Source organism: Nocardia sp. NPDC002869 (assembly GCF_046764065.1).
GTDB classification, from domain to species: domain Bacteria; phylum Actinomycetota; class Actinomycetes; order Mycobacteriales; family Mycobacteriaceae; genus Nocardia; species Nocardia rhamnosiphila.
In genome coordinates, this window is record NZ_JBKOOL010000016.1 from 1 (window position 1) to 55,563 (window position 55,563).

Here is a 55,563-nt window from a genome sequence, read left to right on the forward strand (position 1 = left end):
CGAGTCTCGAGGCCTGAACGGCGGGGCCAAGGGGGGGGCCTCGACCCCGCGCGCCGGAGGCGCGCCGATAAACACTGCCCTAGGCTCGAACAATGGATACCGAGCTGAATCAGGACGCGGTCACCACGGTCCGCGAGTTCTTCACCGCGATGGAGATCGGCGCGCTCGACGAGGCGCTGGAACTGGTGCATCCCGATATCGTCTGGAAGAACACCTCGCTGCCGGATGTGCGCGGAGCACGGCGGGTCGGGAAGTTGCTACGGGGGCTGGACCGGGAGCAGTTCGGGTTCTCGGCGCAGATGCACCATATCGCCGCGGACGGATCGGTGGTGCTCACCGATCGCACCGATGTGCTGCGGTTCGGTCCGGTGCGCATCTCGTTCTGGGTGATGGGGACCTTCGAACTGCGCGACGGCCGGATCGTGCTGTGGCACGACCATTTCAGCTGGGAGAATTTCCTGCGCGGCACCGCGATTGGGGTCGTGAAGGCGCTTTTCGGCCGCTGACCTGCCGGGTCGCGATGGCGCGGAGGCCGTTCGAGAGCGCCGTGGCGCGCTCTCGAACGGCTGCGTCGTGCGCCGGCCCTACGCGTTGGGCCCGTATTCCTCCAGCATCTCGGTGACCAGTGCGGCGATCGGCGACCGCTCACTGCGGGTGAGGGTGATATGCGCGAACAAGGGGTGACCCTTGAGCTTTTCGACCACCGCGGCGACACCGTCGTGCCGGCCGACCCGCAGGTTGTCGCGCTGCGCCACATCATGGGTCAGGACCACCCGGGAACCGCTGCCGAGCCGGCTCAGCACCGTCAGCAGGACATTGCGTTCCAACGACTGGGCTTCGTCCACGATCACGAACGAATCGTGCAGCGACCGGCCTCGAATATGGGTCAGCGGGAGAACTTCCAGCATATCCCGGCCGAGTACCTCCTCCATGACCTCGCGGCTGGCCAGACCGTCCAGGGTGTCGAAGACGGCCTGCGCCCAGGGGCCCATCTTCTCGTTCTCGGTGCCCGGCAGATAACCGAGTTCCTGACCGCCCACCGCGTACAGCGGCCGGAAGACCACGACCTTGCGCTGGGTTCGCTTCTCCAGCACCGCTTCCAGGCCGGCGGTGAGGGCCAGCGCGGATTTACCGGTGCCGGCGCGGCCGCCCAGCGAGACGATGCCGACACTCTCGTCGAGCAGCAGGTCCAATGCCACCCGCTGTTCCGCGGAGCGGCCGTGCAGCCCGAACGCTTCCCGTTCCCGCACCAGCTGCACCCGCTTGTCCGGCGTCACCCGGCCGAGTGCGCTGGAATTGTTGCCCAGCAGCCGGATCCCGGTGTGGCAGGGCAGTTCGCGTGCCTCGTCGAGATCGACGACCGATTCGCTGTAGAGCCGGTCGACGATTTCGGAGGCGGTGTCGATCTCGACCATGCCCGTCCAACCGGAGGTCACCACGTCCTGTGCGTGATATCCCTCCGCCCGTAGACCTACCGCGCTTGCCTTCACCCGCATCGGGATGTCCTTGGACACCAGCACCACCTGACGGCCTTCGGCCGCGAAGTTCAGCGCGCAGGCCAGGATGCGGGAATCGTTGCTCTCGGTGCGGAAACCGACCGGCAACACCGAGGGATCGGTGTGGTTCAGTTCCACCTGCAACGTGCCGCCCTCGGTGCCGATCGGCAGCGGTTCGTCGAGCCGGCCGTGGGCCACGCGCATATCGTCGAGCATGCGCAGGGCCTCGCGGGCGAACCAGCCGAGTTCGTGATGGTGTCGTTTACCTTCGAGTTCGCTGATCACGACCAGCGGCAACACCACATGATGCTCACCGAACCGGGTCACTGCCCAGGGATCCGACAGCAGCACCGAGGTGTCGATGACGAAGGTTTTCAAACCTTTCTCAAAGAAGCGAGAATTCGCCGAAGGGGCGGATACGGAGCGATTATCAGTCACGGTAGGCTCCTATGGTCTGCGCGGCACCCACACAGACAGTCTCGCTGGGCCGGTAGGTCCGGATGGCTGCTGACGTGGTGCGTCAGTGGCCACGAGGACCGGGTGCCGGCCCCCTCGTACTGAGTTTCTCAGTCACGGTCAGGACCTCCCGAGCGAACCGCAACGTGCGACCCGCCACTCCGAAGCTACCTCCTCACCACCCCTGTGCGCTCGGAGAAATGCGGGAGGCTTTGGTGAATTCGCTGTGAACTGACCCCGGTTCGGCCGGTTTCGCGCAGGTCAGCATGGGTATCGACGGCCTGCGATCGATTCGGATCAGGTATCGGTGAAATTCAAGCTGTCCCGGCCCCGGGGCGGCGTGTTCGCTCCGGGTTCGCCTTCGTGTCGCCCGGCGCGGGGCCTCATTCGCGCAACTGCTCCACGAGTACCGGAACATGGCTGTGACCCGGCTCTTTGACTGCGGTGACCAAAGTCACCGGCGGACTGCTGCCGGCGCGCTCCTGTAGCCGGTGCAGTATCTCGCGGGCCGCCGGCTCGGCGAGCTCGGCCCGGTAGCGGTCGGCGAATTCGGTGCGCCGGCCGCCGGGGTCCTCGTGGAACCACCGGCGCAACTCGGTCGAGGGGGTGATCTCCTTGGCCCATTCGTCGATCCGGGCGACGGCCTTGGCGAGGCCGCGCGGCCACAGGCGGTCGACGAGAACCCGGTATCCGTCGTCGGCCGCGGGGGCCTCGTAGATGCGTTTGACCTGGAAGCCGGGCGGTGGGGTGAGGGTTTCGTCGGTCATCGGGTCATCGCAGCACGGTATCGGCCCGGAGTGGGTACGCCACGCGGCGACGGCCCGGCGGCCCTCCCGGAAACCGGGCCCGGAACCCGCCGCCGGGATTAGAGTCGGCGATATGACCCAGTACGAGGAGTTGGACAAGCTCTCGTCGAAGGAACTGCACGACCGCGCGGTGAGGCTCGCGGTGCGGCACGGTGATATCCGCTTCCTCTGGGAACTGCTGACCCGGATCCCGGCGGCGGAGGCCACGGCGGGCCGGGCCGGGGAGAGCGAAGCCGATATCAAATGGGTGGTGCCCATGCTCGACGACTATGTTCACGCAGGTGACGGCGAACTCGCCGAGGCGCTGCGCGGGTTCTATCTGGAGTACTTGACGGAGCATTCCTGATCGTTGCGCAGCGATGTGCACCGCGGACCCGCCGCGGTGCCGGATCGCTACGGCCGCGGCTCACCGGCCGCGGTACTCGCCGAAGAACTCGGTGATCTCGGCGGCCATGAGATCCGCCGCGACATGGTGCAGGTAGTGGGTGTGCACGTCGTGTGTACGCCACGACACGATGTGGTGATCGCGCTCGGCGAACCGCCGGATCCCGTGGAAATCGCCGGTCGAGCCACACAGCGCCAGCGGCACCGTCGACGGTGCGGTGGGGGCGGGGGCCTTGTCCTTCTCGAAGTAGTGCCGGATCGCCGAACCCGCGGTGCCGGTGAACCAGTGGACGGCGATATTGGCGATCACGAACTCGTCGTCCAGGTCCGGGCCCAGGAGCTGTCCGTTCCAGCCGAGCAGGCCCGACGGTGAGTCCGCGAGGGCGTGCGCGAGGGTCTGCGGCTGCTGTGACTGCAGCACATTGAAGCCCATCTTGTTCGCCACGAACCAGTTCAGGGTCTCCAGTGACCGCTGCTCATCGGCATCCAGGTCCGCCAGCTCGGCGGGGTCGCCCGACGGGAACGAATACACCTGGGCCACATGCAATCCCACCACCCGGTCCGGTGTGAGGCGCCCCAGTTCGACCGAGATCGACGATCCGCCGTCGTTGCCCACCGCGCCGAATCGCTCATAGCCGAGCCGGCTCATCAGCTCGGCCCAGGCCCGGGCGATCCGCTGGTCGTTCCAGCCCTTCTCGGTGGTGGGTCCGGAGAAACCGTAACCGGGGACCGAGGGGACGACGAGATCGAAACCCGCGGCGGTCAGCGGCTCGATCAGGCGCAGGAATTCGATGAAGGTGCCGGGCCAGCCGTGGGTGAGTACCAGCGGGAACCCGGTGCCCTGCGGTGCGCGTACGTGCAGGAAGTGGATCCGCTGACCGTCGATCTCGGTCACGAAGTGGGGGTGGGCGTTGAGCTGCTCCTCCAGCTTCCGCCAATCGAGCCGGAGCCAGTGCTCCGCCAGGGTGCGGACCCGGTCGACGCTCACGCCGTACTCGTCGCCGGAGCCCGGAATCTGATCGGTCCAGCGGCTGCGGTGCAGCCGGTTGCGCAGCTCGTCGATATCGGCTTGGGCGACCTCGATGCGGAAGGGCTGGATGGGGGTCATTTCTGATCCTTTGTTTGGAACGGAATGATTTGTTCTGTTTGAAGATAGCAGAACGGGCCATTCCGTTTCAAGCGCTATGCTCTGTGCCTGCCGGAATCAGCGGAAAAACCCTGCTCACAAGCCCATGGGCGGCCGTCGAGCAATCGCCGGGTCGGCGGCCGAAGGGGAGATGCCGGGCCCGCCCCGCGGCCGGGTGAGTTCGCCCGGCGCCGGCAACGCGCCGGAACCCACCCGGCACGGCCGCCGGAAGCGGATCAGCCGGCGTAGGCCTCCCGCATGGCCTGCAGATCGATCTTCTTCATCTGATACATGGCCGCGAGAGCGCGGTCGACCGCCACCGGATCGTCACCGGAGAGCAGTTCGTTGGCCTCGCTGGGCCAGATCTGCCACGGCACCCCGTACTTGTCGTTGAGCCAGCCGCACTGCACCTCCTCGCCGCCGTCGGCGAGCAGCGCCTCCCACAACCGGTCCACCTCGGCCTGATCATCACAGTTCACGAGCAGCGACATGGCGTGGGTGTAGTGGTAGTCGCCGCCGCCGTTGATAGCGGTGAATTGCTGGCCGGCGAGCTGGAAATCGACGAGCATCACCGTCCCCGCTTCCCGCATACCCGACTCCGTATAGCGCTGCACCCCGGTGATCTTCCCGTCCGGGAACAGGGAACAGTAGAACTCCGCGGCCTCCTCGGCCTGGGTGTCGTACCAGAGATTGGTGACGATCTTCTGCATGACGATCCTCCTCGGCTGACGTCTGGTATGCACTGACGACGGATCCCGGAGCCGGAATTGATCGGCCCCGGCCGGATTCGATCGATGATCCGATACCGGGGCTGCGCATCCGGCCCGACCCGCCGGGCCCGGTCGGCGGTAGGCCGACGCTGCGGGTCGGGCCTTGACCTCAGGTCTTCATTCCACCGATCGGTCGCTGCGCTCCTTCGCTCGGTCGCCGGAGAACCGGGCAGGTCCGGCCGTGAAGGTGACCGGGCGGGAAGTGAGGTGGATCGGTGCTGCTCGACGATGTACCGCGCTCGTGGACGATGTTCGGACCCGACCGCCGGGCCCGCTCGGTATGAGTCGGGGCCGGGCGGGCCGAGAGACGATCAGTCGGCGATATCTGCGCCCGTAGCCGGAGGCGGCGCGGCTTCGAGGCGGAGGAACTCCTCGTCGGTGAGCAGCCGGGACCGGATCAGGAACCGCACGCCCTCCGGGGCTTCCAGGGAGAATCCGCTCCCGCGCCCGGACACCACGTCCACCGTCAGATGGGTGTGCTTCCAGTACTGGTACTGGTCCGCGCTCATCCAGAACGGGGTGTCCACATCCACGAGCCCCAGCAGCACATCCTGCGCCCCGACCCGGAACTCGCCTCGCGGGTAACACATGGGGGCGCTGCCGTCGCAGCACCCGCCGGACTGGTGGAACATCACCGGACCGTGCCGTTCGATCAGCTCGTGCAGCAGATCGGCGGCGGTCGCGGTGAGTTCCACCCGGTTCGGGTCCGGCATCAGAAGAACCCGAGCTTCTGCGGTGAGTAGCTGACCAGCAGGTTCTTGGTCTGCTGGTAGTGGTCCAGCATCTGCGCGTGATTCTCCCGGCCGATACCCGACTTCTTGTAGCCGCCGAACGCCGCGTGCGCCGGATAGGCGTGATAGCAGTTCGTCCACACGCGGCCGGCCTTGATACCGCGACCCAGCCGGTAGGCGGTATTGCCATCCCGGGTCCAGACGCCCGCGCCGAGACCGTAGAGGGTGTCGTTCGCGATCTTCAGGGCCTCCTCGGTGGAATCGAAAGTGGTGACCGAGACGACCGGGCCGAAGATCTCCTCCTGGAAGATGCGCATATCGTTGCTGCCCTTGAAGATGGTCGGCTCCACGTAGAAGCCGTTCGGGTAGCCCTCGACCGAACGGGAACCGCCACCGGTGAGCACCTCGGCGCCTTCCTTCTTGCCGATATCGATGTAGGAGAGGATCTTCTCGAGCTGGTCGTTACTGGCCTGCGCGCCGATCATGGTCGCGTCGTCGAGCGGATCACCGCTCACGATCGCCTTGGTGCGTTCCACGCAGCGGGCCATGAACTCGTCGTAGATCGACGAATGGACCAGCGCCCGCGACGGACAGGTGCAGACCTCGCCCTGGTTCAGCGCGAACATCACGAAACCCTCGACCGCCTTGTCCAGGAAATCGTCATCGGCCGCCATGACATCCGGCAGGAAGATATTCGGACTCTTCCCGCCCAGTTCCAGGGTGACCGGGATGATGTTCTCGCTCGCGTACTGCATGATCAAGCGGCCCGTGGTGGTCTCCCCGGTGAACGCCACCTTCGCCACCCGCGGACTCGACGCCAGCGGCTTACCGGTCTCCACCCCGAAACCGTTCACCACGTTCAGCGCACCCGGCGGCAAAAGGTCGCCGATCAGCTCGACCACCTTCATGATCGACGCCGGCGTCTGCTCGGCCGGTTTCAGCACCACCGCGTTACCGGCCGCCAAAGCCGGCGCCAATTTCCAGGTGGCCATGAGAATAGGGAAATTCCACGGAATGATCTGACCCACCACGCCCAGCGGCTCATGGAAGTGATAGGCGATGGTATCGGCGTCGATTTCGCTGATCCCGCCCTCCTGGGCGCGGATGGCCCCGGCGAAATACCGGAAATGATCCACGGCCAGCGGCAGGTCCGCCGCCTTCGTCTCCCGGACCGGTTTCCCGTTCTCCCAGGTCTCCGCGACCGCCAGCGCCTCCAGATTCTCCTCGATCCGATCCGCGATCTTGTTGAGGATATTCGCGCGCTCGGTGGTGGAAGTGGCCCCCCACCCGTCGGCGGCAGCATGCGCGGCATCCAGCGCCAGCTCCACATCGGGTGCGGTGGAACGCGCCACCTCGCAGAAGGTTTCGCCATCGACCGGAGACGGATTGTCGAAGTATTTACCTTCGACGGGCGCGGTCCACTCACCCCCGATGAAATTGTCGTATCGGCGGGCATAGCTGACGATGCTGCCGTCGGCACCGGGCTTGGCGTAGGTCATGAGGTACTCCTCGAAGTGGATTCATGCGGTGCGCGGAGGCCGAAGCGAAGGCGGAGGTATCGCATCATGACGAACTCCTCGGTCGACTCGGGCGCTGAACGCACGCCGGCTAGAGCGTGATATACCTCACTATGCCGCGTACCGGACGGTAGTACGCCGTGTTCGCGACGAAACGTGGGATCGATTCCGGTGGGTCCGGGATCGGCGCTGGTCGAGCTGGTGGCAGCCCGGAAACCGACTTCGACAGCGGGGGATGCGTGCCCGGAATCGCGCACTCCGGGGGTGGATGTCCTGGTGACCGAGTATCCGGATATAGCGCCGACCGATCGGCGACAGTCGGCTGTCCGAGGTACTCGGTCCTGCGGCAGCAGCGGTGGCGCAGGAAACGACGCTGCGTGTGCAGATAGGCAAGACGCCGTCCGATCCGGCAAGGCTCTGCGGGCGCGCACGATCGTTGGCCGAGGTCGCCCCGCTGCAATCGGTCTGATGAATCGTTGACGCCGCGACTGTTCTGACCGGCCGGGCTCCGGGCCGTGATCGAGAACCACGACCACGACCCGCTACGCCGGGGACAGCACCTCCGGCGCGGAAAGTGCCCACCTTCCGTGGCTCTGCGATGACCCGGGCCATCTGTGAAATCGGCCTGGGTGGCGAACGGGTGGGGGAACGAAACGGACTGCCGCGAAGCGATTTCGCGGTACCGGGATCCGGGCGCGGAACCGGAGTGGGGGCGGGTGCGTCCAGTATGGTGAGTGAAGTTTACGGAAGGGTGGGCCGAGCGGAATGGACGTGGGGCAGGGGACCGCGAACGCGCTGTATCAGCAGGCTGTGGCGGGTACATTCCGGATGGAACGGGGGGCCGCGGAACGGTGTGCGGCGGTCTACACGCGGTTGGTCGACACGTGCCTGGATGCCCAGATCGCTGCTTCCGAACGTCTGCGGGATACCTCCGACTTCGGAGGGTTCGACTCCGCGCTCGAACTGGAGAGCAAGTTCGGGGACAAAGGTGCTCTGGCTACGGAGGCCCTGACGGGGATGAAAGAGGCTGCGTTGCGTATGGCTGCGGCCTTCCTTCAAGCCGGCGGCGCCTTCGAGGAAGCCGACGCGATGAACAGGAGAGCTCTCGAAGCGGTGGAGGTCGACCAATGACAATGCGAGCCAAACTTGCTGGGCCTGCTATTTGTGGAGCAATTGCCTTTGCAGTGGCAGGCTGTGTGGGGAGTGAGAGTCCGGCTGCGGTGGAGAGGGCCACGTCCTCGGCTGTGCCGGCGAGTGGGGAAGAAGGATCGATTCGTCCGACGCTGACGGAGTCCGGACTGCAGCCTCCGCCGTTGCAGAACGAATACACCACCGAGGGTCGGCCGGAGGTCGTCTTCGATCCTTGTACTTGGATCAGCGATCAAGCTGCGGAGAAGGCAGGAATGGATCCTGCCAGCCGTCGTCGAGGCGACGATACGGTCGCCGAGTACACATTTCTGACGTGCGATTTCGATAGCCTTCACTGGGATCTGCAGATCAATTCCGGAAATGTGACATGGGAGGAGGATCTGCAGAAAAACGGAGCCTTCGGCGAGCCCTTGACAGTGAACGGTCGCGAAGCGATGTGGGTGCGCGATCCGCAGGAGGTAAAGCGCTGCAGCATCCACCTACGCACGAAGGTCGGCTTCGTTATGTTCACTACCAAGCGAACTTTTGAAGGATCGGAAGCCGGGCTGCAGAAATGCGATGGTGTTCTGGGTGTGGTAGAGGCACTCGAACCGGAGATCGGGTCGGAGAATTAAACCATGAGTGGGGAGCAGTCCACTTCGCCGCTCGGCATCTTCGGGCCGGGCCTGGGTATAGATCCATCGGCTGTGCCCAAACGTCTTTCAGGCCAGCAAAGCCAGTCCGGCGCGGAATATTTCGGGTCTCAGGTTTCACACGGTGATCGAGACCCGTCGTACATCACGCGGATGGAGCAATTCGAAGGGATGTCACATGAGGAGATATTTTTAAAGGTCGAGGCGATGAAGCCCGGTGTCATGCATGAGGTTGCCGGCACCTATGAGTCCATCGCGAACGCATTGAGTGGCGCCCTGCTCGGCGCCCACCTTTCCCTCCAGCGGGAGCTTTCTGAGGGCATGGGCGGTCAATTCGCTGACGCTGCTGTGCAAGCTACAAAGAAATTCTACGACCAGGCCAATGACGTGCAGGAAGTTCTCCGCGCGGTTGGATTCCGACTGGATGCTGCTGCCTACGGTGCCGAGGTCGTGCGTAGATCGGTCCCACCGCTGCCTGCGCATACACCGGGAACCAACCCCGCGATCACCACGTCTGTGGTCGATCCGGCCCAGATCACGCAGACGGTTGTCGGCGCAACCGATCCCGCTGCTGCTGCCGCACTCGATCGTTATAAGGAAGAGCAACGGCTGGTCGCGGTGGAAGCCATGAATATGGCGTACAAGCCGACCTACCAGCCCGCGGGCGACGGCGTGCCGACCTTCGTTCCGGTCCAGGCTCCAGGTGACGGGCCGGGGCCGTCCGTCCCGGGTGGGACGTCCACCACCGGGCCCGACGGCACCACAACGACCTCGGCCACTCCCGGTGGTGAAACTCCGGGCTCCGAAATGCCCGGAGAGAGCCAGGCCGAGGGGGAAGGCACCGAAACCGCCGGTACGGAAGAGGATTCGCAGACCGCCACCGCCGGCATGAACGAGAACCCGACCACCCAGCAGCCGAGCACCACACCCGGCACCCCGACCGGCGACCCGCAGCGCACCACCCCGTCGACTACCACCGGTTCGCCTTCTGTATCCACCGGGAATCCGGCCGGGATGCCCGCCGGTACCCCGCAGACGCACACCCCGGGCAAGACGGTGACCGGGACTCCCGGTGGGCCCAATTCCTCCACCGGGTCTCCGAGCGCGGCTTCCACGGCCGCGGGTACCAGCCGGGGAATGTCCGGGATGCCGGGCATGATGTCCTCGGGCGCGGGTAAGCGCGGTGCGGACGACGACGAGCACAAGACCCCCGACTACCTGATCCAGGATCGTGAAGAGGAGTTGTTCGGTCCTCGGATCAGTGCCTTGGGTGGTGTTCTCGGGGCCGACGCCCCTGCCGCGCAGCCGGCCGATGATCGCGGTGACCGGCGGTGAAATGGGAGTTCACTCCGGACGAATTCATGCACGTCTGGAAGGAGACCGGTAAGGACCGGTATCCGTATCCCCTGGAGGTGCGGTCGTCGGTGCGCTGGGAGGACGAGTTCCAGCGGTTGGCGGCCGGGATCGCGTCCTCGTACCCGCGAGGTGGTGACCCCGAGCTCACCGCCGCGTTGCGAGTCGCCGCCGATCCCGAGTACACGCTCACTCTCTCGGGTAGCCGCCGGCACCGGATCCGCGCATACGGGGCGTTCGTTGGGCAGGTGGCCGTCACCGTCGTACAATTCCCCGGCACCACTACCGATTTCGACGGCAAGTTCGTGCTGCAGATCGGCTCGTCCTCGCTCGTCCCCAGAATCTTTCTACAGATCCTCGGGGAACAGCCGAAGGGGAGCCGGGCACCGCTGGTGGAGAGTATCGATCGGCTCCGCGACACCTATGAGGTGTGGAACGGCGGCAAACCCCAGCCTGCCGACCGGATGCGCCGACTGCTGAAGGCGCCGCGCGCGGGGTCCGGGTTCCTGGAGGCGCGCCACCGGTTGCGTGAGCCGGACCCGCCGCCACCTCGCTACCTGAGCTGGTTCGATGTCGCCGACGACGGGCGCTACATCTATCGGCACCGCTACCAGGATTTCCATATCGACCCGATCTCGCACGCGGAGTTGAGCCGCGAGATCGACCGGCTCGCCGCCACCGGACACGACTGAGCGGTGGTGAGCTTTCCGGGCTATCGGGGATCTCGATCGAGGGGTAGCTGCTCCGGGGAGTGTAGGTAGCGAGCAGGCGTTTCGGCTCCTCGCGGGTGCCGGGGCAGGACCCATCGAGGGCGATTCCGGTGACCCGGACCTCACGCGTCGCACGCCGACATCGCCGGGACGCGGCATAGGGTCGGGAATATGAGCGAGGAGAAGCAGTACCGCATCGAGCACGACACCATGGGCGAGGTCCGGGTTCCAATGGACGCGCTGTGGCGTGCCCAGACTCAGCGGGCGGTGGAGAACTTCCCGATCAGTGGGCGGGGGCTGGAGCGGGCGCAGATCCGGGCGCTCGGGCTGTTGAAGGGGGCCTGCGCGGTCGTCAACCGGGATCTGGGGTTGCTCGATGAGGAGCGGGCCGCGGCGATCGTCGCGGCCGCCACCGAGATCGCGGAGGGCCGCCACGACGACCAGTTCCCGATCGATGTGTTCCAGACCGGGTCGGGGACCAGTTCGAATATGAACGCCAACGAGGTGATCGCCTCGATCGCGGCCGCGGGCGGGGTCACCGTGCACCCGAACGATCACGTGAACATGTCCCAGTCGTCGAACGACACCTTCCCGACCGCGACCCATCTGGCCGCCACCGAGGCCGTGATCAAAGATCTGCTGCCCGCCCTGGAGCATCTGCGGCTGGCGCTGCTGGACAAGGCGACCGAATGGCGCACGGTGGTGAAATCGGGGCGCACCCATCTGATGGACGCGGTCCCGGTGACGCTGGGCCAGGAGTTCGGCGGCTATACCCGGCAGGTCGCGGCGGGTATGGAGCGGCTGCTGGCGACGCTGCCGCGGCTGGGTGAACTGCCGATCGGCGGTACCGCGGTCGGGACCGGGTTGAACGCGCCCGCCGGGTTCGGGGTGAAGGTGGTGGCGGAGTTGGTGCGGGCCACCGGGATCGACGCGCTGACCGAGGCCGAGGATCATTTCGAGGCGCAGGCGGCGCGGGACGGGCTGGTGGAGGTCTCCGGGGCGCTGCGCACGGTCGCGGTGAGCCTGACCAAGATCGCCAACGATATTCGCTGGATGGGTTCGGGTCCGCTGACCGGGCTGGGTGAACTGCAACTGCCCGATCTGCAGCCGGGTAGTTCGATCATGCCGGGAAAGGTGAATCCGGTACTGCCGGAGGCGGTCACCCAGGTGGCGGCGCAGGTGATCGGAAACGATGCCGCGGTCGCTTTCGCGGGGGCGGGCGGCCATTTCGAGCTGAATGTCTACATCCCGGTGATGGCACGTAATGTGCTCGAATCCATCCGGCTGCTGGCGGCGGTGTCCCGGCTGTTCGCCGACCGGTGTGTGCACGGGTTGACCGCCGACGCCGAACGGCTGCGTACCCTGGCCGAATCCTCGCCTTCCATTGTGACCCCGCTGAATTCGGTGATCGGTTACGAGGAGGCGGCGGCGGTGGCCAAACAGGCGCTGCGGGAGCAGAAGACGATCCGTCAGACGGTGATCGATCGCGGACTGATCGGAGAGGCGCTGAGTGAGGAGGAACTCGACCGGCGCCTGGACGTGCTGTCCATGACGAATATCGACAACGACTGACGCCGCGCCGCCGCGGGGGCCAGGGGTGACGCGGCATTCGCTGCGACGCGACCGGCGATCAACGGTCGCGTCGCACCGTGGGTGGATTCAGGACCGGAACCGGGCCAGCTCTTCGCGGGCCGCCTCCCCGGATTCGCCGAGGTCGGTGCGGCCGAACACGTCCCAGCGGCGCAGCAGCGGCGCGAAGATCAGCTCGTCCTGTTTCTCCGGGTCGTAGATACCGGCGTCGGCCAGCGCCTCGTCGCTGCTGCGCCCGTCGGGCAGGGTGACCGAGGGGACCCGGAACGCGGCGACCTGGTCGGCGACGGCGCGCATGGTCTGGTCGGGGGTTACGTCGAAACCGGCGGCGACGAGGTCGGCGAATACCGCGGCCTGCCGCTCGTCGTCTTCGGCGATCCGCTCGCTGATCGCGGTGATCAGCGGGTTCTCCCCGAGCGCGGCGGTATTGCGATGGCGCACGGCGGCGGCGGTCTCCTCGAACGCGCAGGCGGCCAGCACATCCAGCAGATGCAGTGGCTCGCGCCGGAAACCGTCGGTCATATGGCCCATGCGTAGCCGTTCCAACTCCACCGGGTCGCAGGCACGGGTGACCATCAGGTAGTTGCGGATCACAACGGAGTGCCGGGCCTCCTCGGCGGTCCAGCGGCCCACCCAGCGCCACCACGCGCCGGTGCGTAGGTATTTGCCCACCTCTCGGTGGTACGAGGGCAGATTGTCGGCGATCAGCACGCTCACGGTGAGCGCCAGCCGGGCGGTATCGCTGAGCTCGGACTGCGCGGGGTCCCAGTCCTCGCCGCCGAGGAAGGCGAAATTGCGGCCGTCGTCCCACGGGACGAAGTCGTGCGGCTGCCATTCATCGGCGATCTCGGTATGGCGCCGCATGGTCAGTTCCACCTCTACCGCGAGCGATTCCAGCAGGTCGCGGTCGGTCAACAGTTTCTGCACGCACACACGGTAGCGGGTCGGGCGGGGTACGGGGTGAGCGCCGGGGCCGGGTTGGGGGAAATCGGTGATCCGGCCGGCGCGGGTGGGGTCCTCGCACAATCGGCCCGTTCCCCGGAAGTGAGCGAAGATTCCGGATTGTCCGATGCGCGGGCTCGGACGGCGCCCGGGGCGCCCACTCCCGCGGGCGCGCCGGGCGCTGGATTCACTTCTCGGTGACCGTGGTGGAGCGGTCCGAGGAGTTCCAGGTGATGGTGCCGCCCTCGAACTCGCTCTTCTTGCCCTCCGGGGTGGTCTCCTCGTCGGAGGTGGGGAAGCCGAGTTGGCCGTCCGCGCCGCCGTTGGCCTCCCATGCTTCGCGGATATCGCCCCAGACGATATGGGCGCCGGTGTCCTCGCTGAAGAAGACGGTGCCGCCGGAAAAGTTCTGGTACCGACCGCCGTCACCGGCGACCTGCTCCTCGCCCTCGGGCATACCGAGTGTGCCGGTCGGACCGCCGGCCTCGGTGTACTTCTGATAGATGCTGCCCTTCACGGCGACTTCGTTGCCGTCCGGGGTCTGCACCCTGGTTTCACCGGCGTCGGCATTGGGGCCCTCGTCGGGGGTGGCCGAGCCCTCGGCGCCTGTCGTCTCGGTGGCCGAGCTCTCGGCGCCCGGGGAGGCGGATGGGGCGCCGGTGCCGCTGTTGCCGCCGGGCGTCACCGCCGAGGTCAGGGAGCCGACGGTATCCGACACCGAGTTGTCGTCACCGCAACCGGCGACGAGCAGCCCCGCGGCGGCGAGTGCCATGGTGAATCCGGCCGAACGTCGAGCGAAGTGGTGCATGTCCATCCTCTCGCGACAGGCCGGTGTGATGGACGTGCAGGTCGTGGTGGTTCATCACTCCGGCTGTGGGTTCGGCAACGCAGCGGCTACCGAGCACGAATATCCGTGACGTTGCCAGTTCGGTGGCCACGCGGATATTACCCGCAAAAACCCGGAGTGCAGTCCGGATGCCGGAAAGTTGCTGGCCAGGGCGGGTGTGTGCCCGGCGCGCCGGACGGGGCCCCGTGCGGTCCGGAGGAGTGCCCGGACCGCACGCGCGCCGATCAGGGCAGCGGCGGGGCGGCGTGCTCGTCGCCGTGGAAATCGACCGACGAGTACTCGCGCAGTTTCGTGAGCCGGTGGTAGGCGTCGATCATGCGGACCGTGCCCGATTTCGACCGCATCACGATGGACTGGGTGGACGCGCCGCCGCCGTAGTAGCGCACCCCACGCAGCAGATCACCGTCGGTGACGCCGGTGGCGCAGAAGAAGACATTGTCCCCGGCCACCAGATCTTCGGTGACCAGGACCCGATCCAGATCGTGTCCGGCGTCGAGCGCCTTCTGCCGCTCGTCGTCGTCCTTGGGTGCGAGCCTGCCCTGCAAGGCGCCGCCCATACAGCGCATCGCGGCGGCCGCGATGATGCCCTCGGGGGTGCCGCCGATACCGACCAGGATGTCGGTCCCGGAATCGGGCCGCGCGGCGGCGATGGCGCCGGCCACGTCACCGTCGGAGATCAAGCGGATCCGGGCGCCGGCGTTGCGGACCTCCTGGATCAGGTCGCTGTGGCGGGGGCGGTCCAGGATGCACACGGTGATATCGGAGACCGAGGCATGCTTGGCCTTGGCGACCTTGCGGATGTTCTCCCCGATGGGCGCCGAGATATCGATCACGTCGGCCGCGTCGGGGCCGACGGCGATCTTCTGCATGTAGAACACCGCCGACGGGTCGAACATGGCGCCGCGTTCGGCGACCGCCAGCACCGAGATGGCGCCGGGGGACCCCTTCGACATCAGGGTGGTGCCGTCGATCGGGTCGACCGCGAAATCGACCTCCGGACCGGTGCCGTCGCCCACGTTCTCGCCGTTGTACAGCATGGGCGCCTCATCCTTCTCGCCCTCGCCGATCACCACGATGCCGCTCATGGATACCGAGCTGACCAGCTGCCGCATGGCATCCACGGCCGCCCCGTCGCCGGCTTCTTTGTCGCCCTTGCCCACCCAGCGTCCCGCCGCCATGGCGCCGGCTTCGGTGACGCGGACGAGTTCGAGTGCGAGGTTACGGTCGGGCGCCTCGCGGCGGCTCGAAGCGGGCGAAGATGCCGTCATAGCGGGTGCCTCCTAGGTTGTGTAACTTGCCGTAATTGTCGCATCGCCGGATTGCGTGCCGGTGATCACCTGGTACGGCAGTACCGGGGGCGGCGCGGGGTCCCGCCGCTACCACGATGGATACTGGGAGCGTGCCGAACAAGAAGCCACGCATCATGAACGACTACCGGGATCTGTTCTGGTCGTTGATCCCGTTGGTGCTGATCGCCGTGGTGTTCGCCGGATTGACCAGTCAGTGCAGTCTTTCCACTACCGGCCCCACGCAGGGCACGATACCCAGTTTCGATGCCGCCGCGGCCCTGCGCTCGGATGCGCAGAATCTGTCGTTCCCGATCCGTGAACCGGCCCTCCCGCAGAACTGGCAGCCGAACTCCGGGAGCCGCGACACCATCACCGAACGCGGCGGCGGCACGGTCAGCACCATCGGTTATGTCACCGGCGCGGGCACCTATATGGAACTCGACCAGAGCGACGCCACCGAAGAGGTGCTGGCCGGACATATTGCGGGCAGCCGATATGCCACCGGTACCCGGGATATCGCCGGGCAGAAATGGGTGGTCTACCAAGAGCCCGGCGCCGAACCCGCGTGGATCGCCGATTTCGAGGACAGCCGGGTGCTGATCCGGGGCGCCGGTAATGGCGAGGTCTTCGAGACCCTGGCCGCCGCGGTGGTGGCCGCCCGGCCGCTCCCGGCGGCGTAACCGGTCAGCGGGGGTGGGCGCGGGTCATTCCGCGTCGTCGGATTCGGCCAGCGCTTTCTCGATCCGCTGCCGCGCCCCGGCCAGATGTTCTTCGCATCGGTTGGCGAGCGCCTCGCCGCGTTCCCAGAGCGCCAAGGCGTCGTCGAGGTCCATACCGCCCTGCTCCAGCATCTTCACCACGCCGGCCAGCTCGTCGCGGGCGCGTTCGTAGCCGAGGCCGGCGATATCGGCCAGGTCGTCGGTGCCGGTGTCGGACACGGTCAGGTCCTCTCGGAGTCGTCGGAGCGGGTGGGGGCGCCGCGTTCGCCGAGCCGCTCGGTGCCGAGGGCGGCGGCGGAGATCGCGCCGTCACCGACCCGGATACGCAGCTGGCTACCCGCGGGCGAATCGTCGATCGCGCGCACCACATGGCGTTCGGGTCCGGTGACCCGCTGCACGACAGCGTAGCCGCGGGCCAGAGTGGCGGCCGGGCCGACCGCGGTCAGCTGGCGCCGCAGATGATCGGTTGTCACCGATTCGGCGCGGACCAGGCTCTCGGCGCAGCGGCGGGTCGCGGTGCGCAGGCGTTCGATCTCGTCGTGCCGGTGGCCGAGATCGCGCAGCGGATCGGCCAGCACCGGGCGTGACCGTAGTTGCCGCAGCGCCGCCGACTCCCGTGCGACCCAGCCGCGCAGTGCCGCCGCCGACCGGTCGCGCAGTTCCCGGACGAGCGCGGTCTCGGCGGCGGCGTCGGGCACGATACGTTTGGCCGCATCGGTCGGGGTGGCCGCGCGCAGATCCGCGACCAGGTCGGAGACCGGGGAATCGGGTTCGTGGCCGATAGCGCTGACGATGGGGGTGGTCGCCGCGACGATGGCCCGGCACAGTGTCTCGTCGGAGAAGGGCAGCAGATCCTCCACGCTGCCGCCGCCGCGGGCGAGCACGATCACCTCGACCGCCGGGTCGCCATCCAGCGCCGCCAGCGCGTCGAGGATCTGCGGGACCGCGGACGGGCCCTGCACGGCGGTATTGCGGACCTCGAACCGCACCGCGGGCCAGCGATCCCGCGCCACGCTCAGCACATCGTGTTCGGCGGCGCTGCCCCGGCCGGTGATCAACCCGATGGTGCCGGGCAGGAAGGGGACCGGGCGTTTGAGCCGCGGATCGAACAGGCCCTCGGCATCCAGCAACGCCTTCAACCGTTCGATCCGCGCCAGCAGTTCGCCGACCCCGACCGGACGGATCTCGGAGATCCGCAGCGACAGGGTGCCGCGGCCGGGGAAGAAGGAGAGTTTGCCGTAGACCACCACCCGGCTGCCCTCCTGCAGCGGGACGGGGGAGGCGCGCAGCAGGGCCGGGTCGCAGGTCACCGACAGCGACATATCGGCGGCCGGATCGCGCAGCACCAGGAAGGCGGTGCGGGTGCCGGGCCGCAGGTTGATCTGGGTGAGCTGGCCTTCCACCCAGATACTGCCGAGCCGGTCGATCCACTGGGCGACCTTCATCGACACCGAGCGCACCGGCCACGGCTGCTCGGCGGAATTGGCGGGGGCGGGTGCCTGCCCGGGCCGGCCACCGCTCCGGCCGGCCGCGGGCGCGGGATCGGCCTCGGTCACTGGGCTCGCACGGTGGCGATCCGGTTGGTCAGCATGGTCACGTACGCGGCGCGATCGAGGGTGCGCTGTTCGTAGTCGAGCAGGGCGACCAGATCGGCGACCGTGAGCGTGCGCAGCCGTCCGCGCAGCTGGGCGAGGGTCATGTTCGGGTAGTCGTAGCGGGCGCCGACCTCGGGGAGGACGGCTTCGGCCGCCGGCTCGGGTTCGGCGACGGGCTCGGGATCGGCCGTGGCGGCGGATTCCGGCCCGTCTACCGCGGCCGCGCCGGCCGCCGCGATATCGTCGGCCGCGTCACCGGCGGCGTCGAAGGTGGCCCCGGCGTCGAAGGTGTGTGCCGCGGGCAGGGGGTTGCCGTTCTGGATCGCGCGCAGGCCGTCCAGCGTCTCCTGCAGGGCCAGCTCCACCTCGGCCGGATCGGCGTCGAAGCGGTCGAAACCGCTGTTGCGCCGGCGCGGGGTGGCGCTCGCCTCGCGCACCGGCGGGTCGTCGTCCTCGTCGAAGGTGGCCCATTCGGGCTGTTCCTCGGGACGGTTGATGATCCGGTCGAAAACCGAATCGCCCTTGATCGCGAGACTGGTGACGAACTGCTGGACGTGCATCCCCGTCTGCAGTAATTGGCTTACCGCGGTGAGCGGTAGTTTCGCCGCTGCCGAGGGCAGCCGTCGCGTCTCCTCGAGGACATAGACGGCGGCCCCGGCGGCGACGCGGGCCAGGAACGGTGGTCGAAACATGGTAATAGCCTGCCCGATATAGCGGGGTCCGCAAAAGAGGATGCGCGAACCCGGCAAGCCGCGGCGGGAACGGCAGGTTTCCGGGCGTTCGGCGGGCGGCGGCGCCTCCACGGGCGCAGCGTGGAAATTCGTCGACGCGCCGGTCGGGATCGGCGGGTGAACCTGCACACCTCTCCCGGATGTGGTGCCGCCGGTGACCGGTGCCGGGTGGCCGTCCAGGGCCGCCGGTGAGCGGTGTGAACGGGCCGGACAGGTGGTCGGGGCGCCGCCCGGGCGCCGGGGTGCACGGCCGCAGCGGTCACGGAGGTACGCACGTACTCTGTGGGGCATGTCCTCGGCAATACCGTTGAATGTCGGAATCGCTCGCTCGGCCGGCGCCGCGACCGCCGCCCCCGCAGGAAAACGAGTGCTGCTCGCCGAACCGCGCGGGTACTGCGCGGGTGTGGACCGGGCCGTCGAAACCGTGGAAAAGGCGCTGGAAAAGCACGGCGCGCCGATTTATGTCCGCAAGGAGATCGTGCACAACCGCCACGTGGTGGAAACGCTGCGCGAGCGCGGCGTGATCTTCGTCGACACCACCGACGAAGTCCCCGAGGGGGAGCTGGTGGTGTTCTCCGCGCACGGTGTCTCGCCCGCAGTGCACGCGACCGCCGCCGAGCGCAACCTGCGCACCATCGACGCGACCTGTCCGCTGGTGACCAAGGTTCATCAGGAGGCCAAACGCTTCGCCCGGGACGACTACGACATCCTGCTGATCGGCCACGAGGGCCACGAGGAGGTCGAGGGAACCGCCGGTGAGGCCCCCGAGCACGTACAACTGGTCGACGGTCCGGACGCGGTCGAGAAGGTGACCGTGCGCGACGAGTCCAAGGTGATCTGGCTGTCGCAGACCACGCTGAGCGTGGACGAGACCATGGAGACGGTGTCGCGGCTGCGGGAGAAGTTCCCGGCGCTGCAGGATCCGCCCAGCGACGATATCTGCTACGCCACTCAGAACCGCCAGGTCGCGGTGAAGGCGATGGCACCGGAATGTGATCTGGTGATCGTCGTGGGCTCGCGCAACTCGTCGAACTCGGTGCGCCTGGTGGAGGTGGCTCTCGGCGCCGGGGCCCGCGCGTCGTATCTGGTGGACTACGCGCGCGAGGTGGACCCGGCGTGGCTCGAAGGGGTGACCACGGTCGGGATCACCTCCGGCGCGTCGGTCCCCGAGATCCTGGTGCGCGGGGTGCTGGACATGCTCGCCGAACACGGGTTCGGCGAGGTCCAGCCGGTGACCACGGCGAACGAGACCCTCGTATTCGCGCTGCCGCGGGAACTGCGGGCCGCTCGGCGCTGACCGCGCTCACCTCCGGCGACGGCCCGCGCTCAGCGGCGTTCGGGTCGCCGCCGTTCCGGGATCGGTTCGCGGACCCGGGCGGTCTGCGGCGTTCGGGCCGGTTCGCCGCGGCGGGCGTTCGCGCGCACCGGCTCGTCGGGTATCGGAGCCGCCGGGCGGGCGGGCCGGTGCTGGCGCATCTCGCGGGTGCGGGGTGCGGCGGCGCCCCGCGCGGCCGGCTCGGCGGGCGGACGGCCCCGGCCGCCGCGGCGTGGGGGTTCGTCGAACGATTCGTGGGTGTAATCGGGTTCGGGGTTCTCGGGCCGTTGCGGCCGCGCTTTCGCCTTGGTCCTGCCGTTGGCCTTGGACCGTGCCGCCAGGGTTTCCGCGCGCGAGGGCTTGCTCCTGCGGGCCGTCTTGCCCTCGCCCACGGGACGCTTCGCCTGTCCGCGGCTCGGCCGCTTCGCGGTCTCGCGGCGGGGCCGGTTCTCCGCCCGTTCCTTGGTCTCGCCGCGGGTCGCGCGCCGTTCGTTTCGGCCCCAGCTCGTGCCGCGCCGGGCGGCGGCGGTCTCGTGGGCCGCGTTTTCCGAGCGGAACTGCGCGATCCGGATCCCGGCGATGATCAGCACCAGGACGGTGGCCAGCATCATCGGCGGGAAACGGTGCACCAGCGGGATCGCCAGGTTCAGCAGGATGTCCTTCAGGGAGGCGGTGCTGGTCCCGGTGAGCTGGCGGTATGCGATCGGCACGGCCACGAACAGTAATAGCGGCGGTAACACCATCGTGGTGAACAGGCCGCGGAACCGCACCGCCGCCACCGCCGCCAGACATCCGAGGATGTAGAACGCGCTGAAGGTGCCGGTGAGGTCCGTGACGTCGCCGAGGGCATCGATGAGGAAACCCAGGAAGGTGCAGACCGCAGCGATGAGAACCGCGGCATAGGCCGGGACACCCGGCACCGTCGGCAATAACGAACGTTGCGGCGCGGGCACCCGGGAATTCACTCGTTGGGAAGCAGCCACGTACTGAACACTATCGTCCGGAAGGGTCGACTGTGTTACGGCACGGCGGGTCCGGCTCCGCGATTGTGCGGAAACGGTGGTCGGCGGCGGTATTCATACCGTCAAGGGATATGGGTGGCGCGCAACACGATGGCGCAATGGAGACATTGTCCGCGGAGGTCGCGGGTCCGCCGGGTCAGGGGCGGTACGGGTCTCGGCGTGTTGCCGGTGTGGCGTCCCGGGTATCGGTACCGGCATTGAAGCTGTCGGTGCGGTGCCCTAAATTCGCCGTCATGCGAATCCTGCATACGTCGGACTGGCATATCGGTCGCACCTTTCACGGCGTGGACCTGCTGGCCGACCAGTCGCGGGTACTCGAAGCGATCGCCCAGCTCGTCGCCGCCGAAGAGGTGGCCACCGTCGTGCTTCCCGGCGATGTCTACGATCGCTCCATCCCCAGCGCGGACGCGATCGCGGTCTGCAACAGGGGGTTCGAGGCCATCCGCGCGGCCGGCGCGCGCATCGTGGCCACCTCCGGTAACCACGATTCGCCGACACGGCTCGGGGCGGGCGCGAGTTTCGCGGCGGCCGGCGGGCTGTATCTGCGCACCACGGTGGCCGATTCGGCCCGGCCGGTGCTGCTCTCCGACGAGCATGGTGCGGTCGCCTTCTACGGCATCCCCTATCTGGAGCCGGAGATATGCCGGGGCGAGCTCGGCGTACCGCAGGCGCGGTCGCATGCCGAGGTGCTCGCGGCGGTGCTGGAACGGATCCGGGGGGATATCGCACAGCGGCCGGACACCCGGACGGTGCTGCTGGCACACGCCTTCGTGGTGGGTGGCGCGGCGACGGGCTCGGAGCGGTCGATCTCGGTGGGCGGAGTCGAGACGGTGCCGCTGGGGATGTTCACCGAGCCGGGGTTCGACTATGTCGCGCTCGGTCATCTGCATTCGCCGCAGACCCTCGCCGGGACGGTGCGCTATTCGGGTTCGCCGCTGCCGTATTCGTTCGGGGAGAGCACCCACCGCAAACAGGCGTGGCTGGTGGACCTCGGTGATACCGGTCCGGCTCGGGTGCGAGGGCTCGAATTACCGCAGGTCCGCGGGCTGAGTCACCTCACCGGGACACTGGAGGAGCTGCTGGCCGACCCCACATGGGAAACGGCCGAACAGCACTACGTCTCGGTCTCGCTCACCGACTATGCCCGGCCGGTGGATGCCATGCGCCGATTGCGCGAGCGTTTCCCGTACGCGGTGCACGTGGAATGGGAACGACCCCAGGGCGACCCGGCCCTGCGGTACCGGGAGCGGGTGCGCGGCCGCGACGACACCGATATCGCCCGCACCTTCCTCACCGATGTGCGCGGCGAGCCGACCACCTCCGAGATGGACTGGCTGACCCGCGCCATGGCGGCGGCCGTCCGGGAGACGGAGGTGGTCCGCGACGATATCGGTGCGTCCCCGGCGGCCGATACGGAACTCACCGCATGAGACTGCACCGGCTGGAGATGACGGCCTTCGGTCCTTTCGCCGAGACGGCGTCCATCGATTTCGACGAACTGGGCGCGGACGGGCTCTTCCTCCTGCACGGGCAGACCGGTGCCGGGAAGACCACGGTGCTCGACGCCATCGCCTATGCCCTGTACGGGCGGGTGCCGGGGGCCCGGGGGGACAAACGGCTGCACTCCGATCACGCGCCCGCGCATATCCGCCCGGAGGTGGTGCTCGAGGCCACGCTGGGCGGCCGGCGACTCCGGCTCACCCGGCAGCCGGAATTCGAGCGGCCGAAGCTGCGCGGTAGCGGGACCCGGGTGGAGAACGCCAAGGCCACGCTGGCCTGGCTGGACGGACAGGGCACCAACCTGTCGCGGATCAACGAGATCGGCGACGAGATCGTGCGGCTGCTGGGGATGAGCGCCGATCAGTTCTTCCAGGTGGTGCTGCTGCCGCAGGGGGATTTCGCGAAGTTCCTGCGCGCCGAGAACGAGGATCGCGAACGACTGCTCGAGAAACTGTTCGATACCGGGCGTTTCGGGTCGGCCGAACAGTGGCTCACCGCCCAGCGCAAATCGTCGGGGGAGCAGATCGGCGTCCAGCAGCGCAATGTGGAGGACCTGATCACCCGGGTCGCGGTGACGGCCGGGATCGACCGCACCGAGCGGATCGACATTCTGGACGCGGTCGAGTGGTCGCAGGATCTGCTGGCGGGGGCGCGCGGCGAGGTGGAGAAAGCACAGCACGAACTCGATGAGCGGCGCGCGGAGTCGGCGCTCGCCGACGAACAGGCCGAACGGGAGCGGCGGGCGGCCGAGCAGCGGCGCCGGCTGGCACTGGCCCGGCAGCAGCTCGAGCAGTACGCCGCCGACGCCCGGGCACGGGCCGCGGATCGTGGCGAACTGGATCGTGCGCGCCGCGCCGAACCGGTGGCCGCGGCGCTGGCCGAGGCCGAGGCGGCGGTCCGTGCGGCGCGCAGCCGTGAAGACGAGTCCGTGGCCGCCGCCGAACACCTGGCCCGGCTGGCCGCGGAACCCGACAGTGCGGATATCCCGGGTATCCGCCTGGTGACGGCCTCGTTCGCCGGGCGAGCCGGGGACGGGGCCGACGAGTTGCCCCCGGAGGACGTCGCGCCGGAGAGTTCCCCGGCGGAAGACGAGTTCGCGCTGTTCGACGTGGCTCCCGGCGGGTCTCGGGAGAGCCCTGCCGAGGCCGGTGCGGACGAGTCGGATCGGTTGGACGACCGAGCCGGCTACGACGAGGACCTCGGCCTCGATACCGCGATCCGCGGATGGAGTGCGTTGCTGGGCAAACTCGGCGAGATCCACGCCGACGCCGTCACGGCCGACACATTGCGCGGGGAACTGGCCGAACTGCGCGCCGCGGCGGCCGAACTCGGCGAGCGTTCGGCTGCACTCACCGAACGCCGGGCCCGGCTACCCGAGATCATCGTCGCCGCGCAGGCGCGGGCGCGCGAAGCCGACGAGGCGAAAGCGACGCTGCCGGGTCTGCGAACCGAACTCCGGCGCTTGCAGGAGTCCGCGACGGCGGCCGTGGAACTGGCCCGGGCGCGCACCACGCTCGACCGGGCCCGGGTGGATCTCGATACCGCGCGCGCCCGGCACCTGGCGGCGCGTGAGCACATGCTGGACCTGCGGGAGCGCCGGCTGGCCGGAATGGCGGCGGAGCTGGCCGGGTGCCTGGTCGACGGGCAGGCGTGCGCGGTGTGCGGTTCGGCCGAGCATCCCCGGCCGGCGCGGCAGGCGGCCGGGGCGGTATCGAAAGAGGACGAGGCGGCGGCTGCGGCCGCCGAACGGACCGCCGAGGTGGCGCGCGAACGCGCGCAGTCGGCGCTCGCCGAGGTGGAGCGGGAGATCGAGGCACTGCTGGCCCGCGGCGGCGATACCGACCGCGTGCAACTCGCGGCCGCCCTGCGGGCGGCCACCGAGAAGTGCGGGGACGCGGAGGAACTGGCCGAATCGGCCGAGGCGTGTGCCGCCGAACTGACCCGCCTGCGCAGCGATGAGAGCGGGTTGCACGATGCCCTGCGCGATACCGAGACCCGGGCCGGAGCCGTCGCGGCCCGGATCGAGGCCGCGCGGACCCGGCTCGCCGAGATCGACGAGAAGCTGCGCGCCGCCGCCGGACGGGACCGGACCATCGGTCGTCGCCGGGAGCGTCTGCACGCGCTGATCGCCGTCGCGGGCAACCGGCGTGACACCTACGCCGCGGTCCGCGCGGCGTGGGAACGGGTGGGCACCTGTGTGCTGCGGGTCGAACGGCTGGCCGGATCGGCGGGACTGGTCCCGCCCACGAGCGCCGTCGGCACCGCGCCGGATTGCGTGGCCGATGGTCCGGGCGACCCGGGCCGGGACCCCGGAGCCGGCTCGGGGGAGATGCTGGCGACGTTGCGGATCTATTCACCGCTGGTCGGTGCCGCGACCCGGACCTCGCAGCGGCAGGACGCGCTGAGCGCTGCTCTGGCCGCGGCGGACGAGATTCGCGCGGCCGCTCGGGCCGTATTGGACGAACCGGAGATCCGGGCCGCCGCCGCCACCGCGCCCGGTGATCCGGAGGCGCTCGAGGCCGCGGTGCGGGCCGCCCGGACCGCGCTGGACGCGGCCGTCGCGACCCATTCCGCGGCCGTGCACCGGGTCACCCGGCTGGAAACCCTGTGCGGGCAACTGTGGGCGGCAGTGGATCTGATCGCCCCGGCGCAGCGGTCCCACCAGGAACTGGCCGAACTGGCGGAGGTGGTCGCCGGCCGGGGCGCGAACAACCGGCGGATGTCGCTGCGCTCCTATGTGCTCGCGGCCCGGCTCGAGGAGGTCGCGGTGGCCGGGTCGGCCCGGCTGCGCCGGATGTCGGGCGGCCGGTACGAATTCGTGCACACCGACCGGGCCGGGGCGCACGGCCGGCGCGGCGGTCTAGGCCTGGATATCCGTGACGACTACACCGGCGCCGTCCGGCCCGCTCGCACACTCTCCGGTGGGGAAACCTTCATGGCTTCACTGGCGCTCGCGCTGGGTCTGGCCGATACCGTCGCGGCCGAAGCGGGCGGGATCATCCTGGACACCCTGTTCATCGACGAAGGCTTCGGCAGCCTGGACGCCGACACCCTCGACGCGGTGATGGGCGTCCTCGACGAACTCCGCGCCGGAGGCCGGGTGGTGGGGCTGGTCAGTCACGTCGACGAGATGCGTCAGCGCATACCCAGCCGCCTGCACGTGGTGCGCGGCCGCAACGGTTCCCGGTTGCACGCCACCATCGCCTGACCGCGCGCATTCATCCCTCGAGATCGAGCAGCCGTCGCTTGATGTCCAGCCCCCAGCGGAACCCGCCGAGTGTGCCGTCGGTGCGCACGATCCGATGGCAGGGCACGAACAGCGCGGCCGCATTGCGGGCGCAGGCGCTCGCCGCGGCGCGGGTGGCCGCCGGCCGGCCGGAGCGGGCGGCGAACGCGGTGTAGGTGATCGGCTGCCCCGCGGGCACTGTGCGCAGTACTTCCCACGCGTGCTGCAGGAATTCGCCGGAGCGCTGACGCACCGGGACGGAATCGATCGCGGCCGTGTCGCTGCGGTGGTAGGCCGCGACGGCGTCGGTCACCGCACCCAGTTCACGGCGGGCGCGCAGTTCCGCCGGGCGCAGGCCGGGGTGGACCAGGGCGCGGAGGTCTTCGGGCGCGGCGGTCCACCCGGATGCCAGGACCGCGCCGTCGGCGGCCACGATCGTGGTGAACGGGCCGAGCGGGGTGTCGATGGTGGCGACGTCGGCGGTGCCGGTGGCGGTGGTGGCGGAGGTGGGCAGGGTGGCGGTGGACATCAGTCGATACTCACTTTCGCGTCGGTTTCGGTACTGGGCGCGGCGGGATCCCGGGATCCGGCCCGGGTGCGCAGTTCGGTGCGCCACAGGTGCATACAGAGATAGGAACGCCAGGGCGACCAGCGGGTCGTATCGGTCAGGTCGATATCGCGGCGGGCGGCGCCGCGGCGGATGACGAGATCGGTGTGCAGCATGATGTCGGGGTCGGCGAGTAGCCGCATGGTGACGTAGTCGGCGGTCCACGGGCCGACACCGTCGAGCGCGAGCAGATCGCGTCGCAGGTCGGCGGCCGTACGGCCCTGGTGCAGGACCAGGTCGCCGGAAGCGATCGCCGCCGCGGCGGCGGTGATGGAACGGATCCGCTGGGCGGGGCCGGTCAGTACTTCGGCGCCGCGTTCGGCGATCACCTCCGGCGCCGGGAACAACCGGCCGACCGGCCCGTCCACCGGGTCGCCGAGGGCGGCGACCAGCCGGGCCGTATGTGTATTGGCCGCCGCCACCGAGATCTGCTGACCGATCATGGTGCGCAGTAGCAGTTCCGGTCCGTCCACACATCCCGGTACCCGGATCCCGGGAGCGAAATGAGCGTGCGGTGCGCCGGTGCTCTCGTGGGCCCGGGCGAGTGCCTCGTCGATGGCCACCGGGTCGGCGTCGAGGTCGAGCAGATGCCGGACCCGGGCCACCGCGGGCGCGAGGTCGCGCATATCGCGCAGCGTCAGTTCCGCCTGAACGTGGCCGGGCAGTACCGCGAGCCGGACCCCGGCGTAACCGTGTGGTGTGCGGATGGTGCGCAGGTAGTGGTTCTCCCCGCCCGATGTGGTCTGCCAGAGTTCCAGACCCGGTGCCACATGGGCGGACAGGAACCAGTTCAGCCAGTCGCGGTCCAGCGGCGCCCGGTAGGGCAGGCGCAGCGACAGGGTGCCGTTGGCGGCCGGGCCGGTACGGTTGCGGGTGCGCTGCGCTTCGATGCGCATGGTGCTCGGACTGACCGCGAAGACCTCGCGCACGGTGTCGTTGAACTGCCGGATACTGGCGAAACCGGCGGCGAAGGCGATATCCGACATGGGCATGGCGGTGGTCTGGATCAGCAGTCGCGCGGTATGGGCCCGGTGGGCGCGCGCCAGCGCCAGCGCACCCGCACCGAGTTCGGTGGTGAGCACCCGGGTGAGCTGACGTTGCGAATAGCCGAGCGCCGAGGCCAGCGCGGGGACCCCGCCGCGTTCCACCACACCGTCCCCGATGAGCCGCATGGCCCGGGCGGCCAGGTCCGCGCGGGTGTTCCACAGGGGCGATCCAGGCGCGGCGTCGGGCAGGCAGCGGCGGCAGGCGCGATAGCCCGCCTGCTGGGCCGCGGCAGCGGTCGGCAGGAAGGTCACATTGGTGCGCTTCGGAGTGATCGCCGGGCAGGACGGCCGGCAATAGATTCCGGTGGTGCGCACGGCGGTGTAGAACTGCCCGTCGAAACGGGAGTCGCGGGCCGACACCGCGCGATAGCAGCGTTCGAAATCCAGGGCCGTGATGCTCACCCCACACACGATGTCAGCTCGAGGGACCTCGAGCTAGCGGAAAACAGACATCGGTGCCGGGTGTCGCCCGGGGTGGTCGACGGAGTGCGGTGCGGGTCCGTTCTCGGGGGCGGTCTCCGGCTGATGAAGGTGGCTCCAGAAGCGCGCCCATGGACCGACAGGAGTAACGCCGGTCCATCCACGGGGGTCACCGCGCCGCCACTGCGACGGGCAGCGCAGAGCGCTGCGGGAACACGATGAAGATTCGCGACGATGGGCGGCCTCGGAAGGCGATCCGGGAGGATGGCCGCGGAAACTATGGCGGTTACGCGACGACAGCGAAAACTACGGCGGTGCAGGGTGGGCCGCGGAGACCAACGTGGTGCGGGGCGCCGTGCGAACGCGACGGCGGGGCCGGTGTGTCCGGCCCCGCCGTAACTTCTCGCGGTCCTTTGCTCAGCAGCAGCGTGCGCCCGGGTTGCGTTCCGCGTCGGCGTACCGCTCCCGCCAGTAGTCCCGCTCGCTCGCCACCGGGCGATCGGGATGCACCCTGCGCATATGCGCGAGGTAGCGCTGGTAGTCCTGCCCACCGACGACGGAGTCCAGATACCGGAAGACCGCCCGTACCCCGCGGGCGAGCGCCCGTACCCCGCGGGCCGGCGCCACCGGCAGCTCGCGCAGTCCGGGCCGCTCGGCACCCACGGTGCCGGCGTGCCCGCCCGGCCCTGCCGCGAGCTGCCCGGTCAACTCCGCACCTCCGCGGGTGCGGCCCCCGGCACCGCGGCCGCACCCTTCGTGATTTGCTCGTCCCACTGCCGCTGGACCTCCTTCTCCGCCGAGGTGACCAGAAAACCGCTGGGCGCGAAAATCTTCGACGGTTCCTCCGGCGATTCGGTGGTCGAGGTATCGCCCGATTTCACGGTGCGGTAGCAGACCCATACCGCGGCCAGCACCACGATCAGCACCAGCACCGCGAAAACGATGGACAGCACACCCTGGATGAATGTATTGCGAATGACCGCGTCCACGTCGTCCGGTGTTTTCGCCGTCAGGCACAGCTCACCGGCATCGCGGGCGGCCCGGCAGATGCTGTTCTGTTTCCAGTAGCCCACCTTCGGGTCGGCCGAGAAGATCTTCTGCCAGGACGCGGTCATGGTGACGATGAGATCCCAGGCCAAAGCGATACCGGGGATCCAGGCCCATTTCGTCAGGCCCTTCTTCACCAGGATCGTCAGCACCACCACCAGCGCGATCGCGGCCAGCAACTGGTTGGCGATACCGAACAGCGGGAACAGCGCGTTGATCCCGCCCAGCGGATCCGTCACACCCATCAGCAGGATCGATCCCCAGGCCGCCACCACGACCGCCGAGCACAGCCATGCGCCCACTCGCCATGACGGATCGGCGAACTTACGCGCCGGACCCCGCAGGTTGCCCAGCGAATCGGACAGCATGAACCGCGCCACGCGGGTGCCCGCGTCGATGGTGGTCAGGATGAACAGCGCCTCGAACATGATCGCGAAGTGGTACCAGAACGACTTCATCCCGGCGCCGCCCAGGAACCCGGAGAACACCTCGGAGATCCCGATGGCCAGCGTCGGGGCGCCGCCGGTGCGGGAGATCACCGACTCCTCACCCACATCGGTGGCCGCCTGGCTCAGTTCGGCGCCGGTCGTCGGCGGACCGGACAAGCCCAGGCCGTTCGTGTAGGCCGCGGCGGTTTCCGCGGTGCCCCCGGTCGCGCCAGCCGGGGCGTTCATGGCGAAGTACAGGTGCTGATCGATGATCGACGCCGTGATGATCGCCATCACCGCCACGAACGACTCCATCAGCATGCCGCCGTAGCCGATCACCTTGGCATGCGATTCCTTCTCCAGCAGTTTCGGTGTCGTGCCCGACGACACCAGCGCGTGGAATCCGGACAGCGCACCGCAGGCGATGGTGATGAAGAGGAACGGGAACAGGCTGCCCGCGAAGGCCGGGCCGGTGCCCGAGGTGGCGAATTCCGAGACCGCGGGCGCCTTCAGCACCGGCAGGGTCACCAGGATGCCGACCGCCAGCAGGCCGATGGTGCCGATCTTCATGAAGGTCGACAGATAGTCGCGGGGGGCCAGCAGCAGCCACACCGGCAGGACCGAGGCGACGAAGCCGTAGCCGATCAGCATCCACGAGATGGTGACGGGATGGAAGGTGAACCACCCGGCCCAGGTGTCGTTGTGCGAGACCCAGCCGCCCGCGATGATCGCCAGGATCAGCAGGACGAAACCGATCGCCGAGATCTCACCGACCCGGCCCGGTCGCAGATACCGCAGGTACACGCCCATGAAGAGGGCGATCGGGATGGTCATCGCGATGGAGAAGACACCCCACGGGCTGTGCGCCAGCGCGTTCACCACCACCAGCGCCAGCACCGCCAGCAGGATCATCATGATCACCAGGACGCCGATGATGGCGGCCACACCGCCCACCACGCCGAGTTCGTCGCGTGCCATCTGCCCGAGACTGCGCCCGCGCCGTTTCATCGACACCCACAGCACCAGGTAGTCCTGCACCGCGCCGGCGAATACGACGCCGACGATGATCCAGATGGTGCCCGGCAGGTACCCCATCTGCGCCGCAAGCACCGGCCCGACCAGCGGTCCCGCCCCCGCGATGGCGGCGAAATGATGCCCGAACAGCACCCGCCGGTCCATCGGCATGAAGTCCTTGCCGTTGTCCAGGATCTCGGCCGGAGTCGCCAGGTCGTCGCGGGGTTTGACGACCTTGTATTCGATCAGCCGCGCGTAGAAGCGGTAGGCGACGATGTAGGTACACACCGCCGCGATCACGATCCACACCGCATTCACGGATTCGCCCCGCGCGATCGCGAGGACCGTCCAGGCCACGGCGCCGAGCAGCGCGATGGCCGCGAAGATCGCCTTCTTCGCGGGCGTGATCGGGGACCGGTCGACCACACCCACGGGTGGTAGGTCGGGGTCGGTCTCGAGATATTGGATAGTCCTCATCGGGCAACTCCTGTACAGCGAGCTGGAACATGCCGGCCACACGAACGTAACCGATGGCCGTTCGGCGCTTCGACGGTTGCGGTGAACGGTCACTGTGGTGCGCCGAGTGGAATGTTCCGCTGTTTCCTCCGCGTATAGCTATTGGGGTCCTGGTTGGTATCTGCCTTGGTATCATTTGCCGCATGGCCTGGACGATGCGCTTACCCGAGGACGAAGAGCAGGCGCTCAACGCGCAGGCCGACGCCGAGGGACGTTCGAAGCACGAGATAACCCGCGATGCCGTACGTGCCTACCTGTTGCGGCACCGCCGCTGGGATACGCCCCTGCTGACCGACGAAGAGACCTTCGACCTCGGCGGGTCGATCGGTAAGGACGAGATCCGCGATGCCATGAACCGCTCGGCGTGATAGTTATCGCGGATACATCCGGACTTCTGGCTCTCTTCAATCGCTCCGACCCCGAACACTTCGCGGCCCGCCGCGCCGCCGATTCCGCCAGTGCCGTCGTCGTGAGTCCGCTCGCGCTGACGGAGGTACACCATGTGGCGAGTGTCCGGGCCGACCGCCGCGTGGCGGACGGAATTCTGCGGCTGATGGCCGATCGCGTCGCCGCGGGCCGCATTGTCGTGCCGGAGGTCGATGCCAGGGTGATCCGTACAGCTGTCGAGGTCCGCGGGCACTACGGGGCGATGAACCTCGATCTGGTCGATGCGATGTGCGTGTGTCTCGCGGAGGCGTTCGCTACCGATGCGGTGCTCACTATGGACCACCGCGATTTCCGGGTGCTGCGACCGCTGACCGGATACGCGGCGTTCAGGTTGCTGCCCGATGATCTCGAATAGCCCCTCGCGGGTCGAACGGCAACCGCACGGCCGGGGTACATAGAGCAATTTCGGTCAACCGGATTCCGGTCCGGCGTGCATACGGTGGGGCAATGCGCGAAACCCCCGAAGAACTGGCCGCCCTGCAGACCCTGCTCGACACCTCCCTTGCGGGTGCCACGGGGCATCTCCGCTCGATCATCGCCGCCGACCGCACCCTGACCGCCGCGCAGCTCACCTCGGTTCTCACCGGTATGTGCCTGCTCACCCTGTCCACCGTGACCGCCAAGGGCGAGCCGCGGGTGAGCGGGGTCGACGGGCATTTCCTGCACGGCCGGTGGTATTTCGGTACCGCGCGCACCGCCGCCAAGGCCCGCCACCTCGCCGTCCGCCCGGCCGCGAGTGTCGCGCATATGCGCGGTGAGGGATTGGGTGTGTTCACGCACGGCACCGCCGAGACCTTGAACCCGGCCGGTGGTGAACCGGACGCCGAGTGGCCGGAACTGCTCGCCTACTTCCAGGATTTCTACGGCGACGACGCGTTCGACTGGGACAACGATGTGGTGTTCTTCCGCCTGCGCCCGCACTGGACGACCGTCTACGCGCCCGATTTCGCCGCGCTCACCGCGCAGTGATCGCCGCCCCGGCCGATCGGTGCCGGCCGGGGCGGCGCGGCAGCCACGGGGAGCGGTGTCACGAATACAGGCCCAGTGCGCTCGGCAGCCGCGCGGTAACCACGGGGAACGGTGTCACGAACGCGGGCCGGGTGCGCTCGGCCGCCGCTCGGTGGACCGCCGGGTGACCGCGTCGGCCACCTCGTCGAGCGCGGTGCGGATCATCGCGCCGTAGGCGTCGTCGGAGAGGGCGTCCAGCCGTTCCCGCGCGGCGGCGAGTTGTTCGGCAGCGGCGTCCCACGATCCCAGCCGCCGATAGTTGTCGGCCAGGTTCAGGTGCAGCGACGGATAGAACCCCGCGACGCGCAGGCTCGCGTGGTGCCGCTGCACCCGGTCGTCGGTGAGAGCGTCGGCCGCGTCGAGGGCGCGGACATCCCAGGCCAGCGCCTGGGCGGGATCGTCGTGGAGATCGGCGAGGTAGTGCGCGAGGGTGCAGCGGTGCAAGGGGTCACCGGCGTCGCCGATCCCGCGCCAGATCTCGAGGAGACGTTCGCGGGCGGCGGCGGTGCCCCCGGATCGGCCGAGCGTGACGGCCGCGGTGATCGCGTCCATGGTGGTGTCGGGGGAGCGCCGTTCGGTGGAGGTCATCGGGGGGATCCGTTCTCGTCGACAACTGCGGGGTCGGCCGGCATGGCCAGGGTGGTGAGGTCGCCGTTGTCCGCGGACCGGACGACCATCGGATCGGTGCGGCCGCCGATATCCAGCCGGACATCGGGTCCGATGGCGGTGGCGACGGCCGGGTGCAGGATGGTGAACCCGAAGACGAGTTCACTGTCGGGGCCGGTGACCCGCGCGGCCAGTTCGGCCGGCGGCCCACCTCCGGTGCCCGAGACGCTGAGCGTGCCCGGCGCGGTCCGCACCCGCAGGTAGCGGTCGCGCTGCTGTTCCAGCGCGCGCATCAGGTCGTGTTTGGCGACCACCGCGTGGGTGGGTGCCGCCGGCAGCGCGGCCAGCAGCCCGCGGTGGTCGGGGAACGGTTCGGCCAGCGTCCGGCAGGTGCGCACGGCGCCGTCGGCGGATCGGAACCGGACGCTGTGTTCGCCGGCTTCGATATCGATCGCGTGGGCGCTGCGGATCTCCGGCAGCGCCGCGCTCAGGTCGGCGCCGTCGACCGTGGCGGCCCACTCGGCCGATCCGGGCTGTTCGGGAACCATCGTGCGGGTGGACAGTCGGTAGCGGTCGGTGGCGGTGAGGGTGAGCGATTCGGGTGTCGCCTCCAGCCGCACCCCGGCCAGAACCGGCAGGTCGGGGTCGGTGCCGGTGGCGGCGAGTATCTGCTCGACCGCCGCCGCCAGCACCGGCCCCCGGACTGTCGCCACCCACCAGCCGGAGGGTTCGCCGAGAGCGGCCTTGACCACCTCGGCGGTCCGTCGTGCCTGCCGGGACCGCTGGAGCATCCCCGCCACATGGTCGTCGATGAGCCGGGCCGCGGTGTGCGGGTCGGTCGCGAGCACGCGGGCGATCTCGTCGAGCGGCATATCGATGGCGCGGAGTCGGCGGATCGTCACCGCGCGTTCGACCTGGGCGGGAGCGTAGTAGCGGTATCCGGTGGCCGCGTCGACCCCGGCCGGTGACAGCAGGCCGGAGTCGTCGTAGAAGCGCAGCGCGCTGGCCGTGATACCGCACGAGCGGGCGAACGCGCCGATGGTGATCAGGTCGGATTCGGGCACGCGCCCATCATCGGGCTTCGAGCAACCCGAAGGTCAAGCCACGACGGCACGGCCCGTTTCGGAAAGGCGCCGCGGCAGGGCTCGACACCGCCGCGGCCACCGGGAACAGCGAACCATGTGCCGGCTCCGAACCGGCGCAGCGACGCGGTTCACTGCCCTCGATAGGTGCCGAAGCTCCAGTAGTTGCCCTCCGGATCGGCGACTGTGAACCCGCGCGACCCGTAGTCCTCGTCCTTCAGCCCGGCGACGGTTTCCGCGCCGGCCGCGGTGGCTCGCTCGTACAGCGCGTCCGGGTCGGCGCAGACCACATAGATCGATTCGGTGCCCGGTGTGCGCCGCTCCGGCAGCCCACCGCCTTTGTCGACGGTGCCGAACATGATTCCGCCGCCCTCCGGCCAGCGCATTTCGGCGTGTTCGATGACCGACGGGTCGCCTTCGCGGGCGTACATCGCCGTCAGTTCGAAGCCGAACGCCCGGACCAGGAAGTCCGCGGTGCCACGGGCATCGGTGAAGGCGAGGCACGGCCAGACGGCCGGTGCGGAGGTGGTGGTCGTGGTGGTGTTCTCGGTTGCGGTCATGGTTTCAGCCTGGGCCGTCGGCCATCTCCGAGTCTTGGACGGATGGAATCTCCTCGGCCAGCCACTGGGTGGGACTGCATCCGGCCAGCCGGGCGAACTCCCGGTTGAGATGTGGCTGGTCGTAGTAGCCGCAGGCGGCCGCGACCTGGGCGATCGAGACGAACGACGGCGTGTGCAGCAGCATGTGTTTGGCCCGCTCGAACCGCGCGACCCGCCCGGCCACCTTCGGGCTCAATCCGAACTCGCTCGTGAAACGTTTGGTGAGGTACTGGCGGCTCCACCCGATCCGTTCGGCGAGCGGTTCGACGCCTATCGTTCCGTGCGACCCCGTCACCGCCCGCCACGCCCAGCTCAGTTCCGGTCCCACCGACCGCTCGGGTACCAGCAGCCGGGTGAGCACCCGGTCGCACGCCGCGAACCGCTGCGGCCAGCCCGGCCGCTCCTGCAGTTCCTCCCACAGTTGCCGTCCCGGCGCGCCGATGAGGTCGGCGAACTCGATCGAGGTGCTCCACAACTCCGCCGCCGGCAGCCCGAACAGCGCCCGGCTGCCCAGCGGGGTGAGCTTGATGGCCACCCCCTCCTGGGCGCCGTCGTGCGCGATCATCGCCGGACGGTCCTGGAGTCCGCTGAGCACGCAGCGGTAGTCGTCCGGCGACTGGCGGGCGTCGGTCTGGCCGATCACATCGATGGCGGGGCCGATGGCGACGATGAACGTCATATGCCGCGAGGGCAGCCCGCGATGCAGACCCGCCTCGTATCCGGTCATGCGGTATCCGATGTATCGGTCGATGAAGGCGGCCAGTGCGGGCGCCGGGTAGGCCGTCACTACCTCGGAGGTCGGCTCCATAGGGTCACGCTACGCCGACCGGCCGACATACCAGGGCCCATCACCGAGCGGCCCGGCGACCGTATGGAGTTCGCCGCCTTCTCCGCCGCCCTCCGCACGGGCGCCCGTCGCGCACGCCCCGGCCGACCGTCACCCTCGGCACTCACCCGCGTAGACTGCTGTCCTCGTGAGTCTCACCCTCGGAATCGTCGGCCTGCCCAACGTCGGAAAATCGACGCTGTTCAACGCGCTGACCCGCAACGACGTGCTCGCCGCGAACTACCCGTTCGCGACCATCGAGCCCAATGTCGGCGTGGTTCCGCTGCCCGACCCCCGCCTGGACAAGCTCGCCGAGATCTTCGACTCCGCCCGCACGGTCCCCGCGACGGTCTCCTTCGTCGATATCGCCGGCATCGTGAAGGGCGCCTCCGAGGGCGCCGGCCTCGGCAACAAATTCCTCGCCAATATCCGCGAAGCCGACGCCATCTGCCAGGTCGTCCGCGTCTTCGCCGACGACGATGTGGTGCACGTGGACGGCCAGGTGAACCCGGCCTCCGATATCGAGGTCATCGAAACCGAACTGATCCTCGCCGACCTGCAAACCCTCGAAAAGGCCGTCGTCCGCCTCGAGAAGGAAGCCAAGGTCAAAAAGGACCGCAAGCCCTACGCCGACGCCGCCAAGCAGGCCCAGGAAATCCTCAACAGCGGCCGGACCTTGTTCCACGCCGCGAAGGAGATCGACGGCGACCTGCTCAAAGAGCTGTCCCTGCTTACCACCAAACCCTTCCTGTACGTCTTCAACGCGGACGAGTCGGTACTCAGCGACGAAGCCAAGGTCGCCGAACTGAAAGCCTCCGTGGCCCCGGCGGATTCGGTATTCCTGGACGCCAAGGTCGAATCCGAACTCCTCGAACTCGACGAGGAATCCGCCACGGAACTGCTGGAATCCATCGGCCAGGCCGAACCCGGCCTGCACGCCCTGGCCCGGGCCGGTTTCCACACCCTCGGATTGCAGACCTACCTCACGGCCGGCCCGAAAGAGTCCCGGGCGTGGACGATCCACCAGGGTGACACCGCGCCGAAGGCGGCAGGGGTCATCCACACCGACTTCGAACGCGGGTTCATCAAGGCCGAAGTGGTCGCCTTCGACGACCTGGTCGAGGCGGGATCGATGGCCGCGGCGAAGGCGGCGGGCAAGGTCCGGATGGAGGGCAAGGACTACGTCATGACCGACGGTGACGTGGTCGAGTTCCGCAGCGGATTAGCGTCTGCGAAGAAGTAACGAGATCCATGCATCGCTGCTGGTAGAAAGGCTAATGGGCTCCATCTGGGAGCCGGGCGGGGCATAGTTTGTTCCGTCGGAGCAGCGCGCCCACTGGTTCGGTCAGCGTGGTTTGCTGCATCGCGGGTTGGCGCACGGTGGATCCGATCCGCCTAGAGCAGGCACTCTCGTGCCACCACGGCGGCGACTAGAGCAGCCCGACGATCTGGAGAACGTCGCCAAGCGTTGGATCTGACGTCGTATGACCATGCTCAAGGCTCTTCAGAACCACCGCACCCTGAGGCGCCCTGTCGACATGGAACGTCGACCAGGTTCGGCACACCGGACAATCCCTGCCTATCAGGTAGGGACGGAGAAGATATAGCCGCCGTTCGGGGCCGCGTAGGTAGAGACTGCCGACTTCCAGTTCGTTGTCCGTATGTTCGGACGAGCTTACTGGTACCACTGGGTGGTCACCCATAAGCTCGCGGTAGTTGATGTGAGAACGCCGAGTCAGCGAATCGCGCCGCACCTCTGCTATCTGCACAAGGGGCCAGTCGGTCAGGAATTGGGCGGCGTCGAGAAGGACTCTCAGATCTTTGGCAGCATCTCGCATCGCCTCCGGCAGATCAGATGCGTCGATGTGACGCATGTGCGCTTGGTCGTTCCGTCGGTCGGCGAGCCGTTTCCGTGCACCGTTGACTGCGGTGTTGGAGAGCAATCCGCGCAGATCACCGAGCGGATGCGACGGCATCATGGATCGAAGCCGTTTGCTCGTGGCTGCCTCGGTCAGGACCGCGGTCCATTCCCCCAGACCGGGCCCTGTCCGGCCGGTGCGAAGCTTTGCCCGAAGCGCGCCAGCGGAGCCGAGCTCGATGCCCTCGTGGCGGGTCAAGGCCAAGGTCAGCAGCGCGGCGTAGCACAGCAGGATCTCGGTCGCGTCCAGAATTGCTCCGTAGGCTTCCCTGGTTGGTGCCGCGCTCTGCAGTACCTCTGCGATGCGCCAGCGTGCGGCGACCGGGTACGGGAAACGCGTCCGCACAGTGTGGCCGAGGTCGTCCAACAACGAAGCAGCCTCGACGCGCAACCGCAGGGTACGGCCGGACTCTATGAGTCTTCGCCGGGCCTCCGATGGGGCGTCGCTGCGGAACACTGAGGTGAGGATGTCGTCGGCTTGAGCCTGCCACTGTTGAAGGCGCTCCTTTGCTGAATCGAGGCCATCCAACGCGTCGGCCAGATCTTGATCCGGCTGAGGAACAACCAATTCCGCCAACGGTGCCGACCGAACATGCATCGTCCCGTTGATGCTGGCCAACGCGGCGTTGAGCAGCGTTAGAGCAAAAGGAGTTCGGAGATACCTCAGGGCAAAATCTCTGTCTCGCGCCGCCTGCTGTTCACGCGGTCTCATCACTTGCATGTGGTCCGCCACCGCGACCGGAAGGTCCTCCAAGCGGACGGTGGCTAGTGCCAGGCCCGGATCGTTGCGGCGGTAGAAACTCCGCACCAGCACGTCACCTACCGCGAGATGGAATTGCTCGGGTACGGCGGCCCACGGAGTGTCCTCACTCGGGCTACTTAGAAACCCATCGCGACTGACGTCCCGGCCCCGCAGCATCCGCACCGCCCCGACAGCATCAGACGCACATTCCCACTTTTTCCACTGCGGCGTGTGGATCGTAGGCACGAACTCGTACAAGTCGCCCAGACGAACCACACCACCGAACCCCGACAGGCTTGCACGCCGCTGCTCGATGTCAGGGTCGTGCGCATCGAAATTGAGCCCGACATCTACGTCTGGTGTCTGACGCAAGACGTACCCGAATTCGCTGCGGCCTCCGCCCTGTTTGAACAGGCGCGCGAAGTCGGATCTGACATTCGCCGCGTCGGCTTCCGCAGGAACGCGGAACATCCTGACCGGAGGCGAAGTGTCGGCTCTTGCCCGGAGCGTGATCGCTTCCACTCGAAAGCGGTTCTCCGCAAAGGGGTAGCCGCCTATGGCCTCGATTACCGCAGCTACGTCCCAGTGTGAATGTATGTGCTGCCGCATCGGCACCGCCGACCGGGAACTGAGTTCCCCTGCAGGCAAGACGACTGCCAGACCCGAATCATGCGATGGCGGTCGGAGCTGCTGCAGGTTCTGGTCGTAATGTGGCCGACGCGATCTAATGGCTCGTTCCCACAGTGGAATCCATACGACCCGGGTATGTGTCTCCAGCAGTTCCGACAGCATCTCTGGGAGACTCTCGTCAGTGGTGTAGATTGTGCCAGGCCCCCAGTCCGGCGAGCGGACGTCTGCTTCTGGACTCTCCTCAACGAGGACAACAGGCCTATCGCCAACTGGGCATTGCAGAGCAAGTGCCAGCAGCTGCAGAAGCTCCTCGAACGGAGTGTCGGAAACCCCGAGTTGCTTGTCCATAAAGGGTCCTCCTGCCTCCTGCCGATCTTGATCCTGCATCACAGTCGATCCACAGACAACCGCCCATGGACCCTCTATCGGCCGGCTGTTGCGGGAATGACCTGAATTCGGGTGGCATAGACCAAAACTCGGTAGTGGTTCACCAACCGGGGTCGAGTGCCGTACGTTTGGCGTTCCTCGCGGAGCGCCAAACCAGCTCGGTGCCGATGTCTCTGATCCAGGTGGTGTAGCTCTTGACGAGGCCACGGTTTTCTAGATCCTTCAGGCACTCGTACGTAGATTTGCGTTCGTGGTCGTTCGGGGGTTCTAGGCAGTCGCCGTGAAACACTCCACAGGCGATCTCGTCGACTGTCTCCGCGACATCTTGGTCTCGGAGGTGGCCAAGAACCCGTGCTTGGATGGGCCTGAGGGCGCGTTCCTGTTCGGCCTCCATCCGCTCCTGCCTTCCGCCTGCCATACTTCGTGCTCTCGAATCTGCTTCGGCACTTCGAGTTTAGGGGGTACAGCCACGGGGCGTTGTACCTGATCGCGGTAGCCGTGTCACCAGTCGAGGTCGCGGATGCGTGTACATTGTCGCCATGCCATTGGGGGATGATCTTGCTGAGGTCCTCAGCATTCAGGAGGACCGCACGTCGGATCCCAAGGATCCAATCATGCGGCGCCGTAAAGAGCTCGTCGAACGACGAATTCCTGCCGAGTTGGAACGAATACTTGAGCCGATAGATTCGATCTGGAAAGCCGAGGGGAGCGGGGGTAAGGGAGCGCCAGCCGAAGTTCCTTGGACTCGCTTCTTTGACCCGGAACTGAGCGCGCGGGCCGGTATCGGCTGGTATGTCGTCTACCTATTCAGTGCTGCGGGGGATGCGGTCTACTTGTCGCTTAACCAGGGGACCACGACCTGGAATTCAGACAAACAGAGCTTTATGTTTCGAACTCCCGAGAACCTTGAGGCGCGGGTTGAGTCAGCCCGAAAGATCCTGCGGGCTTCCGGGCTAGTAACCAGCTTCGATGGAATCAATCTGAGAGCGAAGCAGAAGCTGGGGCGCGCGTATCAGGCCGGTAATGTTCATGCCATTCGGTACTCGACTTCGCAGATTCCTTGGGATGGCCAGTTGACGGCCGATGTACAGACCATGGCTGAACTGCTGGAGTCACTGTATGAGAGTGAGCTGCGCGGCATCGACTTCGAGCGGCCGCAAGATCTAAGTTCAACCGTCCTGGCGGCCCGGGCACCGCGGCCAGGAGGGGCGTCCCCCACCCCAGTGGACGTGGGCGTGGAGTCTGCACCGTCGGATGTGGTGCTGGCATCGGTAACGGACGACGAAACCGCCGGCCCGGATATGTTGGGCATCGATGCACATGCTCGCGCCCTGGCGACGGTGATCGCTGCCAAGCAGTCTGCACCACCCCTGGCGGTAGCGCTGTACGGTGAATGGGGTAGTGGCAAAACCTACTTCATGCATCGTGTGGAGACTCATATCAAGCGGTTTGGTCGCGGTGATCGCGACGGGCTGGTGTTCGAACCGGCTACTGGCCATATTCGCTTCAGGGCATGGCACTACGAACGTGGCCACCTCATGGCCAGCCTGCACCGGCAGATCTTTGAGGCTCTAGATCTCAGAGGGCCGCGATCCGATCGCGAGCTCCGGGAGGCCAACCGGAATATCGCCGCCGCTAAAGATGAGCTTCATGCGGCCACCGCCGGCGTCAGCGAAGCTGAAGAAGCGCGAAACAACCTGAAAGACGAGATCGGGTCTGTCCGCGCCCAGCACGACAACGAGCTCGAAGAGCTGAAAGCTATCGACGCGAGGGATATTTGGGAGCACGCAAGTCCGCAGCTGGAGGAACAGATAACGGCTGCAACGCGGGACCTGAACTTGCCAGCAGCACGTGAGAGCGCCTTGGACCTGCTAAGGGCCGCACAGGAGGTGCAGGCCCTCGGTTCCCGGATCAAACTGCTGGGTACTCCCCGAGGCCGATGGTGGTCATCACCCCTGGTCGGGGCTGCGCTCGCAATGCTAATCGTCTTGGCGGTAACTATGGTGCTCGGACTCTGGCTGTCCGAGGCGCTGCGATCGATGGGCACCACTATTGGCGTGGTGGCTTCCATGGCGACTGGTCTTGCTGCCGGCGTTACCAGGCAGATCGGAGTGGTGCGACGGTTCCTCGAACCCGCCGAACAGTTGCAGGCCATGGTCGAAGGCCGCCTAGAGGCCAAGCGCGATGAGCAGCAGCTACAGATTGACGAACTTGAGCAGGAGCTCTCCCAGGCAGAGGAGATGCTCACGGTCGCGCTCGCACATGAGGAAGCAAAGCGTCTTGTGTTGAACGAAGCGGAACGACGGCGGGACGAGTTGACGCCAGCTGTCGCCCTTCAGCGCTTTATCGCCGACCGAGCTGACACGGCAGAATACGATGAGCACCTTGGTGTAGTCACCCGCATTCACCACGACCTGCACGAGCTCAGTCGACGCCTTCACGCAGCGCTATCTGACCCGGACTCGGTGCTGAAACGAATCGTGCTCTATATCGACGACCTCGACCGCTGCTCGCCCGAAACGGTCGTCGCAGTCCTTGAGGCAGTCCATCTGTTCTTGGCTCTGCCACACTTCGTAGTGATTATGGGCGTCGACCATCGCAGCCTTGAGGGCTCGCTTCGTACCGAGCATCCAGGCGTTCTGGCCGCCGGCGATCATCTCACTACGCCCGCTGACTACCTTGAGAAGATCTTCCAGCTCACTTTCACCCTGCCGGCGATGACTGAAGACGGGTGTAGAGCGATCCTTCGCGACGCGATCGATCGCCGTCCAGTCTTCTCTGAACTTGAGATCGGCGGCGTGGGTGTGACTGAAGAGGAAGATCCGGAGGCTGTGCCCGACGAGGCAGTAGAGGGCGCGGGATCACCGTCGCGAAGCGGCGAGGATCCCGCGCCAGCCAGGGACCTCGCGCGACAGACCGAGGAGCAGCATGAATTCCCCATTGACCCATATGTGATCCGGTCACTGGACATCACCGACAGCGATCTCGAATTCCTCGACCTGGTTGCACCAATGTTCGCCACCACGCCGCGGAGGGCGAAGCGGTTCCTGACCATCTACACAGTGGTCCGCGCTCGGCTCGCCGCACTTGATTATGACGCCGCAGCGGTCGCGCTGCTGGTTGCAGCACTAGTAGGCGCACCTAACACCCTCGGGCGGGTCCTGCGTGTGCTTGACCCAGCCGCTTCGGCCGGCCGAAAGTTCGGCGACTTGCCCCGCCGCGGTTTCCACGATCCGCTGCACCCTGCCGAGTCTGATCGGGTCGCAAGTTTCGTCGCCAGCGCCGGCAGCCTTACCAATGTGGCTGTAGAGGCGATCGTCGCCTACCGCAAGGAAGTCCTCCCGTACACGATCGGGATCAATAGCGATGTCCCTGAGTTCGACATAGTGCCGGCGGGCGGCGATGCGTGAGGTAACTGCGCATGATTCGCGCCCGCGCCGAGTGCGACGCAGAGAGGCAGCTTGGTCCGAACGGAGTGTCGTAATGACGTATTTCTTGTCGCTGTCCAACCTCAGCGGATTGGATCCGTCGCTCGGATCGACCTGATACGCCCTGGCGGTATCAGTTGTGTGCCAGTGTGTTGTGGCATCTGGTAGCTTCGCTGCAGGACTGGCTTGAAAGTGCGGCGAGCGGGTGCGTGGTGGGTTGTCAAGTGGGTCGAGTTCCGCAGCGGATTAGCGTCTGGGTCCAAGAAGTAGCCTGTGCGGTACACGGCGGCGCCTGCTTGGCTGGAGTGTCCATGGGTGATCGGATAATCTGGGATTTTGTGGTGCCTGGAACTCCTAGGTCGTTGCAGTCAAAGGGATCGGGGAAGGCCAAGTGGAAGCAGAAGGTACGTCGGTGTGCCACTAGCGGGTTGCACCCCTCCCTGTTTCCGTATCTGGGTGCGGTTTCCGTCTCAGTCGTATTTTTTCATCTGACTGAGACGTTGGATATGGACAATATGCTAAAGCCGATTCTCGACGGGCTATATCCTGAGGTCATCCTTGATGATGGTCTGATTCAGGATATAGTCGGCAGCCGCCGCAATATTTCTGAGGAGATTGCGTTCAAAAACCCACCGGAATGTGTCATCGGACCGCTCGCGATGGGAGAGCCGTTTGTATACGTGGCAATCGCAGCCGCAATGGACCAGAGGGAGCTGCCATGGATGTAGATTCGGTTGTGCAGTCTGCGGTATTGAAGCATATTAACCGATCGCCGACCACAGGAGCGTGGAGGGTCTACTTCCCACCTGATATCCCCTCCTTGCCAGAGGAGTTGTCGGGAAGTCATTTTGATGCCGTTGCAATAGACGAGTTTGGACGGGGCGGGGTGGTTTACAAGGTTGTCCAGCGCAAGGGATCTGGCATCTCCGAAGACGAAATGTCGCTGATCGCTGAGATGAGATCGGTGGTCCGCGGTCTGTCCGGGTGGGATTTCGAGATCATCTTTCTGCGTCCTGACCGTGCAGTGCTCGACGACGAGTCGGAAATGTTGAAGCGCCTGGCAGAGGCTAAGACGATTATGGAAATTGCTCCATCGTCTGCTTTCGTATCCGCATACGCTGTTCTTGAATGGAAGCTTGCTCGATTGGTCAAAAACCTCGGGCTAAAATATAGCCCAAACACAGTCGGGCTGGTCTCTGAGCTGATTTCTGCGGGATACTTGGACGATGAGTATTTGGCTAGCGTGAGAGCATTTCAGCGTCTTCGAAATGCGCTTGTTCACGCGCATAAAGTCGATCAATCTATTACGGCCGAATTGGTTAACGAGCTGATCCAATTGATCGAGCAGATCGATGCCGGGGTTAAGGTGGAGTTCCCCACGGAAGATTGAAACTTTGTCGAGTTCCCGTAGAGGATTGGCGTCCTGGGAAGATTAGGATCACGGAGGCGCCTGTGGCGTGTTTTCGAGATCAGGCGCCAGAGAGGCGCACCGCAAGACATTGTCTAGCGGTGCTCCCACGTCACCCTCAAGAGTCGGAGCTACGGTACCTCTCGGCGAAGTTCAGCACTTTCGCGGATAGCAGCCGGTGCGGCGGAATCGGTACTCGACGTGTGAAGCCCAGTCCGGTCTGCAACGCGTACAGCCCTGTGCGTCCATCGAATCGACCGATCAGTTCGCGCACAACTGCGGCGTCTTCCGCGGTTTCTGGATGCAAAATGTCGTCGAGCTGCTCTTGAACTTCGGCCAATGCAGGCATCGCCTCTTTTGCCATATTGATAATGCTGGGATTGCTGGTCATCGCAAGCAACGGCTCGCGATTATAGCGCTTACTCATCACGCCTGAGGATTCTTTCATCCATCCGCGATCCATGTTTATCTCAATAATTGGATCGTGGTGAACACTAGCTTTTATGACGACGGCGGCGGCTTCGATGCTGATATGGAGCATTACATGACGAAGCTGTAAGAGCCATTTATACCCAAAACAGCTGTCGTAGAGGTCGTGGAATATCTTCGACGCCCGCTTGTATTCCTCTGAATCTTTTCCAAATTTATCTTGAATCAACCAATAGGTCTGCGTTTGATGCACATGAAAGGCGCTGGTCAGCGTCACTGCACCGGATCTGATGCGCCGGACAAACTCATCTACAGCATCGGGGTATCCCCATTTGAATCTCCCTTCCTTGACGTCAGTCAGAGCGTCGGTAACGATCCTCATGAAAACGTCGAGTTCATCGAACACGTACATTAAAAGGTCGCGGTCTACCCGGCGTTTCAGTCGCTCATACGCTGTCGAGTAGCGCTGGTGCTCCTCGTCTTCGAATGCGCATATCTGGGTCCAAATCACATTGGCCTCTACGTTTTCGTCAGAGTAACCAAGCATCGCACCGTGCTGAGGAAGGGCTTTTTCTGCCTCAATCTTATCGGAGGCCAATTTTTCAATTGCTTCAATATTTGACTTTAATAGCTCAACCCTATATTCCATCTCTCCGGCAGCGAGGGGGCCATTGTGAAGCCAATTTTCTGCTTCTTGGACCGAACTCGACATTCTTTCCGTAACTGCGGTCCGCACCGTATTGACACTTACTTGATCATCTTTCGCGCACTGGATCGATACTTGAAGAAGAGCGGACAGAATATCGAGCACTAGCGGATTTGCTGGGGACCCCTTTATCGGTGGGTCCGATTGAATTGCTTCCGAAAGAGCGTCTATTAGAGATTCCATGTATTCGAAAGCGGAAGGCGCAGTCGCCGTACCGAGTGAATCTATTTGCTCGGCGACCCAGTCCCTCCATCGTTGAAGTTGTTGCATTCCTTCGTTTGCCACCTGACGACCCATTTCCCTTCGATCGCGCGTACATTGAAATACTCACCCCGTATCGGAGAATTGTCGGCCCCCGTTTCACATCGGCACCGGCGTCCAATCAGGTGGTGGGTCGGCGATGTCTCTGCCGCAGGTGAGGTAGGACAAAGCGCCCCGGCCGAACTGGACGTCGACAGCGCTCGTGCTGCCCGGTCGCAGCGCTGGTAAGCGCACTCAACTTGCTCGGCCGGGGTCCTGCGGCACTTGATCCTGCTACGGCCGGGCTGCAGTAACACCAGCGCGTTCAGCTGGCCGACATACCGGGCAACTTGCTGCGTACCGAGGTGGCTTCCAGTCGCGACATGCGCGAGGGCACGCGAGGTCCGCACAACGACGAAAAGGTACGGTGGGGGCGTGATTGATGCGGTCGTCTTCGATGTTGGTGAAACCCTGGTTGACGAGACTCGAGAGTATGGTACTTGGGCTGACTGGCTCGGAGTCCCACGTCATACCTTCGCGGCGGTCTTTGGTGCTGTCATCGCAAAGGGTCTCGACTACCGCGAAACCTTCCAGGTGTTCCGGCCTGGCTTTGATCTTGACCGCGAGCGGCAAGCGCGCGCAGACGCCGGTCAGCCGGAATGGTTCGGTGAAGAGGACCTCTACCCCGATGTGCGCCCAGCCTTGACGAAGCTGCGTGAAATGGGCATCTGGGTAGGAATTGTCGGAAATCAGACGGTGCGTGCCGGGGGTCTCCTCCGTGGGTTGGAGCTGCCGACCGACTTCATCGCGACATCTGACGATTGGGGTGTTCAGAAGCCGGCGCTGAGCTTTTTCGAGAAGGTGGTGGAGTCTGCAGGTTGCTCAGCGGACCGGATCATCTACGTCGGTGACCGTATCGATAACGACATCGCTCCGGCGAAACAACTGGGCATGCGGACGGCCTACATTGAGCGCGGTCCGTGGGGTTGGATCCACCGGGACGAGCGGGAGGTCGCGGAGCTGTCCGACTGGAGGATCCGCGACCTCACCGAGTTGCCCGGGATCGTTGGAGCCGAGAACGGCACTCGTTAACCCACAAACGAGTTGACTGTCGTGTGCCAGTCGTACAGCCGCTCATCAAGTGCCCGGACCTCGGGTAGTGAGTCCCACTGACGCAAGGTCTGGCGTACAGCCTTGATACGGTCCAATGCCGTCGCGTACCAGTGCTTCCCGATGATATTGAGTGCTTCTTCGAGGTATGCACACGCGCGTCCAGGCTCCTTCTCCAGCACGGACGCCGCGGCGATATCGGCGAGATAGATCGATCGCTGCTTGACGGCGTCGTCCGGAAGGTTCGACAGCACCTGCTCCAGCGTTTCGCGCGCCTCGCGCCCACGGCCAGCAATCATCAGGGTGTTTCCCTTGAAGCCTGCCAGGCGAGTCGGGGAGAACCAGTCGAGCCACGGCGGTGATGACTGGTCCCCCGGCCCGTGTTCCTGGTAGATCTGCTCGGCGTGGTGGATGAGGCTCAGTGCGCGGCGCGTATCTCCAAACCTTGTCTCAACCTCGGCTTCGACGGCGTCGAGCCACGCGGTCATTTCGGCGCTTGCGCCGCCACGGCGAGCGAATGCTCGCGCGGCGCGAATTCGCTCACGAGCCTCCTCCGCACGGCTTGCCTCGCCGGAGAACGCCGGCGCGAACGCCATGTGGGCGAGTGTCGCGGCACCCAGCAGCGAGTCTCCTGCTTCATGTGCAGCCTGAAGTGCCAGAACTAAGCTGGAGTGAGCGGCTTCTGGCTGTTGGAGATCGAAGAATTCGAGTCGTCCAGCGAGAAGACTGGACTCCGAGACTGCCTTCGCCAGTGCGACCTTCGCCGGCCCGGTCAGCTGGGGCAGGAGCTCCACGCCGAGCTGTGCATGCTCGGCTACAGATCGGTGCAACCGGGCGGCCGGCAGCGACCAGTACAGGTGTCGGTGCGAGACAGTAATGGCCTGATAGTCGGCCGCAACCGTTGGCGGGAGTTGCGGCATCGAAGAACCGAAAAGGCGCTGACTGGCGGGGAACCGCATGTCGGATCTCGTTCGACCAGGCTGCTCCGCCGAAGAGCTATCTGCGCCTTCATTCCACGGCGGTGTGAATCCCAGCTCCGTAACAGGCCTCTTGAAGAGCGCCTCCAATGCTGCGACATGTTCAGGATGCGGCCAGGGAGGGTCAGCGGATTCCCAACGGCGGACAGTCCTGCTCGCAACTTCGATGCGGAGGCCGATCTCACGTGCCGTATCCGTCAACGCATCAGCAAGCGCAGTTTGTGAGCGGTACCCGAGGCCTTGGCGAGCCGCGCGGAGGGCAGCGTTTCCTGTGTTTGCCATACCTCCAGCTTAGTCCGCTACCAGGACTTTTGTAGCCATATGGGACGTGAAATGGCCCACCAATGTCCTCTTTTATGTCCTTCTTGAGGACATTGCATCGAGAGAACCTCTTAGGGAACGGATTTCCGAAATTTCCCGTAAGGAGTGATCTTAACGTGACATCGAAGTTGTCAACCGCCCTTCCCGAGGGCCTCATCGATCTCAAAACGGCTGGAGCGCTCGTCGGGGTCGACCCCCGAACCGTCAGGAACTGGATCACAGAGGGGTCCATCCAGGGCTGGCTGTTGAACGGTCGAAGGTGGCGCGTGCAGCGTGCCCAGGTTATGGCTCTGGTTCGGCCAGCCACTCTCGACGAGACGGGTGGTGCGGCATGAACGACCAGGAGATGCCTCGCCCACGGAAGTCACGGACCGAACTCACTGACCAGGACGTTGTCGACTACCTGGACGAGATTGTTTCACAGGCTCCGCCGATGTCCGCCCAGGCTCGCGCCAAACTGGCCGCACTGCTGGGCCCTGCCGCTAGGAGGGCCGCGTGATGCGTCCCAAGACATTTGTCATCTCGGTGGCCGCTATCTCGGCCGGCTTTCTCGTATTGACGGCGCCGGAGGTTGTCGGGTTCACGGTCATGTTGCTGGGTGCTATCGCGTTCTGGCGGATGCGTCCTCGGTCGGGGGTGCGGCGGTGAACGGGCATTTCAGCGGGCATGAGCCGCAGGGGTCCGGGATCACTCACTACGACCGGGTGCGGGGTCATCACGCTTTTCAGAGCATGGCCGGTCCGGAGTTCACCGGGACGGGTGCGGTGTTCGCGCCGATCCGGGCGCTGCCGGTGGGTGCCCAGTTGGTCGTGTGGGCCGCTCTGATTTTGGTCGGGATGTGCGGTTGCACCGCGGCGTGGATTGATCAGCAGTCCTATGTGCCGTCGCCGAATGTCTGCCGGGCGGCGGATGCGGGGGTGCCGGCCGAGCCTGCTGGTTCGTGCGTGCCGCGTGAGCAGGTGGCGGGGGTGGGTCGGTGATGCCGTATCCGGAGATCGATTTGAGCTATGCGTTGAGGTCTGCTGCCAGTTCGTTGTCCAGCGCGGATGTGTTGGTCGAGGACTTGCGTCAGGTCGAGCGCTACCTGCGTCCGCATATCGCCTCGGGTGCGTTCGTGTCGGACCCACTGTTCTGGGGCGTCGAAGGAGTTGCGGACCCGGATCAACTGGCTGGCGATGTCGTGGACAAGGTCGCGGACGCCCGGCGGCGGTTAAGCGAGCTGGATTCGATCCTGCTCCAGATCCGCGGTGCTCTTCAGCGTCTGGCCGTGGTCGATAACCCGGGCCCCGATTCGGGTGAGGGGGTGTCGGCATGACCGCAGCGCGGGGTAGCGACGAGTGGGAGCGGGCGGTGACGGAGGCTCAGGCCGAACAGCACCGGTTGGACGTGGTGCATGGGGTGCTGTTCGACATGTGGCTCGCGGCCAGTAAATCCCGCATCCGGACGGACTTCCGCCGCTGTGAGGTTGAGCATGCCAAGTCCGTCCCCTACGAGGAGTTGGGCGATGTGGTGTGGGCCGAGAGGACAGCCGCGTCCGACCACGTGAACGAGCTCCTCGGTGGGTCCGAGTTCGTCGAGCGGGTTCGCCAGGCCCGCGCGCGGGCGAGGGCGGAGATCGAGCGGTTGCGATGAGCAAGTACCTCGATCCCGAAGGCCGCCGTCACGATGGCGTGCCGACCTACCCGTGGGGATTGGCTCCGCCGCATCTGCGGACGTTCCGTCAGTTGCGAGCGGAGGGCAAGAGCCCTGGCGGGGAGTGGGAAGCACAGATTCTGCGCGGGCGGCGGGGCCGGGATCCGCTCAAGGCGTACCTGTATGACCCCGCGCAGGCCAAGCCGAAACGTGAGCCCTCACCGGCGCAGTTGGAGGCGTTGCAGATTGCGCGCTGGGTCCGGTCGTCGAACGCGGCAGAGCGCCGCGGGATCGATACCGGCGAGATGCGCGAAGTCATCGAACAAGCCCGCCAGGCCCTGGCCGCTCGCCGCGAGCAGCGGTGCCGGCAGGAGCGCGGGGGAAGGGAGCGAACGCGATGAACCACAACGAAAAGGCTCTCTCGGAACGGGCAAAGATCGCGACCGAGATGCGGGCGGCTGGCAAGTCCTACCGCGATATCGCCCGGCGGCTGGGGATTCCGGCCCGGAAAGTCGAGGCCGTCCTCGGAGAGATCGCGGCCCTGAAGGCGTCCGGCCACAGCCAGAGCGAAATCGGCCGGGTTGTCGGGTTGCCCCGCACCACGGTCCGGGACCTGTTGCGGTCGAGGACTTCTCCGCAGCTGACCGCACGGAAGAGCTCCGCGTTGTCGGGGCTGTCGGACATGAGTGGCATGCAGCTCGATGTGCTCGCCCAGTTCCTTGGGATGAGCATGAACCACACGTATGTGCTGGTGGCAGAGTTGGCGCAGGCGAAGTTGGTGCATCCGCTCAAGCAGGTGCAGCCGGGCGCGAAGTGGGTGTACCCGACCCGGGACACCGCCGCCCAGTATCTGGGGTGGAAGCCGCGGGAGTGGACGCCGCCGCTGATGTATGCCAACCACTACCGCGCGGTGGCCCAGGCCCGGATCATGCTGGTCGGTCCCGATCCGGATCGGTGGGTGTCGGAGCGGGTGCTGCGGCGCCGTGCCGAGCAGCAGGTCGCCGGCCGCGGCCCGGTTCATCTGTCGTCAGGGTTGGCTCCGCAGGCCGGGCGCCCGCATGTGCATGATGCCCGGTTCGCGCGTCGCCGCCGGCGCGGTGAATTCGAGTGGTGGGCGCTGGAAGTCGAGCTGACCCGCAAGACCGTCACCGCGATGGACACCGCGCTGCAGGGCGCGATCCGCGCAATCCGCGACTCGGTAGAGGAGCCCGAACCGTGTGTCGGGCTGCTGTATCTGTGCCGGTCGGCCTCGGTCATGGACGGCGTGCACGCCGCCGCTCAGCGGCTTCCCGCGGAGTTCTCCGCACTCGATTTCGAACTGTCGGTCCTGGACTTCGACGACCGCTGGGGCGAGTTCCTCGCCAATCAGAAAGCCACACGAGTCCGCAAAGGGCTGCACGTCACCAAGGAAGCATCATGAGTAACCCGAACTGCCAGCCGGTACTGACCCCCGGCGATTGCCACCCCTACGGAGCCCCGAACACCGACGCCCCGACGCCGCCGGAAACACCCGCACCGGTGGGTGACCCGATCCCGGAAACCAGCCCGGTGACCCCGCCGATCGAGCACCTGGACAAGCTGGATTTGCCGGATCTGTCGGTGATCACTGATGCCGCCGGGCGGTCCGCGGTGGTCGCGGCGGTGGTGATCGCGGTACTGATCATGACGGTCGCCGTCGCGGCGCAGCGGCCGTTGGAGCCGCACAGGTTGCGGAACTTCGCGACCGCGTCACTGTTGCTGCCGTTGTCGTCGGTGGCCGCGGGTGGCTCGTGGGCCACGCCGTGGGTCCTGTTGTGGTCCGGCGCCGAACAGTTGGCCGCCGCCGATTTCGCGGGTGTCGCGCCGATGCTGCTGGTCGCGCTGCCGGCCGGGATGCTGGCCGCCACTTACTACTGGGCGGAGTTCCTGCACAAGAACGCGTCGGTGGGTCAGAAGAGCCTGGCGCGGACCGAGCGGGTCGCGGCGGCGATGCAGAAACGCCGCGACCGTGCCGCGGCCCGGACCGCCGCGCACGGCGCCCCCTACACCGCGGGGAACAACGTGGTGTTGGGTGTGCTGTCCGAGCACGTCAGCGCGGCGCCGTTGGGGGTGTGGCGGTCGCTGGCGGCGCGGCATATGCAGTGGCTGACCGTGCCGATGACCGAGGTCGGCCGCCATATGGCGTGGGTGGGCACCACCGGCTCCGGGAAGACCACCGGGCTGGAGCGGCATTTCGTCGCGATCCAGGAAGCGTCGTGGACGGCGTGGCATCGGTGGGCGGATGTGCCCGGGATGAAGGGCAAGCACCCGCGACCGCTGATGGTTGTGATCGCGTGCAAGGGCGGTGAGGACGACCGCAAGTTCGGGGAGAAGATCCGCCGGATCTCACTGAAACGCGGCATCTCACCCGAGCGGATCGCGATGGTCCTGCCGGGCGGGGACCGCCTGAACATCTGGGACATGCCCGCCCGAGATCTGCGGGGAGTGCTGTCGGACCTGATGGGTTCCGGGCAGGCCAGCACGAGCGAGGGCCAGCACTTCGACGAAATGCGTAAACGCATCGTCTCCCTGGTCGTCGACGCCCCGACCGGCCCGCCGCGGAGCTCTGACGAGTTCCTGGCCCGGCTCAACGAGACCAGCCTCATCGATGCGTGGGGCGGGGCTCCGGATGTGGTGCGACAGGTCAAAGCCCTGCAGGAGGAGAAGGTCCCGCAGCTCGACGACGCCCTGATCAAGATGTCGAACCTGTTCGGGCAGCTCAAAGACCACGACGGCAACGGCGTGTTCGACGGCGGCCGGGACCTCAACGACCTGGATGTGCTGTTCGTGACGGTGCCCGGCATGGACAAGGACGCCGCCCGCGCCCAGGTCGCCGCCATCCTGCGGATGGTGATGCAGCGCGCCGGCCGCACCAAAGCCGAAGACCGCCGCGCGGTCTACCTCCTGCTCGACGAGGCCAGCGCCGTAGCGACCGAGCAGGGCTCGATCGGTTTGGTCGAAATCGCCGAACGCGGCCGGTCGCAGGGGGTGTCGATCACGTTCTCGGCGCAGTCCAAAGAGGGGCTGGCCGCCGATCCGTGGACGCTGTCGCGGTTGCTGTCCTCGTGTGCTGGTGGGCTGCTGCTCGGCTACTCGGAGAACGCCGGGGACCTGTGCAAACACCTCGGTTCGATCCGCCGCATGCTGCCTAGCCGTCATCTGATCAAGGGCCAGAAACACGGCGACGAGGGCCAAACCTCCTACGGCGAGAAGTGGCTGGTCGACCCGGACCGGATCCGGCAGATGGCCACCGGCGACGTCGTCTACGGCAAGGCCGGCCACGCCTACTACGGCCGCGTCGTGCCCGTCGACATCGATGCCCTGCGGCCCCTTCCCGGAACCACCGCCCACACCGAGCCCGCCCCCGTGACCGGTGCGGCGCCCGCGACCGCCTGAACCTGAAAGGACCTGTCTGTCATGCGTATCAGCCGCAACTTCGACCACGACGACGACCGCGAACCCGAGCCCGAAAAGGGCGGGGACCTCGATCAGCTCATGGACATCCTGTCCGAAGAGCTCGACGAGTTCCTGGCCGCCTCAGCAGCCGCTGCCGACACCCCCACCAGCAGCGACAACCCCGCTGAACGGCCCCCGGCGCCGGTGAAACCGACTCTGCGGCTGGTGAAAACCACCAAGCCCGAACCCGCCGTGCCAGTCGAGGACGACAACCTCGCACCGATCCACCGGCCCGCACCCGATGTCCGGGCCGAGGTAGGTGGGCGGGTGCCGCGGTGGGTCCGGGTCACGTTGCCCGGCTCCGCCGTTGTGGTCACCCTCACCGCCACCATCGCCGCCGGTCAGCCGGGTGTCGTCGCGGTGCCGGTGGCCGCCTACGGGGCGGGGTGGACGGCCTACCTGTGGTGGAACGCCGCCTACCGGCCCCCGGTCCGTGAGGTAGCTGCCGCCATCGTCGCGGCCCTCGCTCGCACTGCCGGTGCTACCGCCACCGGTGCCCGCTCCGTCGTGGCCCGTGCCGATTCCGCGCGGACCCGTCACGAGAACACCCGAACCAACCCGGCCTGATCGGGACCACCCCACGGAAGGGACACCCAACCCATGCCCTACCAGCACATCGACCGCAGTCCGATCCTGCCCGTCCCAGCGGACCTCTACACCGAGTTGGGCGAACTGGAAGACCAGATAGGCGAGCTACAACGCCAGCTGCGGGCCATCGGCAACCGCTACGGACACCTCGCCAACGACCCCGACGCCCTCGACGTCGACACCCTCGGCAACCCGACCACCCCCGACCAGGAGGTGATCGCCGTGCTCGACGCCCTGAACGACACCGACCACGAACTCAACGACACCGGCATCTACCTGGACCGCGCCCGCCGCCACGCATCTCGACTGAAGCTCACCGAGGCCGCGTGCGAGGAGCGCGAGCAGCGGATCGCCGCCCGAGACGCCCGGCCCACACGGTCGCGCTGACCCCGATCTTCTCGGTGCCGTCGCTGGGACGGCACCCCAGCCAGTGAAGGAGAAACACCTATGTCCGATCGCCCTGTCGAAGACGAAATCATGGACGAGGCCCGCCGATTCGGGCACTCGATGGCCCAGATGATGCGCATGCACGCCCAAGCCAACGGCTGGTGGGAGCAGCGCAAGGTCCGCCGCCAGATCAGCCTGGAGATGCGGCGCCAGCGCCGCGCCGAGCAGGCCGAACGTGCCCATCAGAAGGTCTGGACGGCGCAGATGATCCACCGCTACCAGGTCGCCGCCCAAGCCCGCTACGAGCGGGCCACTGACCCGCGGACCGACCGCGAACAGGTGCGCCGCGATGACGCCGCCGCTGCCCGCCACATCGACGACATACGACGCCGGATCGTCGGCAATGCGCGGTTGACCGAGGTCGAGCGCGGGATCGCACTGGATTGCCTGGAAACCGCGCGGATGTGGCCGTACATGCCGGCCAAGACCCCGGAGATGCTGGCCCGCGCCCCGAAGGTCCGCGGTGTGAACGCGTTGCGGTACCGGGCCCGGCTGGCGCGCGAAACCGAATGGGTGCACCGCCGCGACCTGGAACGCGACTACAGGCTCGACGCGCCGCAGCAGACCGGTGACCGGACCAGAGGGCACGTCGACATGCCCCAGCCGGTGCTGGTCGACAAGGGTCGCCTGGTCGAGTCCGAACCTCAGCAGCAGCAGGAGCAGTCACGACCCTTCGCTGCCGTGGTGAGCGCGGCGGAGCTGGAGGAGGTCAAGCAGCGGATCCGGGACCTGGCCGCCGAGCAGGAAGACCGGGACCGCAAGATCGCGGTGTTGCAGCGCAGCGTGGACGCGGTCACCGCCGACCGGGATTCGTTGCGGACCGCGCTCGATGACGCCGAGGCCCGTATCCAGCGGTTGCAGAACCTCAACCGCGGACTGTCCGACGACCGCAACAGGTACCGCAGCGAACGCGACCAGGCCGTGCAGAAACTCGCCCAGCGCACCCCGGAACAGGACCGGTTCGGCAGCCCCGAGCGGCGGGCAGCCCAGCACGAGGCCGGCCACCGCGACAGCTCGGCCGGCGAGTTCGGCACCGGGGACATCGCGGCGGATCTGGCGAAACTGCGGGAACAGCAGCGCGACCGCGCGGGCGAAAACACCCAGGCCATGCCCCGCGAACAGCTACCCACCCCGCCTGAAACCAACGGCCACCGCCCGGGCCGCAACGGTATCGAACGGAGCCGGTGATGCTGCCCGAATACCGGATCCTGGTCACCGGGTCGCGGTCGTGGACCGACAGCACCACCATCCGTGACGCCCTGGCCGCCTACAAGGGCATGCGGGCGGTACTGGTCCACGGGGATTCCCGCGGCGCCGACCGGATCGCGGCCAGTATCTGGCAGTCCTGGGGCGGGAAAGTCGAAACCCACCGCGCCGACTGGGACCAGCACGGCAAGAAAGCTGGGCCATTGCGTAACCAGCAGATGGTGCAGTTGGGCGCCGATATTTGTCTGGCGTTCAACCAGGCCGAATCCGCTGGCACCGCCCACACGATGCGCCTGGCCCGGGAGTCCGGGATCCAGGTGTGCGAATACACCGCTCCCGGGATCGAACACCCCTACACCCCACCGACC

General features: G+C 66.8%; 56 protein-coding genes (1 of these 56 only partly in view). 31 read left to right on the forward strand and 25 right to left on the reverse strand.

All coding sequences use genetic code 11. The features are described from left to right. The first annotated feature begins 92 nt into the window (after positions 1-92). Complete coding sequence (locus ACLML9_RS04805) at positions 93-506, forward strand: limonene-1,2-epoxide hydrolase family protein (protein WP_030522169.1); 414 nt, start codon at positions 93-95, stop codon at positions 504-506. Positions 507-584: 78 nt separating this feature from the next. Here ACLML9_RS04805 and ACLML9_RS04810 read toward each other — a convergent pair whose 3' ends face one another. Together ACLML9_RS04810 and ACLML9_RS04815 are read right to left on the reverse strand one after the other, a co-directional pair. Beyond that, the gene (locus ACLML9_RS04810) at positions 585-1,934 is read right to left on the reverse strand and encodes a PhoH family protein (RefSeq protein ID WP_411944332.1); all 1,350 of its coding nucleotides are present in this window, start codon (positions 1,932-1,934) and stop codon (positions 585-587) included. 401 nt (positions 1,935-2,335) lie between these two features. Then, on the reverse strand, positions 2,336-2,719 hold the full coding sequence (locus ACLML9_RS04815; RefSeq protein ID WP_411944333.1) for a DUF488 domain-containing protein: 384 nt from the start codon (positions 2,717-2,719) through the stop codon (positions 2,336-2,338). Positions 2,720-2,831: 112 nt separating this feature from the next. Between ACLML9_RS04815 and ACLML9_RS04820 the strand changes: the two genes are divergently transcribed. Further along, entirely contained in the window at positions 2,832-3,104 is a 273-nt protein-coding gene (locus tag ACLML9_RS04820) for a hypothetical protein (protein ID WP_411944334.1), read from the forward strand. Positions 3,105-3,164: 60 nt separating this feature from the next. Here the strand turns inward: ACLML9_RS04820 and ACLML9_RS04825 are convergent, their stop codons facing one another. The 4 genes from ACLML9_RS04825 to adh all read right to left on the reverse strand — a co-directional run bounded on the left by ACLML9_RS04825 (position 3,165) and on the right by adh (position 7,268). Continuing rightward, on the reverse strand, positions 3,165-4,250 hold the full coding sequence (locus ACLML9_RS04825) for an epoxide hydrolase family protein (RefSeq protein WP_411944335.1): 1,086 nt from the start codon (positions 4,248-4,250) through the stop codon (positions 3,165-3,167). 254 nt (positions 4,251-4,504) lie between these two features. Beyond that, positions 4,505-4,978, reverse strand: coding sequence for a VOC family protein (locus ACLML9_RS04830; RefSeq protein WP_411944336.1), 474 nt, complete (start codon positions 4,976-4,978; stop codon positions 4,505-4,507). A gap of 371 nt (positions 4,979-5,349) precedes the next feature. After that, positions 5,350-5,751, reverse strand: a complete 402-nt coding sequence (locus tag ACLML9_RS04835; protein WP_411944337.1) for a DUF779 domain-containing protein — start codon at positions 5,749-5,751, stop codon at positions 5,350-5,352. Continuing rightward, positions 5,751-7,268, reverse strand: coding sequence for an aldehyde dehydrogenase (gene adh / locus ACLML9_RS04840; protein ID WP_411944338.1), 1,518 nt, complete (start codon positions 7,266-7,268; stop codon positions 5,751-5,753). Before adh ends, ACLML9_RS04835 begins: the two co-directional genes overlap by 1 nt. A 783-nt stretch (positions 7,269-8,051) precedes the next feature. On the opposite strand from adh, the gene ACLML9_RS04845 reads away from it, so the two are divergent. The 5 genes from ACLML9_RS04845 (at position 8,052) to ACLML9_RS04865 (ending at position 12,702) form a co-directional block, all read left to right on the forward strand. Then, complete coding sequence (locus tag ACLML9_RS04845; protein WP_411944339.1) at positions 8,052-8,417, forward strand: hypothetical protein; 366 nt, start codon at positions 8,052-8,054, stop codon at positions 8,415-8,417. Between the two features lie 2 nt (positions 8,418-8,419). Further along, a complete protein-coding gene (locus ACLML9_RS04850; protein WP_411944387.1) occupies positions 8,420-9,049 on the forward strand; it encodes a DUF3558 domain-containing protein in 630 nt (209 codons plus the stop codon). 3 nt (positions 9,050-9,052) lie between these two features. Next, the gene (locus tag ACLML9_RS04855) at positions 9,053-10,402 is read left to right on the forward strand and encodes a hypothetical protein (protein ID WP_411944340.1); all 1,350 of its coding nucleotides are present in this window, start codon (positions 9,053-9,055) and stop codon (positions 10,400-10,402) included. Further along, on the forward strand, positions 10,399-11,112 hold the full coding sequence (locus ACLML9_RS04860) for an ESX secretion-associated protein EspG (protein ID WP_411944341.1): 714 nt from the start codon (positions 10,399-10,401) through the stop codon (positions 11,110-11,112). Before ACLML9_RS04855 ends, ACLML9_RS04860 begins: the two co-directional genes overlap by 4 nt. A gap of 189 nt (positions 11,113-11,301) precedes the next feature. After that, positions 11,302-12,702: a class II fumarate hydratase gene (locus ACLML9_RS04865; RefSeq protein WP_411944342.1), complete on the forward strand. Its 1,401-nt coding sequence runs from the start codon at positions 11,302-11,304 to the stop codon at positions 12,700-12,702. Between the two features lie 87 nt (positions 12,703-12,789). Here the strand turns inward: ACLML9_RS04865 and ACLML9_RS04870 are convergent, their stop codons facing one another. The 3 genes from ACLML9_RS04870 to glpX all read right to left on the reverse strand — a co-directional run bounded on the left by ACLML9_RS04870 (position 12,790) and on the right by glpX (position 15,777). Next, positions 12,790-13,647, reverse strand: a complete 858-nt coding sequence (locus ACLML9_RS04870; RefSeq protein WP_411944343.1) for an acyl-ACP desaturase — start codon at positions 13,645-13,647, stop codon at positions 12,790-12,792. Between the two features lie 202 nt (positions 13,648-13,849). Continuing rightward, positions 13,850-14,470, reverse strand: a complete 621-nt coding sequence (locus ACLML9_RS04875; protein WP_411944344.1) for an LGFP repeat-containing protein — start codon at positions 14,468-14,470, stop codon at positions 13,850-13,852. 263 nt (positions 14,471-14,733) lie between these two features. Continuing rightward, positions 14,734-15,777: a class II fructose-bisphosphatase gene (gene glpX, locus ACLML9_RS04880; protein ID WP_411944345.1), complete on the reverse strand. Its 1,044-nt coding sequence runs from the start codon at positions 15,775-15,777 to the stop codon at positions 14,734-14,736. A gap of 131 nt (positions 15,778-15,908) precedes the next feature. Between glpX and ACLML9_RS04885 the strand changes: the two genes are divergently transcribed. After that, a complete protein-coding gene (locus ACLML9_RS04885) occupies positions 15,909-16,478 on the forward strand; it encodes a DUF4245 domain-containing protein (protein ID WP_411944346.1) in 570 nt (189 codons plus the stop codon). A 24-nt stretch (positions 16,479-16,502) separates the two neighbouring features. On the opposite strand, the gene ACLML9_RS04890 is transcribed toward ACLML9_RS04885, so the two are convergent. The 3 genes from ACLML9_RS04890 to ACLML9_RS04900 are packed head-to-tail and all read right to left on the reverse strand — an operon-like array spanning position 16,503 to position 18,804. Beyond that, positions 16,503-16,736 carry an exodeoxyribonuclease VII small subunit gene (locus tag ACLML9_RS04890; protein WP_030522151.1) on the reverse strand — a complete coding sequence of 78 codons (234 nt, stop codon included), beginning with the start codon at positions 16,734-16,736 and terminating at the stop codon, positions 16,503-16,505. 2 nt (positions 16,737-16,738) lie between these two features. Next, entirely contained in the window at positions 16,739-18,073 is a 1,335-nt protein-coding gene (gene xseA / locus ACLML9_RS04895) for an exodeoxyribonuclease VII large subunit (RefSeq protein WP_411944347.1), read from the reverse strand. After that, positions 18,070-18,804 (reverse strand): lipid droplet-associated protein, encoded by a 735-nt coding sequence (locus ACLML9_RS04900; protein ID WP_411944348.1) that lies wholly within the window; start codon positions 18,802-18,804, stop codon positions 18,070-18,072. The genes xseA and ACLML9_RS04900 overlap by 4 nt, the downstream gene beginning before the upstream one ends. Before the next feature lie 328 nt (positions 18,805-19,132). On the opposite strand from ACLML9_RS04900, the gene ACLML9_RS04905 reads away from it, so the two are divergent. Then, the gene (locus tag ACLML9_RS04905) at positions 19,133-20,140 is read left to right on the forward strand and encodes a 4-hydroxy-3-methylbut-2-enyl diphosphate reductase (RefSeq protein ID WP_411944349.1); all 1,008 of its coding nucleotides are present in this window, start codon (positions 19,133-19,135) and stop codon (positions 20,138-20,140) included. Positions 20,141-20,169: 29 nt separating this feature from the next. Here the strand turns inward: ACLML9_RS04905 and ACLML9_RS04910 are convergent, their stop codons facing one another. Beyond that, complete coding sequence (locus ACLML9_RS04910; protein WP_411944350.1) at positions 20,170-21,141, reverse strand: DUF6542 domain-containing protein; 972 nt, start codon at positions 21,139-21,141, stop codon at positions 20,170-20,172. A 272-nt stretch (positions 21,142-21,413) separates the two neighbouring features. On the opposite strand from ACLML9_RS04910, the gene ACLML9_RS04915 reads away from it, so the two are divergent. Next, complete coding sequence (locus ACLML9_RS04915) at positions 21,414-22,610, forward strand: exonuclease SbcCD subunit D (RefSeq protein ID WP_411944351.1); 1,197 nt, start codon at positions 21,414-21,416, stop codon at positions 22,608-22,610. Continuing rightward, positions 22,607-25,888, forward strand: coding sequence for an AAA family ATPase (locus tag ACLML9_RS04920; RefSeq protein ID WP_411944352.1), 3,282 nt, complete (start codon positions 22,607-22,609; stop codon positions 25,886-25,888). The genes ACLML9_RS04915 and ACLML9_RS04920 overlap by 4 nt, the downstream gene beginning before the upstream one ends. A gap of 10 nt (positions 25,889-25,898) precedes the next feature. Here ACLML9_RS04920 and ACLML9_RS04925 read toward each other — a convergent pair whose 3' ends face one another. The 4 genes from ACLML9_RS04925 to ACLML9_RS04940 form a co-directional block, all read right to left on the reverse strand. Further along, the gene (locus ACLML9_RS04925) at positions 25,899-26,435 is read right to left on the reverse strand and encodes a methylated-DNA--[protein]-cysteine S-methyltransferase (protein ID WP_411944353.1); all 537 of its coding nucleotides are present in this window, start codon (positions 26,433-26,435) and stop codon (positions 25,899-25,901) included. Then, positions 26,435-27,961 (reverse strand): Ada metal-binding domain-containing protein, encoded by a 1,527-nt coding sequence (locus ACLML9_RS04930; protein WP_411944354.1) that lies wholly within the window; start codon positions 27,959-27,961, stop codon positions 26,435-26,437. The genes ACLML9_RS04925 and ACLML9_RS04930 overlap by 1 nt, the downstream gene beginning before the upstream one ends. Positions 27,962-28,396: 435 nt before the next feature. Continuing rightward, positions 28,397-28,606 (reverse strand): YbdD/YjiX family protein, encoded by a 210-nt coding sequence (locus ACLML9_RS04935; RefSeq protein ID WP_411944388.1) that lies wholly within the window; start codon positions 28,604-28,606, stop codon positions 28,397-28,399. Between the two features lie 77 nt (positions 28,607-28,683). Then, positions 28,684-30,945 (reverse strand): carbon starvation CstA family protein, encoded by a 2,262-nt coding sequence (locus ACLML9_RS04940; RefSeq protein ID WP_411944355.1) that lies wholly within the window; start codon positions 30,943-30,945, stop codon positions 28,684-28,686. A gap of 182 nt (positions 30,946-31,127) precedes the next feature. Here ACLML9_RS04940 and ACLML9_RS04945 point away from each other — a divergent pair, with 182 nt between their 5' ends. The 3 genes from ACLML9_RS04945 to ACLML9_RS04955 all read left to right on the forward strand — a co-directional run bounded on the left by ACLML9_RS04945 (position 31,128) and on the right by ACLML9_RS04955 (position 32,400). Beyond that, positions 31,128-31,352: a ribbon-helix-helix protein, CopG family gene (locus ACLML9_RS04945; RefSeq protein WP_411944356.1), complete on the forward strand. Its 225-nt coding sequence runs from the start codon at positions 31,128-31,130 to the stop codon at positions 31,350-31,352. After that, the gene (locus ACLML9_RS04950; RefSeq protein WP_411944357.1) at positions 31,349-31,786 is read left to right on the forward strand and encodes a type II toxin-antitoxin system VapC family toxin; all 438 of its coding nucleotides are present in this window, start codon (positions 31,349-31,351) and stop codon (positions 31,784-31,786) included. Before ACLML9_RS04945 ends, ACLML9_RS04950 begins: the two co-directional genes overlap by 4 nt. A gap of 92 nt (positions 31,787-31,878) precedes the next feature. Beyond that, positions 31,879-32,400, forward strand: a complete 522-nt coding sequence (locus tag ACLML9_RS04955; protein WP_411944358.1) for a pyridoxamine 5'-phosphate oxidase family protein — start codon at positions 31,879-31,881, stop codon at positions 32,398-32,400. A 114-nt stretch (positions 32,401-32,514) separates the two neighbouring features. Here the strand turns inward: ACLML9_RS04955 and ACLML9_RS04960 are convergent, their stop codons facing one another. The 4 genes from ACLML9_RS04960 to ACLML9_RS04975 form a co-directional block, all read right to left on the reverse strand. Then, a complete protein-coding gene (locus tag ACLML9_RS04960) occupies positions 32,515-33,027 on the reverse strand; it encodes a hypothetical protein (RefSeq protein ID WP_411944359.1) in 513 nt (170 codons plus the stop codon). After that, a complete protein-coding gene (locus ACLML9_RS04965) occupies positions 33,024-34,109 on the reverse strand; it encodes a MerR family transcriptional regulator (RefSeq protein ID WP_411944360.1) in 1,086 nt (361 codons plus the stop codon). The genes ACLML9_RS04960 and ACLML9_RS04965 overlap by 4 nt, the downstream gene beginning before the upstream one ends. A gap of 149 nt (positions 34,110-34,258) precedes the next feature. Continuing rightward, positions 34,259-34,687, reverse strand: a complete 429-nt coding sequence (locus ACLML9_RS04970; RefSeq protein WP_411944361.1) for a VOC family protein — start codon at positions 34,685-34,687, stop codon at positions 34,259-34,261. A gap of 4 nt (positions 34,688-34,691) precedes the next feature. Further along, positions 34,692-35,534 (reverse strand): helix-turn-helix domain-containing protein, encoded by an 843-nt coding sequence (locus tag ACLML9_RS04975; RefSeq protein WP_411944362.1) that lies wholly within the window; start codon positions 35,532-35,534, stop codon positions 34,692-34,694. Between the two features lie 166 nt (positions 35,535-35,700). Here ACLML9_RS04975 and ychF point away from each other — a divergent pair, with 166 nt between their 5' ends. After that, positions 35,701-36,795, forward strand: a complete 1,095-nt coding sequence (gene ychF / locus ACLML9_RS04980) for a redox-regulated ATPase YchF (RefSeq protein ID WP_411944363.1) — start codon at positions 35,701-35,703, stop codon at positions 36,793-36,795. Positions 36,796-36,982: 187 nt separating this feature from the next. Here the strand turns inward: ychF and ACLML9_RS04985 are convergent, their stop codons facing one another. Both ACLML9_RS04985 and ACLML9_RS04990 read right to left on the reverse strand, forming a co-directional pair. Then, positions 36,983-39,190 (reverse strand): hypothetical protein, encoded by a 2,208-nt coding sequence (locus ACLML9_RS04985; protein ID WP_411944364.1) that lies wholly within the window; start codon positions 39,188-39,190, stop codon positions 36,983-36,985. A gap of 139 nt (positions 39,191-39,329) precedes the next feature. Next, the gene (locus tag ACLML9_RS04990; protein WP_411944365.1) at positions 39,330-39,623 is read right to left on the reverse strand and encodes a hypothetical protein; all 294 of its coding nucleotides are present in this window, start codon (positions 39,621-39,623) and stop codon (positions 39,330-39,332) included. 145 nt (positions 39,624-39,768) lie between these two features. Between ACLML9_RS04990 and ACLML9_RS04995 the strand changes: the two genes are divergently transcribed. The 3 genes from ACLML9_RS04995 (at position 39,769) to ACLML9_RS05005 (ending at position 44,047) form a co-directional block, all read left to right on the forward strand. Next, positions 39,769-42,639, forward strand: coding sequence for an MrcB family domain-containing protein (locus ACLML9_RS04995; RefSeq protein ID WP_411944366.1), 2,871 nt, complete (start codon positions 39,769-39,771; stop codon positions 42,637-42,639). Positions 42,640-43,163: 524 nt separating this feature from the next. Then, positions 43,164-43,385 (forward strand): hypothetical protein, encoded by a 222-nt coding sequence (locus ACLML9_RS05000; protein WP_411944367.1) that lies wholly within the window; start codon positions 43,164-43,166, stop codon positions 43,383-43,385. Further along, positions 43,376-44,047, forward strand: coding sequence for a hypothetical protein (locus ACLML9_RS05005; protein ID WP_411944368.1), 672 nt, complete (start codon positions 43,376-43,378; stop codon positions 44,045-44,047). Before ACLML9_RS05000 ends, ACLML9_RS05005 begins: the two co-directional genes overlap by 10 nt. A gap of 136 nt (positions 44,048-44,183) precedes the next feature. On the opposite strand, the gene ACLML9_RS05010 is transcribed toward ACLML9_RS05005, so the two are convergent. Continuing rightward, entirely contained in the window at positions 44,184-45,305 is a 1,122-nt protein-coding gene (locus ACLML9_RS05010) for a hypothetical protein (protein ID WP_411944369.1), read from the reverse strand. A 570-nt stretch (positions 45,306-45,875) separates the two neighbouring features. Between ACLML9_RS05010 and ACLML9_RS05015 the strand changes: the two genes are divergently transcribed. Continuing rightward, entirely contained in the window at positions 45,876-46,532 is a 657-nt protein-coding gene (locus tag ACLML9_RS05015; protein WP_411944370.1) for an HAD family hydrolase, read from the forward strand. Here ACLML9_RS05015 and ACLML9_RS05020 read toward each other — a convergent pair. Then, positions 46,529-47,509, reverse strand: coding sequence for a hypothetical protein (locus ACLML9_RS05020; RefSeq protein ID WP_411944371.1), 981 nt, complete (start codon positions 47,507-47,509; stop codon positions 46,529-46,531). The genes ACLML9_RS05015 and ACLML9_RS05020 overlap by 4 nt on opposite strands. A 374-nt stretch (positions 47,510-47,883) precedes the next feature. Between ACLML9_RS05020 and ACLML9_RS05025 the strand changes: the two genes are divergently transcribed. From ACLML9_RS05025 to ACLML9_RS05080, 12 genes are all read left to right on the forward strand, one after another. Next, positions 47,884-48,183 carry a helix-turn-helix domain-containing protein gene (locus ACLML9_RS05025; protein WP_411944372.1) on the forward strand — a complete coding sequence of 100 codons (300 nt, stop codon included), beginning with the start codon at positions 47,884-47,886 and terminating at the stop codon, positions 48,181-48,183. Positions 48,184-48,343: 160 nt separating this feature from the next. Then, positions 48,344-48,496, forward strand: a complete 153-nt coding sequence (locus tag ACLML9_RS05030) for a hypothetical protein (RefSeq protein ID WP_411944373.1) — start codon at positions 48,344-48,346, stop codon at positions 48,494-48,496. Then, positions 48,493-48,828: a hypothetical protein gene (locus tag ACLML9_RS05035; RefSeq protein ID WP_411944374.1), complete on the forward strand. Its 336-nt coding sequence runs from the start codon at positions 48,493-48,495 to the stop codon at positions 48,826-48,828. Before ACLML9_RS05030 ends, ACLML9_RS05035 begins: the two co-directional genes overlap by 4 nt. Beyond that, the gene (locus ACLML9_RS05040; protein ID WP_411944375.1) at positions 48,828-49,163 is read left to right on the forward strand and encodes a hypothetical protein; all 336 of its coding nucleotides are present in this window, start codon (positions 48,828-48,830) and stop codon (positions 49,161-49,163) included. The genes ACLML9_RS05035 and ACLML9_RS05040 overlap by 1 nt, the downstream gene beginning before the upstream one ends. After that, complete coding sequence (locus ACLML9_RS05045; RefSeq protein WP_411944376.1) at positions 49,160-49,480, forward strand: hypothetical protein; 321 nt, start codon at positions 49,160-49,162, stop codon at positions 49,478-49,480. Before ACLML9_RS05040 ends, ACLML9_RS05045 begins: the two co-directional genes overlap by 4 nt. Further along, positions 49,477-49,881 carry a hypothetical protein gene (locus ACLML9_RS05050; protein WP_411944377.1) on the forward strand — a complete coding sequence of 135 codons (405 nt, stop codon included), beginning with the start codon at positions 49,477-49,479 and terminating at the stop codon, positions 49,879-49,881. Before ACLML9_RS05045 ends, ACLML9_RS05050 begins: the two co-directional genes overlap by 4 nt. Next, positions 49,878-50,900 (forward strand): helix-turn-helix domain-containing protein, encoded by a 1,023-nt coding sequence (locus tag ACLML9_RS05055; protein ID WP_411944378.1) that lies wholly within the window; start codon positions 49,878-49,880, stop codon positions 50,898-50,900. Before ACLML9_RS05050 ends, ACLML9_RS05055 begins: the two co-directional genes overlap by 4 nt. Beyond that, complete coding sequence (locus tag ACLML9_RS05060; RefSeq protein WP_411944379.1) at positions 50,897-52,894, forward strand: hypothetical protein; 1,998 nt, start codon at positions 50,897-50,899, stop codon at positions 52,892-52,894. The genes ACLML9_RS05055 and ACLML9_RS05060 overlap by 4 nt, the downstream gene beginning before the upstream one ends. Positions 52,895-52,915: 21 nt before the next feature. Beyond that, on the forward strand, positions 52,916-53,521 hold the full coding sequence (locus tag ACLML9_RS05065; RefSeq protein WP_411944380.1) for a hypothetical protein: 606 nt from the start codon (positions 52,916-52,918) through the stop codon (positions 53,519-53,521). Positions 53,522-53,554: 33 nt separating this feature from the next. Beyond that, the gene (locus ACLML9_RS05070; RefSeq protein WP_411944381.1) at positions 53,555-53,929 is read left to right on the forward strand and encodes a hypothetical protein; all 375 of its coding nucleotides are present in this window, start codon (positions 53,555-53,557) and stop codon (positions 53,927-53,929) included. A gap of 60 nt (positions 53,930-53,989) precedes the next feature. Further along, positions 53,990-55,177, forward strand: a complete 1,188-nt coding sequence (locus ACLML9_RS05075; protein ID WP_411944382.1) for a hypothetical protein — start codon at positions 53,990-53,992, stop codon at positions 55,175-55,177. Continuing rightward, positions 55,177-55,563, forward strand: partial view of an SLOG family protein gene (locus ACLML9_RS05080; RefSeq protein ID WP_411944383.1) — the start only. It continues 1,080 nt past the right edge of the window; the window shows 387 of its 1,467 coding nt (coding positions 1-387); it begins with the start codon at positions 55,177-55,179; its stop codon lies off the right edge, out of view. The genes ACLML9_RS05075 and ACLML9_RS05080 overlap by 1 nt, the downstream gene beginning before the upstream one ends.

What these genes read in the sequence shown, in the direction of transcription:
- glpX (WP_411944345.1), bottom strand. Translation starts at nt 15,777, where the DNA reads ATGACGGCATCTTCGCCCGCTTCGAGCCGCCGCGAGGCGCCCGACCGT.
- ACLML9_RS04940 (WP_411944355.1), bottom strand. Translation starts at nt 30,945, where the DNA reads ATGAGGACTATCCAATATCTCGAGACCGACCCCGACCTACCACCCGTG.
- adh (WP_411944338.1), bottom strand. Translation starts at nt 7,268, where the DNA reads ATGACCTACGCCAAGCCCGGTGCCGACGGCAGCATCGTCAGCTATGCC.
- ACLML9_RS05025 (WP_411944372.1), top strand. Translation starts at nt 47,884, where the DNA reads ATGTCCTTCTTGAGGACATTGCATCGAGAGAACCTCTTAGGGAACGGA.
- ACLML9_RS04995 (WP_411944366.1), top strand. Translation starts at nt 39,769, where the DNA reads ATGCCATTGGGGGATGATCTTGCTGAGGTCCTCAGCATTCAGGAGGAC.
- ACLML9_RS04945 (WP_411944356.1), top strand. Translation starts at nt 31,128, where the DNA reads ATGGCCTGGACGATGCGCTTACCCGAGGACGAAGAGCAGGCGCTCAAC.
- ACLML9_RS04825 (WP_411944335.1), bottom strand. Translation starts at nt 4,250, where the DNA reads ATGACCCCCATCCAGCCCTTCCGCATCGAGGTCGCCCAAGCCGATATC.
- ACLML9_RS04985 (WP_411944364.1), bottom strand. Translation starts at nt 39,190, where the DNA reads ATGGACAAGCAACTCGGGGTTTCCGACACTCCGTTCGAGGAGCTTCTG.
- ACLML9_RS04815 (WP_411944333.1), bottom strand. Translation starts at nt 2,719, where the DNA reads ATGACCGACGAAACCCTCACCCCACCGCCCGGCTTCCAGGTCAAACGC.
- ACLML9_RS05040 (WP_411944375.1), top strand. Translation starts at nt 48,828, where the DNA reads ATGCCGTATCCGGAGATCGATTTGAGCTATGCGTTGAGGTCTGCTGCC.
- ACLML9_RS05005 (WP_411944368.1), top strand. Translation starts at nt 43,376, where the DNA reads ATGGATGTAGATTCGGTTGTGCAGTCTGCGGTATTGAAGCATATTAAC.
- ACLML9_RS05075 (WP_411944382.1), top strand. Translation starts at nt 53,990, where the DNA reads ATGTCCGATCGCCCTGTCGAAGACGAAATCATGGACGAGGCCCGCCGA.
- ACLML9_RS05045 (WP_411944376.1), top strand. Translation starts at nt 49,160, where the DNA reads ATGACCGCAGCGCGGGGTAGCGACGAGTGGGAGCGGGCGGTGACGGAG.
- ACLML9_RS04835 (WP_411944337.1), bottom strand. Translation starts at nt 5,751, where the DNA reads ATGCCGGACCCGAACCGGGTGGAACTCACCGCGACCGCCGCCGATCTG.
- ACLML9_RS04960 (WP_411944359.1), bottom strand. Translation starts at nt 33,027, where the DNA reads ATGACCTCCACCGAACGGCGCTCCCCCGACACCACCATGGACGCGATC.
- ACLML9_RS04855 (WP_411944340.1), top strand. Translation starts at nt 9,053, where the DNA reads ATGAGTGGGGAGCAGTCCACTTCGCCGCTCGGCATCTTCGGGCCGGGC.
- ACLML9_RS05000 (WP_411944367.1), top strand. Translation starts at nt 43,164, where the DNA reads ATGGACAATATGCTAAAGCCGATTCTCGACGGGCTATATCCTGAGGTC.
- ACLML9_RS04970 (WP_411944361.1), bottom strand. Translation starts at nt 34,687, where the DNA reads ATGACCGCAACCGAGAACACCACCACGACCACCACCTCCGCACCGGCC.
- ACLML9_RS04955 (WP_411944358.1), top strand. Translation starts at nt 31,879, where the DNA reads ATGCGCGAAACCCCCGAAGAACTGGCCGCCCTGCAGACCCTGCTCGAC.
- ACLML9_RS04845 (WP_411944339.1), top strand. Translation starts at nt 8,052, where the DNA reads ATGGACGTGGGGCAGGGGACCGCGAACGCGCTGTATCAGCAGGCTGTG.
- ACLML9_RS04925 (WP_411944353.1), bottom strand. Translation starts at nt 26,435, where the DNA reads ATGTCCACCGCCACCCTGCCCACCTCCGCCACCACCGCCACCGGCACC.
- ACLML9_RS04920 (WP_411944352.1), top strand. Translation starts at nt 22,607, where the DNA reads ATGAGACTGCACCGGCTGGAGATGACGGCCTTCGGTCCTTTCGCCGAG.
- ACLML9_RS05055 (WP_411944378.1), top strand. Translation starts at nt 49,878, where the DNA reads ATGAACCACAACGAAAAGGCTCTCTCGGAACGGGCAAAGATCGCGACC.
- ACLML9_RS04850 (WP_411944387.1), top strand. Translation starts at nt 8,420, where the DNA reads ATGCGAGCCAAACTTGCTGGGCCTGCTATTTGTGGAGCAATTGCCTTT.
- ACLML9_RS04865 (WP_411944342.1), top strand. Translation starts at nt 11,302, where the DNA reads ATGAGCGAGGAGAAGCAGTACCGCATCGAGCACGACACCATGGGCGAG.
- ACLML9_RS05060 (WP_411944379.1), top strand. Translation starts at nt 50,897, where the DNA reads ATGAGTAACCCGAACTGCCAGCCGGTACTGACCCCCGGCGATTGCCAC.
- ACLML9_RS05050 (WP_411944377.1), top strand. Translation starts at nt 49,477, where the DNA reads ATGAGCAAGTACCTCGATCCCGAAGGCCGCCGTCACGATGGCGTGCCG.
- ACLML9_RS04830 (WP_411944336.1), bottom strand. Translation starts at nt 4,978, where the DNA reads ATGCAGAAGATCGTCACCAATCTCTGGTACGACACCCAGGCCGAGGAG.
- ACLML9_RS04975 (WP_411944362.1), bottom strand. Translation starts at nt 35,534, where the DNA reads ATGGAGCCGACCTCCGAGGTAGTGACGGCCTACCCGGCGCCCGCACTG.
- ACLML9_RS04900 (WP_411944348.1), bottom strand. Translation starts at nt 18,804, where the DNA reads ATGTTTCGACCACCGTTCCTGGCCCGCGTCGCCGCCGGGGCCGCCGTC.
- ACLML9_RS05020 (WP_411944371.1), bottom strand. Translation starts at nt 47,509, where the DNA reads ATGCGGTTCCCCGCCAGTCAGCGCCTTTTCGGTTCTTCGATGCCGCAA.
- ACLML9_RS04915 (WP_411944351.1), top strand. Translation starts at nt 21,414, where the DNA reads ATGCGAATCCTGCATACGTCGGACTGGCATATCGGTCGCACCTTTCAC.
- ACLML9_RS04905 (WP_411944349.1), top strand. Translation starts at nt 19,133, where the DNA reads ATGTCCTCGGCAATACCGTTGAATGTCGGAATCGCTCGCTCGGCCGGC.
- ACLML9_RS05070 (WP_411944381.1), top strand. Translation starts at nt 53,555, where the DNA reads ATGCCCTACCAGCACATCGACCGCAGTCCGATCCTGCCCGTCCCAGCG.
- ACLML9_RS04820 (WP_411944334.1), top strand. Translation starts at nt 2,832, where the DNA reads ATGACCCAGTACGAGGAGTTGGACAAGCTCTCGTCGAAGGAACTGCAC.
- ACLML9_RS04990 (WP_411944365.1), bottom strand. Translation starts at nt 39,623, where the DNA reads ATGGAGGCCGAACAGGAACGCGCCCTCAGGCCCATCCAAGCACGGGTT.
- ACLML9_RS04805 (WP_030522169.1), top strand. Translation starts at nt 93, where the DNA reads ATGGATACCGAGCTGAATCAGGACGCGGTCACCACGGTCCGCGAGTTC.
- ACLML9_RS04875 (WP_411944344.1), bottom strand. Translation starts at nt 14,470, where the DNA reads ATGCACCACTTCGCTCGACGTTCGGCCGGATTCACCATGGCACTCGCC.
- ACLML9_RS05065 (WP_411944380.1), top strand. Translation starts at nt 52,916, where the DNA reads ATGCGTATCAGCCGCAACTTCGACCACGACGACGACCGCGAACCCGAG.